Here is a 52,854-nt window from a genome sequence, read left to right as displayed (position 1 = left end):
TCTTCCTGATGTCCTATCGCCTGATGGCCAAGGGCAAGACGACCTTCACCCGCAAGCAGCGCGCCCAGGTCGAGCTGGCCCGCTATCGCTGCTTCCTGCTGGGCCTGCCCGAGGACCTCCTGTCCGACACGCCCGAGGGGATCGTGCGGATCATGAACGCCCGCAGCCAGACCCTGCGCCGGGGCTTCGACGACGAAACCTGCGGGACCCTGGTCCGCGCGACGCTCGCCGCCTATCTGCCGCCGGACCAGAGCCTGGGCAACCGCATCCATAACGGGCTGGAGCGCGGCTTCGCCAAGCTGTTCTTCGTGCGCCAGTTCCTGGCCGGCGACGCGCGCAAGGCCGCCGCCATGGGGGTGAAGATCACCGCCGGCGACCGCGCCGCCTTCGCCGCCGTGGCCCTGCTGGTGGTCACCCGGGTGATGGCCTATCGGCTCGCCCTGGCGATCCCGGGAGTGAAGAACCTGGCCGAGGCCGCCCTGGTCCGCCGCATCCGCCGCCTGCTCACCCGCTACGGCCACGCCGAGTTCACGAGCAACGCGGAGCAATACCGCCCGGCGGTGGGATCGATGAAGGCGGCGGCCTAAGCCGCGCAGCCTCTTCCCCCGCTCATTCCCGCGAAGGCGGGAACCCAAGCCGGGTCAAAGGTCCCCAGACCGCCGCTTAGGCGAACTCGATCAGCACCTCGTCGGCGGCCACCGAATCCCCGGCCTGGGCGCCGATGGCCTTCACCACCCCGTCGCGCTCGGCGCGGATGATGTTCTGCATCTTCATGGCCTCGATGATCGCCACCTGCTCGCCGGTGCGCACTGACTGGCCGGCGGTCACGTCCATGGTCACCACCAAGCCCGGCATGGGCGAGAGGATCTGCTTGGAGGTGTCGGCCGCCTTCTTCGGCGGCAGCTTCTCGTGCAGCTCGGCCGACCGCGGGGTCAGGACCAGGACATGCAGGGTCGTGGCCCGGTGGCGGACCGTGAAGCCCTCGGCCGCCGGCTTCACCGCCACGGTGAAGGGCTTGCCATCGAACTTGGCGCGGAAGATCCGCAGGCCGGGACGCCATTCGACATCGGTCAGGCCGAACTTGCGGCCGGTCTCGATCATCTCGACCTGGAAGGACGAGCCGCCGTTCGACAGCCGCACATTCCGCTTGTCCGAGCCCGCGATCACCACCCATTCGTCGCGCACCAGCTGGGGCGCCGAGCGGGCCGTGACGATGCGGTGCATGGCGCAGGCCACGGCCGACATCAGGTCGCGCTGATAGTCCGTGGGCGGGGTCCCGGCGAAGCCTTCCGGGAACTCGTCCTTGATGTAGTTGGTGGACAGGACGCCCGACCGGAACCGCGCCTGGTCCATCACCGCGGCCAGGAACGGGATGTTCTGGCCCAGGCCCTCGATGTGGAAGTCCTCCAGCGCCCGGCCCATCACGTCGATGGCCGCGATCCGGGTCTCGCCCCAGGTCGAGAGCTTGGAGATCATCGGGTCGTAGAACATCGAGATCTCGTCGCCCTCGCGGACGCCCGCGTCATTGCGCACGATCCCGCCGTCGACCTCGCCCTCCTTCGGCGGCGAATAGCGCACCAGCCGGCCGATCGAGGGCAGGAAGCCGCGATAGGGATCTTCCGCATAGATGCGGCTCTCCATCGCCCAGCCCTTGATCTTCAGGTCCTTCTGGCTGAACGCCAGCTTCTCGCCATAGGCCGAACGGATCATCTGCTCGACCAGGTCGACGCCGGTGATCAGCTCGGTGACCGGGTGCTCCACCTGCAGGCGGGTGTTCATTTCCAGGAAGAAGAAGCTCTTGTCCTGGCCGGCCACGAACTCGACCGTCCCGGCCGAGTCATAGTTCACGGCCTTGGCCAGAGCGACGGCCTGGGCGCCCATGGCCGCGCGGGTGGCCTCATCGAGCAGGGGCGACGGCGCCTCCTCGATGACCTTCTGGTTGCGCCGCTGGATCGAGCATTCGCGCTCGAACAGGTGGACGACATTGCCGTGCTTGTCGCCCAGCACCTGGATCTCGATGTGGCGCGGGCTCTCGATGAACTTCTCGATGAAGATCCGGTCGTCGCCGAAGCTGGCCTTGGCCTCGGCGCGCACCGCCGGGAAGCCCTCTTCCACGTCCTTCTGGGTCCAGGCGACCCGGATGCCCTTGCCGCCGCCGCCGGCCGAGGCCTTGATCATCACCGGATAGCCGATGTCTTCGCTGATCTTGATGGCGTGGGCGGTGTCGGCGATCTCGCCCACATGGCCCGGCACCACCGAGACATTGGCCTTGGCCGCGAACTTCTTGGATTCGATCTTGTCGCCCATCGCCTCGATGGCGTGGGGGTTGGGCCCGATGAAGACGATGCCCTCGGCGGCCAGCCGCTTGGCGAAGCCGGCGTTCTCCGACAGGAAGCCGAAGCCAGGGTGGACGGCTTCCGCGCCGGTCTGGCGACAGGCGTCGACGATCTTGTCGGCCACCAGATAGCTTTGGGCGGCGGGCGCCGGACCGATGAACACGGTCTCGTCGGCCATCTCGACCGCCATCGAATCGGCGTCGGCCTCGGAATAGACCACCACGGTGGCGATCCCCAGCCGGCGGCAGGTCTTGATGATGCGGACCGCGATCTCGCCACGGTTGGCGATCAGGATTTTGGAGAACATGGGCCTCGACTGGTCTCTACTGGGGGGCCGGCTTGAAGCCGCCATCGGCGATCATGAAATGTAACCTCATAGGAGGCGCTTTCGTACTTAAGCGCGGAACCTTAGAGTGGACCCCATGGACAAGCCAGCGACCTCCCCTTCCGGATTTGATCTCTCGCCGCCCGACGCTGCGGAACGCAAGCGTCTGGAATCAGGACTTTCGCGCGAGGAGGCCGAGGTGCTGCTGCATCACGGCACCGAGGCGCCGTTCTGCGGCGGCCTGCTCGATAACAAGGAGGACGGCGTCTATTGCTGCCGCCTCTGCGGCCTGCCCCTGTTCCGCGCCCACACCAAGTTCGAGAGCGGCACCGGCTGGCCGAGCTTCTACGCCCCCTTCGACGAATCCCACGTCGTGGCGGTGCGCGACACCAGCTACGGCATGATCCGCATCGAGACCCGCTGCGCCCGTTGCGGCAGCCACCAGGGCCACGTCTTCCCCGACGGCCCGCCGCCGACCCGCCTGCGCTACTGCATCAATTCGGTGTCGCTCGAGTTCGTTCAGGACGGCTCGCCGCTGCGCGATCCCTTGGAGCGCGGCGACGGCCTGGCTATGGCGCCCTTGGGCAGCACGTGATCTCCATCGCCTTCCCAGCCCAGGTGCGCGAGCACCTGGAACAGGAAGGCGGTTGACCACCCGATCAGCAGCATGCCGTTGATCCCCTCCAGCACGCCCACGATCCGCCAGGCCTTGGGCAGGATGGCGCCTGTCTCGCCCAGGGTCGAATAGGCGCTGGTCGAAAAATAGAGGCACTGCTCCAGGGTCGGCAGCATGCCCATCTTCCAGTAGATCAGGGCGTAGACCCAGATCTCGATCCCGTGGATCACGAACAGCCCCAAGACCATTCCGATCGGCACGATCATCCGGTCGAGGTGGATCCACTTGGCGAAGCGCTCCAGGTGCCAACGGGTGATCAGTTGCAGGGCGTCGAGCCCCAGCAGGTGGACCACCACCGTGGCCGTCACGATCCCCGTCGCCAGGGCCAGTTCCGCGATCAGATTGTCCATCCAGCCCTGCACATTTCGTCCTTCTCCCCTTGCGGGAGAAGGCTAGGTAAACCAGCTCACCGTCCCTGCCACGGCCCGCCTTGATTCAAAGCAAGGCCGCCGCGGCGTCGGCGATCGCCAGCGCCCGCCAAGGATCGTCGCCGTCGCTGAGCGTCCAGGCCGCCGACAGGCCGCAATAGGCCACCACCCACTGCAGAAGCCGCACGGGCGCCAGGCCCGAGGCCTGCGCGACACAGGCGAGCCGCCGCTCAAGCGCGCCAGGGGCCAGGGCCGTCTCGATGTCCGGATTGCAGAAGATGTTGGCGTAGTCGTAGCCGGGATCGCCCAGCAGGCCCTTGGGGTCGATGGCCAGCCAGCCTCGGGGCCCGAAGTCCAGCACATTGCCGTGGTGCAGGTCGCCATGCAGGACGCAAGGGCCGGCCTGTTCCGCCAGCAGGGCCCGGGCCAGGTCGGCCGACCGCCGATAGGCGCCGCCCCGGGCTTCGGCCACCGGCCAGAGCGCACGAAATCTCTGGTCGAGGGGGATCAGGCCGCTGGGCGCCGCCGCTGGGCGCGGGGCGTGCAGCCGGGCGCCGGCGGCGCAGAGAATCCGGCAGGCTGCATCGTCGTCGCCCCGGCGGGCCATCTGCGCCAAGGCGTCGGGGCTCAGGGCCCGCTCCAGCAGCAGGGCGTCATCCTCGCGGGCGAACACCTTCGCCGCCCCGTCGCCGCCCCACCAGCTCATCAGGGCGCCGCCGGCGATCTCCTCCGGGGCCGTGCTGACCTTGAGCATGGCCGCCTGCCCGCGCCAGAGGACCGGACGCAGCCGCCCGGCCAGGCTGGCGAACGCCTCGCCGTCGGGCTCCAGCGCCCAGCGGGCGATCCAGTGGTCGAGGCGGGCGTCGAGGGTCACGTCGCCAGCCTAGCCTCCGGGCGCCCCGCCACGCCAGCGCGGGTTTGACGCCGCCCGCCCACGCCCTCAACATCGCCGCCAAAGGAGCCGGACGGCTCCGCTCAGTGGGGTGTTCCAGTATGCAAAGCTTCAAGTCCCAGACGGCGCTCGCCGTGGTCCTCGCCGCCGCCTGCCTGGCCACGCCGGCCCTGGCCAAGGATGTCGTCATCCATGCCGGCCGTCTGATCGACGGGGTCGGCAAGGCGCCGCGCGCCCAGGTCTCGATCCTGATCCATGACGACCGCATCACCAGCGTCGAGCCGGGCTTCGTCACCCCGGCCGGGACCGAGGTCATCGACCTGTCCAACGCCACCGTCCTGCCCGGCCTGATCGACGCCCACGACCACATCACCGGCGAGTTCGACGGCGGCAACCCGATCGTCGAGGCGGTGACCGAGAACGGCTATGACAGCGCCTATGTCTCGGTCGGCGCCGCCTGGCGCACCCTGCAGGCCGGCTTCACCACCATCCGCGACGTCGGCGGCCAGAACGAGGTGGTCATCGCCATGAAGAAGGCGATCGCCAAGGGCCGCATTCCGGGCCCGCGCATGTTCGTGGCCGGCGAGCCGCTCGGCCCCACCGGCGGTCACGGCGATCCGGCCAACGGCCTGGACAGCGAGCTCAGCCATCCCGGCTGGACAGAGTCCCTGGTCGACAGCCCCGAGGGCGCGCGGCGCACCGTCCGCGCCTTCCGCCGCGAGGGCGTCGACCTGATCAAGATCATGCCGTCCGGCGGCGTCCTGTCGATCGGCGACAATCCCGACGAACAGCTGATGGCCGATGACGAGATCACGGCCGTGGTCCAGACCGCCCACTCCCTCGGCCTCAAGGTCGCGGCCCACGCCCACGGCAAGGAGGCCATCGACAAGGCCGTGACGCTGGGCGTCGATTCCATCGAGCACGGCTCCTTCGCCGACGCGGACAGCTACAAGCTGATGAAGGCCCACGGGACCTATCTGGTCCCCACCCTGCTGGTTGGCGACACGGCCATGAAGATCGCCCGCGCCCACCCGGAACAGCTCAACCCCTCCTCCGCCGCCAAGGCGCTGAAGGTCGGGCCGATCCTCTTGAAGAACCTCGGCGACGCCTATCATGCCGGCGTCAAGATCGCCTTCGGCACCGACGAGGGCCTCGCCCCGCACGGTGACAACGGCCGCGAGTTCGCCCTGATGGTGAAGGCCGGCATGACCCCGATGGACGCCATACTCGCCGCCACCGCCGGCGGCTCGGACCTGATCGGCGACGCCAAGGACATCGGATCGGTCCAGACCGGCCGCTACGCCGACATCATCGCCGTCTCCGGCGATCCGCTGGCCGACATCACCGAGCTGGAGCGCGTCCAGTTCGTGATGAAGGGCGGCGTCGTCTACAAGGCCGCCGGCAAGCCGGTCAGGCCCTAATAGCCCGGCGGCTTCCGGAACCCGCCGAATTCGCGCTCCAGCAGGCCGGCGAAGGCGATGGTGGTGCGGTCCTCCAGGAAGCCGCCGATGATCTGTATGCCGACCGGCAGGCCCTCCGGGGTCTGACCGATCGGCGCCGCGGTCGCCGGCAGATTGGCGAAGGTGGCGAGGGCCGGCCAGGCCAGCTGGCCGAAATAGGGCGTCGCCGCGCCATTGATCGTCAGCGTCCGGGCGTGCCGGTCCGGGTTCGGGTCATGCGGAAAGGCCACGGTCCCGAAGGCCGGCGCCAGCACCACATCGAAGCGTTCGAACAGGGCGGCCCATTGCCGGCGGACCATCACCTGGCCATCCAGCCTATCCATATAGGTATGGGCCGAGACCGTCTGCGGTCCTGGCGGCGCCCCGCGCGACATGACCACGTTGACCAGGCCCAGATAGAGGTCATGCGCCTGGGCGAGGTCGGGCAGCAGCTCGCTCTCGAACGCCACCTCCGCCCCCAGGTCGTCCAGCCGTTGGGCGAGGTCCCGTAAGGGGCCAGAGACCGCCTCGTCCAGCGCCGCGAGCGGATGGCTGTCGATGACCAGGACCCGATAGTCCGCCAGCCGCGCGTGCCGCGGCGCGGGCAGGTCCAGCCGATAGCCCTTGGCCTCGTCGCCCGCCGGGCCGGCCAGCACGCTGAGCGCCAGTTCCAGATCCACGGCCGTCCGCGCCATGGGTCCGATGACGCCAAGCGGCACGCCGTCTCCGTCCGTCCCCGGCGGCGTATGGCCGCGCTGGGGGATCAGGTCGAAGCTGGGCTTGTGGCCATAGACCCCGCAGAACACCGAGGGGATGCGGATCGACCCGCCGATGTCGGAGCCGAACTCCAGCGGGACCATGCCCGCCGCCAGGGCCGCCGCCGACCCGCCCGAGGACCCGCCCGGCGACCGGCCCAGGTCCCAGGGGTTCGAGGTGCGGCCATAGATCGGGTTGGCGGTCTGCCAGTCGGCCAGGAAGGGCGGCACATTGGTCTTGCCCAGCACCACCGCACCCGCCGCCTTCAGCCGCGCGACGCCGATGGAATCAGCCTCCGCCGTCCAGCCGCCGAACGCCTCCGAGCCCCAGGTGGTCGGCAGGCCGGAGACATTGTGCGCCTCCTTCACCGTCATCGGCACGCCTAGCAGCGGCCGGCGTTCGCCTCGCGCGATGGCAGCATCGGCGGCCCGGGCGTCGGCCAGGGCGCGGTCGAAGTCGCGCACCACCACCGCATTGATCGGCCCGTCCAGCCGCTCGATCCGGGCGATGGCCGCGTTGGTCAGCTCCACAGAGCTGATCTGGCGCGCCGCGAGATCGACCACCAGGTCGGCGGCGGTCGCATAGCTGAGGTCGTCTGAAAGGGTCGCGCTCATCTGCGCCTCGCAAGCTGTCGGAGGCAGTCAGATCAGCACTGGCGGCGCGCGACGTCTAGCGCGAGATCAGGCGGGCTTGTCGCCCTTGGACGGCGGCGTGTGGTCGGCTTCGGAGATATCGGCCTCGCGGCGCCGCTCGGCCTCGCGGTCGCCGAACCAGCTCGCCATCTCGTCGGAGGCGCGTTCCAGCGGACCGCGCGGCGTGGCCTTGGGCGGGTCGGTCGCGTCACCCGCGGCGATGCGGTGGCCCTGATATGGATTGACGAAGCGCAGGCCGTTCAGGCCCTGGGGCCCTGACGACGGACCACCGACTGATCTTTGAACCATACGACCCTCCCGGGGAATGCTCATGGCGACCCATGAACGCCCCCGCAAAGGCCCCGGTTCCCGCCCCCTAGAGCGGAATGTTGTCGTGCTTCTTCCAGGGGTTTGTCAGCTCCTTGCCGCGCAGGTTCTTCAGCGCCCGCGCGATCCGCCGGCGCGTGCCGTGCGGCATGATCACGTCGTCGATGAAGCCGCGGCTGGCCGCCACGAAGGGATTGGCGAAGCGTTCCTTGTACTCCGCCTCCCGCGCGCTGATCGCGTCCGGATCGCCGATCTCCGAGCGGAAGATGATCTCCACCGCCCCCTTGGCGCCCATCACCGCGATCTCGGCCGACGGCCAGGCGTAGTTGATGTCGCCGCGCAGGTGCTTGGAGCTCATCACGTCATAGGCGCCGCCATAGGCCTTGCGGGTGATCAGGGTCACCTTCGGCACCGTGGCCTCGGCATAGGCGAACAACAGCTTGGCACCGTGGCGGATCAGGCCGCCCTGCTCCTGCTTGGTGCCCGGCATGAAGCCCGGCACGTCGACGAAGGTCACCAGCGGGATCTCGAAGGCGTCGCAGAACCGCACGAAGCGGGCCGCCTTGCGCGAGGAATCGATGTCGAGCACGCCGGCCAGCACCTGGGGCTGGTTCGCGACGACGCCCACCGTGCGCCCGTCCACCCGGCCGAAACCGCAAATGATGTTCTTGGCGAAGTCCGGCGAGATCTCGAAGAAATCCATCTCGTCCACGACCTTCAGGATCAGCTCCTTCATGTCGTAGGGCTTGTTCGGATTGGCCGGGACCAGGCTGTCCAGGCTGGGATCCTCGCGGTTCGGATCGTCGAAGCTCTCGCGCTCCGGCGGCTCTTCCCGATTCGACAGCGGCAGAAAGTCGATCAGCCGGCGGACCTGGGTGAGCGCCTCCAGGTCGTTCTCGAAGGCGCCGTCGGCCACGCCCGACTTCATGGCGTGGACGCGATAGCCGCCCAGCTCCTCGTGGGTGACCTCTTCATGGGTGACCGTCTTCACGACGTCCGGCCCGGTCACGTACATGTAGCTCGTGTCCTTCACCATGAAGATGAAGTCGGTGATCGCCGGCGAATAGACGTCGCCGCCCGCGCAGGGGCCCATGATCACGCTGATCTGCGGGATGACGCCCGAGGCCAGGGTGTTCTGCAGGAAGATGTCGGCATAGCCGGCCAGGCCGTCCACGCCCTCCTGGATGCGCGCGCGCCGGCGTCGAACAGGCCGATGATCGGCGCGCCGACCTTCAGCGCCTGCTGCTGCACCTTGACGATCTTCTGGGCGTGGGCGTTGGAAAGAGACCCGCCGAACACCGTGAAATCCTTGGAGAACACGAAGACCACGCGGCCGTTGATCGTGCCCCAGCCGGTGACGACACCGTCGCCCGGCACCTTCTGCTCAGCCATGCCGAAATCCACCGCCCGGTGCTCGACGAACATGTCGAACTCCTCGAACGATCCCTCGTCCAGCAGCAGGTCGAGCCGTTCCCGCGCCGTCAGCTTGCCCTTGGCGTGCTGATTGGCGATCCGGCGTTCGCCGCCGCCGGCCCGGGCCTCGTCTCTGCGACGCTCCAGCTCTTCGAGAATGTGCTTCACGCCCCGGCCTCCTTAAACGCTGCACGAAGCCCTAGTCGGGCTTGGCGGGAGTGGCAAGTTCACGGGGCGTCAGGCGCCGCTGCGTCGCCGCCTCAGCTATTTTGACTAGCCAAGCGCCAATAGCCGCCCCACATCGTCAGCTTAACCGCGCCACGCCGCTCAAGAGACGCATCGAGGAGACACCCATGGCCGACGACGCCCCCTACACGCCCCCCAAGGTCTGGACCTGGAACAAGGACAATGGCGGCCGCTTCGCCAACATCAACCGGCCCATCGCCGGCCCGACCCAGGACAAGGTGCTGCCGGTCGGCAAGCATCCGTTCCAGCTCTATTCCTTGGCCACGCCCAACGGCGTGAAGGTCACGGTGATGTTCGAGGAGCTGCTGGCGCTTGGCCACAAGGGCGCCGAATACGACGCCTGGCTGATCAATATCGGCTCGGGCGACCAGTTCGGCTCCGGCTTCGTCGACATCAATCCCAATTCCAAGATCCCGGCCCTGATGGACCGCTCGGGCCCGACCCCGATCCGCATCTTCGAATCGGGCGCCATCCTCATCCACCTGGCCGAGAAGTTCGGGGCCTTCCTGCCCACCGACCCGGCCAAGCGCGCCGAAACCCTGTCCTGGCTGATGTGGCAGATGGGCAGCGCGCCCTATCTCGGCGGCGGCCTGGGCCACTTCTACGCCTATGCCCCCTTCAAGATCGAATACGCCATCGACCGCTTCGCCATGGAGGTGAAGCGCCAGATGGACGTGCTCAACCGCCGCCTGGCCGAGAGCGAGTACATCGCCGGCGACGAGTACACGATCGCCGACATGGCCATCTGGGCCTGGTACGGCGCCATGGCCAAGGGCCTGCTCTATGAGGCCGGCGAGTTCCTCTCGGTCCATGAATACACCCATGTGATCCGCTGGACCGACCAGATCGCCGAACGGCCCGCCGTTCAGCGCGGCCGGATGGTCAACCGGGTGTTCGGCGAGCCGTCGAGCCAGCTGCGCGAGCGTCACGACGCCAGCGACTTCGACACCAAGACCCAGGACAAGCTCGACGCCGCGGCCGCCGCCGCCAAGTCGTGATGGGTTCGGGGGGCCGGGGCCGGTGAGCTATCCCTTCTCCCCGGCCTTCCGGGCGGAGATGGCCGCCGCCTGCGCGGCCTTCCCGCGCATCGTCTATGAGGGGCCCAGCCTCAAGCCCGCCGCCGTCGTCCTCACCCTTGTTGAGGCCGATGACGGTTCGGGCGAGACCGCCTTCATCCTGACCCGGCGCGCGGCGGGCCTGCGGGCCCATGCCGGCCAATGGGCCCTGCCCGGCGGTCGCTGCGACGCCGGCGAGACTCTGCAGGAGACGGCGCTCCGCGAACTGCATGAGGAACTGGGTCTGGCCCTGCCCCAGTCCGAGATCCTCGGCGTGCTCGACGACTATCCCAGCCGCTCCGGCTATGCGATCGCCCCGGTCGTGGCCTGGGGCGGGGTCGTGTCCGACCTGACTCCCAATCCCGGCGAGGTGGCCTCAGTCCACTGCTTCCGTCTCGACCGCATCGCCCTGGACGAGGCGGTGGAGTTCGAGACCATTCCGGAAAGCGACCGCCCGCTGATCCGCCTGAACCTGGGCGAGCATCATATCCACGCCCCCACGGCCGCCCTGGTCTACCAGCTGCGCGAACTGGTCGCCGGCCGCATCACCCGGGTGTCGGAGCTGGAGCAGCCGGTCTTCGCCTGGCGCTGACCGCCGGCCCAAGAAATGTAGCGACTGCTACATAATTCGATTGACCGCCGCCTGACTCCGGAGAATTGTAGCGAACGCTACAACTCCGGAGACACCCCATGAGCCAATCGCCCCTCGACGTGGTCCACGCCTTTCTGAAGGCCATGGAGACCCTCGATTACGACACCGCCCTGCCCTACATCGCCGACACCTGCGAGTATGAGAACATGCCGATGGGCAAGGTCCACGGCCCGGCGGGGGTCCGCTCGGTCCTGGAGCCCTTCTTCGCGCCCACCCTCGAGAACGAGTTCAAGATCCTGCGGGAGCTGGCCCAGGGTCCGCTGGTCTTCGCCGAACGCCTCGACCGTCACCGGATCGCCAAGGGCTGGGTCGAACTGCCGGTCACAGGGGTCTTCGAGGTCCACGACGGCAAGATCACCCTGTGGCGCGACTATTTCGACGCCGCGACCATCACCAGCAAATGGCCGACCGCCTGAGGCTCAATGGCCCGCCTTGGCCGGCGTCCAGTCCACGTTGACGATCTTGTCGGCGTGGGCGGCGTTCAGGGTATCACGGCGGGCATAGGCCGGCTGGCAGTCGTCGGCGGGGTTGCCTTCATAGCCCTGCGGATGGCGCGCGGTTATGAAGGTCCGCCAAAGGGATACGAGCTGATCCTGATCCAGGTCGGTCTGGAAGTTGCGGGTCGCATAGACCGGCCCGAGCGCGCCGGCGACATAGTTGTTCTGGTCCACCCGCGGCACGGTCCGGATCGCCAGGCAGAACACCTGCCGCATCTCGCCGGCCTGAGCCGTCCCGGCCGCAAGCCCGGCCGCAAGCCCGGCCGCCAGCGCGGCCCCCATCAGGATCTTCGACAACATAGGCGCCTCCCAGGCCGCGGGATCTGCCGTCCCGTCGCCGCCGATCTTGGGCCGGGAAGCCGGCCAGGTCCATGGGCCTCCGAACACCAAGTTGCTCCCCTCCTGGGGAAACCGTCGCCCGCATGGGCGACTGAGGGGGACTGAAATGCTCTTCAAAAGCCGCTCCATCGGATGCTGAAGGAGTCAAAGTCCCCTCAGTCCGCTTCGCGGCCAGCTCCCCCAAGAGGGGAGCAACTTGGCTGAGCACCACCGGCCTCAATCTCCGCCTCGATCGTTCGCAGCGTGGCGTCCATGTCTTTCAAAACCAGCCTGGCGCTCAAGCGTAGGGTTCGAATGCCGAGCGATCGCAGCCAGACGTCCCGTCGCGCGTCGCGTTCCGGCCGGTCCTCGGTCCCGTGGACATAGCCATCGACCTCAACGCACAGCTTGGTGCTGTCGCAGTAGAAATCGAGGATGTACGGGCCAACCGGATGCTGCTTGCGAAAGTGCAGCCCTAAGAACTGTCGCCCCTTCAGGGCTCGCCAGAGCAAGGCTTCCGGCAGGGTCAACCGACGGCGCAAACCCTTGGCGAAAGCGCGAGTTCGAGGCGACGCCTCCATGACGAACCCCAAGCATATTGAGCTCAGATATGCTCGCTGAAGGTGTGACACGGCACAAGGCAAGTTGCTCCCCTTTTGGGGGAGCTGTCAGCGAAGCTGACTGAGGGGGACTTTGATGGACTTGCTTGGGCGGCTCCCGCGCCGGATGAGAGAGTCAAAGTCCCCCTCAGGCCCTTCGGGCCAGCTCCCCCAGTGGGGGAGCAACTAAGCGCTCAGCCCCGCAACGCCTCGAACCACCGGCCCAGCATCCGCGCTTCGACCAGCAGGCGCGCCGTGCGTTCGGCGGCTTCCTCGTCAATGCCCCATTGCTCTTCCTGGAAGGCCTCGTCGAGCCGCGACAGCTCGAAGGCCTGCTCGCCTGACAGCCAGCCCCTCTGGACCGCGAAGGCCAGCACGGTCGAGCCATAGAGCGGGGTCCCGAAGGCCAGGCCCGCCAGACCGAAATCGTCCAGCTCCAGGGCCAGCGCCTTGACCCGGGCGAGCGTCTCAGCCGGCTGTTCCTGGTGGCGGATGCCGCTGGCCCGCAGGAAGACCAGGCCGATCTCCTCGCGGGCCCGCTCCAGCAGGGGCGCCCAGTGGGTCTCGTGCCGCGCCACCAGGGCGGCGGGGTGTTCGGCGAAATAGCAGATCAGATCCGCGCCGGCGTATTCCGCCAGCTGATCGGCCACCGCCTCGCGGGTCCCCGGGATCGCCTCGATCGCCGTGAAGGCCAGGCGGGTCGCGTGCATCCCGGCCAGGTGGATATGCTCCCCCTGCCCGTCCCATTCCTCGGCGCACATCCGGGCCAGGGCCTCGGTCGGCAGGATCAGCTTGCCGCCCTTGGGCGCGCGAATATTGCGCCCGTCCAACATGACCTCGAATCCGCCTTCGACCGGCCGCACATCCACGGCCTTGTAGAAGCGGCGCGGCTTCTCGCCCGGCTCTCGAAAACCCTTCTGCACGTCTGTCTCCCGGCGGCCGCGACGGAATGGGCGGACCCCGCGCGTGGAAATGATCGCTGCAACGGAAATACGCAAGGACGTGCGTGATGACCGACCCGGACCTGGACGCCGCCATCGCCATCACCCGATTTGGCCTGGGCGCGCGCCCGGGTGAGATCGCCGCGGCCCGGGGCGATCCGCGCGGCTTCCTCAAGGCCCAGATCCGCCGCGAGGGCGCCGACCAACCCGAAGGCGACGGCGCCACCGCCCAGCAGCGGATCGTCGCCTTTCGCGACTATCAGATGGCCCGCCAGCAGGCCCGCAAGGCCGGCGAGGATCCCAAGACCGCCGACGCCAACGATCCCGTCAAGCTCGCCCAGAAGCTGATCCGCGAACAGACCGGCGGGGATTTCCTGGCCCGAGCCCGCCTGGGCGCCCAGACCGACGCCGGGTTCCGCGAACGCTGGACCCTGTTCTGGGCCAACCACTTCACGGTCAGCGCGACCAAGCTCCAGACGGCGACCCTGGTCGGCCCCTTCGAGCAGGAGGCGATCCGCCCCCACGTCTTCGGCCGGTTCGCCGACCTGCTGGGCGCGGCCGAGACCCATCCGGCCATGCTGCTCTATCTCGACCAGGCGACCTCGATCGGGCCGGACAGCCCGGCCGCGACCTATTTCAAGCGGGGGCCGCAACGTGGCGTGGGCTTCGGTCCTCCGCGGCCGCCCGCCGGCATGCCCAAGGGGCTCAATGAGAACCTGGCCCGCGAAATTCTCGAGCTGCACACCGTCGGGGTGAACGGCGGCTACGCCCAGGCCGACGTGACCGAGTTCGCCCGCGCCATGACCGGCCTGTCGATCGGCGGTCCTCGGGAAGACGCCGCCTATACCGGACTGCCGGTCTTCCGCGACCAGGCCCACGAGCCCGGGGCCCGCACGGTGCTGGGGGTCCGCTATCCGGCCGGCGGCAAGGAGCAGGCCGGCGCCATCCTGGCCGACCTGGCCGCCCGGCCCCAGACCGCCCGCTTCGTCTGCACGAAGATCGCCCGCCATTTCGTGGCCGACGATCCACCGCCCGCCCTGGTCGACCGGCTGCAGGCCCGTTGGATGGCGACGGGCGGCGACCTCGCCCAAGTGGCCGAAGCCCTTGTGACCTCGCCCGAGGCCTGGCAGGCCACCCAGGCCAAGTTCAAGACCCCCTACGAGTTCCTGGTCTCCGGCTATCGCGCCGCCGGCGCCGCCCCCACCGACATCGGCGTCCTCGCACCCATCCTGAACGCCCTGGGCCAGAAGCCCTTCAGCGCCCCCTCCCCCAAGGGCTGGCCGGAAGAGGCCGAGGCCTGGGCCGCGCCGGACGCCATCGTCAAGCGCATGACCTGGGCCCAGAGGTTCACCGCCAAGGCCACGGCGGGCCGCGATCCCAAGGCCCTGGCCGCCGATGCGCTCGGCGCCCGCCTGCGCCCCGCCACCGCCCTGGCGGTCGCCCGCGCCGAGAGCCGCCCCGAGGGCTTCGCCCTCCTCCTGATGTCTCCGGAGTTTCAACGCCGATGACCCTTACCCGTCGCACCGCGCTCGCCGCCGCCGCCGGCTTCGGCCTCACCCTCGACTTCATGGCCCGCCAGGCCTTCGCCGGCGTGGACGCCGGCCTGGCCCGCAAGAAGCTGGTCTTCGTCATCTGTCGCGGCGGCCTGGACGGCCTGTCCCTCTCGCCGCCGATCGGTGATCCCGACTATACGGGCCTGCGCCGGTCCCTGGCCCTGGAGGAGACCGCCCTTCGCCTGGACGGGACCTTCGCCCTGCACCCGTCCATGACCGCAACCCACGCCCTGGCCCAGGCGGGCCAGGCGCGCATCGCGCCGGCGATCGCCACCCCTGATCGCGCCCGCTCGCACTTCGAGGCCCAGGACGTGTTGGAGAGCGGGGCGGCGGCCGTCTATGGCGCGTCGTCCGGCTGGTTGAACCGCACCGTCGGCGTGCTCCAGGCCCGGCGCAAGGTCGACGCCCTGTCGATCGGCGCGACCACGCCGCTCGTCCTGCGCGGTCCGGCGGCGGCCTCTTCCTGGTCGCCTGGCGCGGTGGTCGACGCCGAGGCGCGGCTACCGACCCTGCTGCAGGATCTCTACAAGGACGATCCCCTGCTGGGTCCGGCCTTCGCGCGCGGGCTCGCCACCGAGACCATGGCCCAGACCGCCATGGCCGACGGTGACATGCCGGCCATGCAGGCCACCACGCCCCCGGCGCCCGCCCCGGGCGCGTCCGGGGTCTCTGGACTGGTGCGTCAGGGCCAGGACGCGGCGTTCAAGCTGGGGGAGACCACCGCCGGCTTCATGCGTGAGCCCAATGGCCCGCAGATCATCGCCGTCAGCCTGGACGGCTTTGACACCCATGCCGGCCAGGCGGGTCAGCTCGCCCCGCGCCTGGCCTATCTCGACGCCCTGCTGGACGGGCTGCACACCGGGCTGGGGCCGGACTGGAAGGACACCCTGGTCCTGGTCGCGACCGAATTCGGCCGCACGGCGCGGATCAATGGCACCGGCGGCACCGACCATGGCACCGCCTCGACGGCCCTGATCCTGGGCGGCGGCCTCAAGCCCGGCGGCATCGTCGGCGACTGGCCGACCCTGAAGACCTCGGCCCTGTTCGAGAACCGCGACCTGGCCCCCACCCTCGACATGCGCAGCCTGTTCAAGGGGGCGCTGGCCGAGCAGCTCGGGCTGGAGCGGGCGGCCCTCGACACGACCATCTTCCCCGACAGCACCCGGGCCGCCCCCGTCGCCGGCCTCGTCTAGGCGGCCTGGCTGCGGCGTGCCTGAAGGGGCGCGACCTGCAGTCCGCGGGCCTCCGGCAGGTAGTCATAGCCGAAGTCATGCCGCAGATGCCGGCCGAGGATGTCGCGCAGGATCGCGTGCTCCGCTTCGCCAAGCGCGGCGTCTCCCGCGCCGGTCGGCCGAAGGGCCTGCTGGTCGACATCCGGATCGCGGTGGCGCGCCATCCGCGCCTTCGAACCCGCGGCCGCCCCGAAGGCCAGGTCGGCCGAGGTCAGGGGCAAGCCGAAATGCCGGGCGATCTGGCGCAGGGCGCCGATGCGGTCGGCCTGGAAATCCTCATAGCGCAGCACCAGGGTCTGGTCGGGAAACCGGCTGGCGACATCGCCCCAGCGGTTTTTGAACCTCAGGTACCACCAGACATCGCAGACATAGGCCCGCCCCCTTGGATCGCCCGCCACATAGTCGGTGAAGCTGACCCCATAGGCGTGCCGCCACTTCTCATAGTTCGAGACCAGCACGTCACGGATGTCGCGCACCACGACGACATAGGGCGGCGGCGCGGCCAGCCCTCGCAGCCAGGCCCAGCTGAGGGCGTGGGGGGCGATCGAATGCGAGCTCGCCAGCCGGGGCGCATGCGGATGCAGGCGCGGATGCTTCGGGTGGCCGATCAGGTCATTGGACGAGGCGTTGTCGAAATAGCGCGGCGGCGGCGTCTCATAGCGCCGCGCCAGGGCGTGGCTCAGCATCCACTTGATCCAGTGGGTGCCGGAATGCTGGCCGGTGATCAGGAAACCCTGGAAGTCGCGATATTTGAGCAGGGCCAGGTTGAAGCTGTCGCGATTGAAGCTGTGCAACCGGAAGGCCAAATCGCGATTTCGATGAACATTGATCGGCGAATGGGGCGCCGCCCGCGCCTCACGCCAATGCCCTTGTGGTCCAACCATTTCTCAGCCCCCGCCGCGATCCCGCTCGGGCCGAAGCAGACATGCTGGAGATGTCTGACAGATTTCGGACTCATTTCACCGAACGCGCTCACCTAATGCGTTTGGCTGAAATAGGTTCCATGGCGAGCTCAAAGGCCCGCTCCAAATCGCGACAGACCGCCTGGGTGTCGAACACTCGGGCTGTCGCCAGGGCCGCAGCCAGTCGGGCCCTGATCCCGGCCAGGCGGTCCGGGTCACCCGCAAGCTGCAGGGCCAGGCGCTCATAGGCGTCGATGTCCTCGGCCACGAGTTCGCCGAGCCCCAGCTCGCGAAGCAGCCCCGCGGCGACCCGCGACGCAAACCCTTGGCCGGTGCAGGTGACGATCGGCAGGCCCATGCCCAGGGCGTCGCTGGCCGTCGTGTGGGCCGTATAAGGAAAGGTGTCGAGGAACAGGTCGGCCAGCTTCTGACGGGCCAGATGCTGATCCATGGGCGCCTGGCGGGCGAACACCAGCCGGTCGGCCGAGACCCCGCGCCGGACGGCCTCGGCGGTCAGGTTGCGAACCGTCAGGTCGGAATTGCCGAACAGCCAGAGCACACTGTCCGGAACCGCCTTCAGAAGCCGCATCCAGACGTCGAACATCTCCGGCAGGATCTTCTTGTTGTCATTGAACGAGGCGAACACGAAGGCCCGCTCCGGCAGGCCCGCCTCGGCGCGGGTCGGGGTCGGGGCGACCTCAGCCTGGCGGATCGAGTTGACCTGATAGGACCCCGGCAGGCGGATGACCTTTTCGGTGAAGTGAACCTCCGATCCCGGCGGGATCACATGGCGGTCGGCGATCACATAGTCATAGGCGTCCATGCCCATGGTTCCCGGATAGCCCAGATAGTTGATCTGGATCGGCGCCGGCCGGTACGTGAAGATCCCCGTGCGGCAGTGGGTCGTGAAGCCGTTCAGGTCGATGACGATATCGGTCTCCGCCGACCGGATCGCCTGCGCGACGGCCAGGTCATCCATGTCGGCGACATCCACAAATCGCTCAAGGTCTCCCTGAATTCTGCGGCGAACCTCGTCGTCGGCCCGTGGGCCCAGGGCGTAGCCCGTGACCTCGAACCGGGACCGGTCGTGATGACAGAACAGCTCGGAGACCAAATGGCCGACCGCGTGAATGCGAAAGTCTGACGACACATAGGCGACCCGTATCCGGTCATGCTCATAGACCTCACCCCGCCAGAGCGGCGCCGGGCGACCCGGATAGTGGCTGGCGGCGTAGCGGCGCGCGCAGCTGAGCTGGGCGGCGGGATCGTCGGTGTGGATGATGAAGGTGACGGGCTGGTCGGCGGCCTTGCCCTCGGCGACCAGCTGGCGGATTCGGGGCGCGTCGGCCGCATAGTCCGACCAGTCACAGAGCTTGAGCTGGAGGGCCAGCTTCGCGCCCAGGGCGGTGACGTTGCTGGGATCCAGGGCCAGGCCGCGACGATAGTCGGCGATCGCCGCCTCGAGCCGGCCGAGGGTCTCCAGAATGATGGCGCGATTGGCGATCGCCAGGCCGAAGGCGGGATCGCAGGCGATCGCCTGGTCGAAGAAGGCCAGGGCCTCCTCGTAGCGACGCATGTACTGATAGGTGACGCCCTTGTTGTTCAGGGCGTCCTTGCTGGCGGGATCTATGGCCAGCGCCCGATCCAGGGCGAGCAGGGCTTCGTCATGACGCCCCAGCAGGTTGAGGACGCGGGCGATATTGACCTGAACATTTGCGTCCGCAGGAACCAGGGCGCCGGCCATTTGGAACAGCCGCAGGGCCGAGACGGGGTCGCCGCGAAACCTCAGGATCTGCGCGAGGTTCTGGAGCGCGAACTCATGATCGGGCTTTGCGGCCAGCACGGCGCGATAGCCCTGCTCGGCCTCCGCGGTGCGGCCGGCCCTGTGATGGGCGACGGCCGCGTCAAAGCTCGCCTTCAGGTCCAAGGCCCGCGCGTCCCGGTCAGCGCCGCGCGCGGCCGAAGGGTTCCGGATCGGCCTCATACTCGGTGAAGCCGAAGCGGGCGAAGCCGGCCTTCATCTCCGGGCTGAGCGGCGCCTCGATCACCAGGGTCCCCCGCGTCGGGTGCGGCAGGGTCAGGCGGCGGGCGTGAAGCTGGAGCTTGAGATTGCCTGACAGCTCGCGCGAGGCGTCGGTGGCGTATTTCGGGTCGCCCAGGATCGGATGGCCCATGGCCAGCATGTGGGCGCGCAGCTGGTGGGTCCGCCCGGTGCGGGGCCGCAACGCCATCCAGGCCGCCTTGTGCGCCGCCCGCGAGATCATCACGAACTCGGTCTCGGCCGGTTCGGCGCCCGGCTCCTTGGGCTCGGCCGGCACGACCATCTCGCGGTCCCCGATCCCCTTCTTGATCAGGGGCAGCTCCAGCACCCCCTCCTGAGGCCGCGGATGGCCCTGGACCAGCGCCCAATAGGTCTTCTGGGCCTTGCGACGGGCGAAGGCGCCGGCGAGCTTCGCGGCGGCGGCCGGGGTCTTGCCCAGCACCAGCACGCCGGAGGTGTCGCGGTCGAGCCGGTGGACCAGGCGCGGGCGATTGACGCCTTCCCCCCAGGCCGAGAGCAGGCGGTCGATATGCTTGACCGTCTTGGTTCCGCCCTGGACGGCGAGGCCGGCGGGCTTGTTCAGCGCCAGCACCTCCTCGTCCTCATACAGCACCAGGGACTTGGCGTAGGCGGTCTCGCGCGCGTCGATGCCCTTGGCGCGGGCTTCCTCGCCCTTGGGCGGGGCGTCGGGCAGCGGCGGCACGCGGACCTGGGCGCCGGCCGACAGCCGGGTCTCCGGCTTCACCCGGCCGCCATCGACGCGGATCTGGCCCGATCGGGTCAGCTTCTGGATCTGGATGTTGGACAGGTGCGGCCAGCGGCGGCGGAACCAGCGGTCCAGGCGGACGCCCTCGTCGCCCGCCTCGCTGGCGTCGACGACCAGATTGCGGACTTCCTTCATGCGAACACCCGGCGCGCGACCATGAGACCGAGGAACAGGGCGGAGATCGCCAGCACGACGGAGCCCGCGGCATAGCCCGCGGCTGCGCCATAGGCCCTGCGCTCGATCATCAGCGCCGTCTCCAGCGAGTAGGAGGAAAAGGTGGTGAAACCGCCCAGCACGCCCACGGCCAGCAGGACCCGCAGGCGTTCCTGGTCCGGCCCGCCCCGATGGGCGAGGAACCCGACCAGCAGGCCCATCATCAGGCCGCCGAGAATATTGGCCATGAATGTGCCATAGGGCCAGCCCGGACCGAACCAGCGCATCGCCTGGATCCCCAGGCTGTAGCGGGCCACCGAGCCGGCGGCGCCGCCCGCGGCCACAAGCAGATATTTTTCCATGCGCCCTTATGCGACGGCGCCCGCCGCAGAGAAGCCCTAGACGCGCGGCGCGATGCTCTGGCGCACATCGCGGGCGTCATAGACGTCGCCGCCCTCGGGCCTCGGCCCCTTGCCCATGACGATCTCGAGCGTCTGGGCGAGCGACGGCCCGCCGCCGAGGTCGAAGCTGGTGCCGAGCCCCAGCCCCACCCCGCCGTGGCGGCCGAAGGAACCGCCGCCCGTGCCGATCGACAGGCGCGTGCCGGAGTCCGGCGCGGACCTGGACATGTAGCGCTCGGTGACGCGGAACCAGTCATAGCCCTGGGCCAGGGTCAGGTCGGAGGCGCGCAGCAGGGCGTAGTCGGCGACCTGGGCCAAGGGCGCGCCCGGCCCGCCCCGGAAGGTCACCCGGAAGCGATTGGTCTCCAGCCGGTACTCCGAGAACCCCACGCCCTCGGGCCTTGCGGCGGGGGCGTAGAAGGTCGGCGTGCTGGCGCAGGCGACGAGCCCGAGGCTCAGAGCCAGGGCGACCAGGGGGGCGAGTTTGGGCATCACGTCATCCGGCGGCGGGAAAGAGGAACAGGATCCGCATCTTGCCGACAAAAACGGCTGTGCTGAGGCGATGTTCCGCTCAGACCTTCAGGCCCAGGGCCGCGATCAGCTCGGCCATGTCCGCCGGCGGTGGCGCGGTGATCCGCTTGAAGCCCCCGCTGGGGTGCGGGAACTCCAGCGCCCCGGCGTGGAGCATCAGCCGCGGCACGGCATGGCCGCTGACGGCGAGCGCCCCGCCATAGCGCGCATCCCCGGCGATCGGCCGGCCGATGGAGGCCAGGTGGACCCGCAGCTGGTGCATGCGGCCGGTCTCCGGCGACAGCTCCATCAGCGCCGCGCCGGGCGCGGTCGCCAGGGTGCGGTAGCGGCTGACCGCGGTCTCGGCGTCGGGGTGATCGGGCGGACAGGTGCGCATATAGGCCTCGCGCCCCACCTCGTCGCGGCGCAGGGCCTGGTCGATGACACCCTCCGCTGGGTCCGGCGCGCCGGGGGTGACGATGGCCTGGTAGGTCTTGGAAAACTTCCGCGCCATCATGGCCTTGCCGAGGAATCCTGCGGCGGGCTTGGTGCGGGCGGTGAGGATCACGCCGGACGTGTCACGGTCCAGGCGATGGATCAGGCGGGGCCTGGCCTTGCCCGGCTTGGCGAAGGCCCAGAGCAATTCGTCGAGCGTATGGACCTGTCCCCGGCCGCCCTGGCTGGACAGGCCCGACGGCTTGTTGAGCGCCACAATGTGCGGGTCCTGGTAGATCACCAGGCTGCGGACGAAGGCGATCTCTTCGGCGCTCAGGGCGACGGGTTTGAGACCGGGATCGGGCTTGACGGCGGGACGGCGGTGCAGCGGCGACTTCACCCCTGGCCCCCCCGGCGGGCGCGGATCTCGGCCCAGCGGTCGAGGCGGTCCTTGATGCGCGCCTCCACCCCCTCGCCCTTGGGATCGTAGAACTTGCGGCGCGCCATGCCGTCCGGGAAATAGTTCTGGCCGGAGAAGCCGCCCTCAGCGTCGTGGTCGTAGGCGTAGCCCTTGCCGTAGCCCAGGTCCTTCATCAGCTTGGTGGGGGCATTCAGGATGTGGGACGGCGGCGCCAGCGATCCGGTCTCCTTGGCCGCGCGCATGGCGGCCTTGTAGGCCATGTAGACCGCGTTGGATTTCGGCGCGGCGGCCAGATGCACCACCAGCTGGGCCAGCGCAATCTCCCCCTCGGGCGAGCCCAGGAAGTCGTAGGTGTCCTTGGCGGCGTTGGCGATGACCAGGGCCATGGGGTCGGCCTCGCCGATGTCCTCGGCCGCGGCCCGGATCAGGCGCCGTGCGATGAACAGCGGGTCCTCGCCGCCGTCCAACATGCGGCATAGCCAATAGAGCGCCGCGTCGGGATCGGAGCCACGGATCGACTTATGCAGGGCGGAGATGAGGTTGTAGTGCTCCTCCCGGTCCTTGTCATAGGCCGGGCTGCGCTTCTGCAGGATCTGGCCGAGCTCCTTGGTGGTGAGCGGCTTGGCCGTGCCGATGTTGAACAGGGTCTCCGATAGGGTCAGCAGATAGCGGCCGTCGCCGTCGGCGAGCGCGACCAGGGCCTGGCGGGCCTCGGGCTCCAGCGGCAAGGCCTTGCCCTCATGGATCTCGGCCTTGTCGAGCAGGGTCCCCAGGGCCTCGTCATCCAGGCGCTTGAGCACGAAGACCTGGCAGCGGGACAGGAGCGCCCCGTTCAGCTCGAAGGACGGGTTCTCGGTGGTCGCGCCGACCAGGGTGACGATCCCCTCCTCCACGAAGGGCAGGAAGCCGTCCTGCTGGGCGCGGTTGAAGCGGTGGATCTCATCGACGAACAGCAGGGTCGCCTGGCCGGCGGAGCGCCGCATGCGGGCCTGTTCGAAGGCCTTCTTCAGGTCGGCGACGCCGGAGAACACCGCCGACAGCTGCTGGAACTCATAGCCCGCCGCCTTGGCCAGCAGGCGGGCGATGGTGGTCTTGCCGGTGCCGGGCGGCCCCCACAGGATCATGGAGGCGAGCCTCTTGGCCTCGGCCATGCGGCCGATCGGGCCCTCGGGGCCCAGGAGGTGGTCCTGCCCCACGACCTCGTCCAGCTTCTGCGGGCGCAGGCGATCGGCGAGCGGGGACGGCGCGTGGGGGGTCATCCCCGCGGCTTCGAAGAGGTCGGCCATCGGCGACGTGTAGCAAATCACGCCCGCCGGCGTTAGGGCCGCCGCAAATAGTCGACGCCGGAGATCACGATCCGCTGCGGGCGCCCCCCGGCCGGGGCCTCGAACCACAGGCGCTCGGGCGACCAATCCTCGTCGCCGATGCGATAGGCCCCGCCGGGGAGCGGCGTCAGGCGCGCCGTTCCGTCCAGGTAGAGCGCCTCGCCCTGGGCCAGGACATGGAACGCCCCGCGCCAGGGATCGTCATTGCCGTAGTGGCCGGTCAGGGCCCGGACCGCGGCGGAGGTCGGCGGGGTGAAGGTCTGGCCCTCCCGGACATATTCGACCTCGCCCCACCAGGCGCGGGTCACCGTCTTGGCGCTGCGACGAAACACCAGGGCGAAAGGCGTGGCGGCAGGATCAACGGCGATGAAGGCGTCCTCGTCGACGATCTCCATCTCTACGGCCTTGCCGGCGAGGGTGGCGGTCAGGCCACGCGGCGACGCCGTGACGACGAGGACCTCCCCCTTGGCCCCCACATAGCGGTTGAGGACATCGCCGGCCTCCGACGCCTTGGGCGGCACGGCGACGGGTTTGGGGGCCGGCCGCCCGTCCACGACCGCGCGCAGCCGCGCGCAGGCATAGGCGGTGAGCTCGCGCGGACGATAGGAGATCAGGCCGACATTGGTGCTGGCGAAGGCGCCGACACCGGCGATCGGGTCGACATGGATCGCGGAATTGAACGACAGCATGCCGCCGGTGTGGTGCAGCAGCGCACGATCCTCGACCGGCACGACCGCCAGGCCATTGGCGTATTTCGCCCCTTTCACCGCCCAGCCCGGCGCATCAATGGTCGGCTGGCAGAAATGCAGCGCCGCGGCGTCGGACAGCAGCGGCGCGCCGCGGCCGGAGCCCGCGGAGATCAGGTAGCGGGCGTAGCGGGCCATGTCGGCGGCCGTCGAGGCCACGCAGCCCGAACCCTCGGTCATGTCGGTCCACGGCCCCGGCCCCAGGGGCCCGGCGCGCGGGAAGGCGCGGTCGCCGTAGAAGGGCGCGTAGCTCGCCGCATAGAGGGCGCGCTCGCCGGTCAGGATGGCGGGCCTCGTCGCCGCCATGCTCAGCGGCGTCAGGATCTCGGCCTGGAGATAGTCGGCGAAAGGCCGGCCGCTCACGCGTTCGACCAGTTCGGACAAGAGCGCGAAGCCGAGATTGGAATAGGACCAGTGGGTCCCGGGCGCGAAGCCACGCCACAGCCGCCCGTCGCCGCCGCGCGGGAAGATCGGCGCATCGTCCGGCAAACCCGAGCCATGGTTGAGCAGGCTCTGGACCGTCAGGGGCCCGTCGCTGGGCAGGGGCAGGTCCGGCAGCAGCTTGCGAACGTCGGCGTCGAGGCTGAGCTGGCCGGCGTCGACCAGCTTGAAGACGCAGAGCGCGGTGAAGGACTTCGAGATCGAGCCGATCTGGAAGAGCTGGTCCGGGCGGATCGGCCCGCGGCCGTCCAGGTCGCCATGGCCGAAGCGCAGGAACGCCGTCAGCCCGTCCGGGCCGACGATCGAAACGGTCAGGCCCGGCAGGCCATAGGCCGCCATATGCTGGGCGCCATAGGCGCGGATGTCCTCGAACGCGGCGGCGTAGCGCCCGGCCGGATCGCCCGCAACCTCGAGGACCCCAGGCGTCTGGGCCTCTGCGGGCGCCGCCATGGCCGCACCGGCCACCAGGCCCAGCCCCACGACCGCGCGTCGATTGATCCGCATGCCCCACTCCCCGTCCCGCACCGAGCGGGCAGTTGGAACGGGGTCGGGGCGCGAGGCAAGGCCGAGTTTGCGGCCCTAGGTGCGGAAGTTGGCGGAGATCTCCTGGCCCTCGCGCACGATTGTCACCTGCCACTGGCCGCCGCCGGCGCTCAGCACGCCGGTGAGCTCGCCCACAGTGCCGATGTCGCGGCCATTGACCCGCTTGATCACGTCGCCCGGCCGCAGGCCCGCGTTCATGGCGAAGCCGCGGCTGATATTGATCACCATGACGCCCCGGGAGGCGAAGGGATCAATGCCGAGTTCGTCGGCCACGGCCGGCGAGACATTGACCACGGTCGCGCCGTCGAAGGGATTGCGGCCGGAGAGCACCTTCTCGTCGCGGGGCGGCGTGGCGGGCGCGGCCTCGGCCTTCAGGACCAAGGCCTGCTCGGTGGCGCCGCGGTGAACCCCTATCTTCAGGGTCTGGCCCGGACGGCTGGAGCCGACCGCGTAGCTGACGGCTGCGGCGTCGGCGACCGACTTGCCGTCCACCGAGACGATGACGTCGCCCTGGCGCAGGCCGGCGCGGGCGGCCGGACCGTTGGGCCACAGATCGGCGACCAGGGCGCCCTGGGGCGTGGCGAGGCCCATGCTGCGGGCGATGTCGGGGGTGACGGTCTGGGTGCGGGCGCCCAGCCAGGGGCGGACCAGGGCGTGGCCGCCGCCGGCCGCAGTCTCCACGATGCGCCGAACCATGGCGGCGGGGATCGCGAAGCCCACCCCGGCCGAGGAGCCCGAGCGCGACAGGATGAAGCTGTTCACCCCGATCAGGTCGCCGTCCATGTCGACCAGGGCCCCGCCGGAATTGCCGGGATTGATGGCCGCGTCGGTCTGGATATAGGCGTTGGCGGCGTCGCCATTGGGGTCGGTCGCGCGGTTGAGCGCCGAGATGATGCCGTTGGTCACCGTCTGGCCGACGCCGAAGGGGTCGCCGATGGCCAGCACCAGGTCGCCGACCTGGGCCTGGCCGGTGTCATCGATGGCGAGCGTCGGCAGGCGCTCGGACCCGACGTCGATCTTCAGCACCGCCAGGTCGACGCGGGGATCGGCGAGCAGCACCTTGGCCGGGAACTCCCGGCGGTCGGCGAGCCCCACCGTGATGTCCTCGCTGCCCTCGATGACGTGGTTGTTGGTGATGATGATGCCGTCGGCGCGGACCAGCACGCCCGAGCCCAGCGAGCCCTCGACCCGCTCGCGCGGGGCGCCCATGCCGAAGAACTGCCAGAAGGGATCGGCCTGCTGACGGACCACCCGCTTGGCGGAGATGTTGACGACCGCGGGCGCCGCCTTCTTCACGACCGGGGCGAAGGAGATCTTCATCGTGGCCACGTCGCCGGGCGCGGCCCGGGTCGGCTGGGCCAGAGGCGGGATCTGGGCGTTGGACCGGGCCGTGGGATCCGAGCAGGCGGCGAGCAGGACGAGAGCCGGGATCAGGAGGCGGTAAGCGCGCATGAAGTCTCCGAGAAGTTGGCCTTAAGCACAGCCGAGGTTTCGGGCGCAATGATGGCGGGCGTTAAGCGGGATCCGGGCCGGGTCCCGCCTCGCGGGTGTAGATGGCCACCAGCAGCCAGGCGATCAAGCTCAGGGCCGCGCCGAATAGGATGGTGACCCCCGACCAGGCAGGCCCCCTGCCCCCGGCGATGGCGAGCGCGAAGATCTGGGTGAAGGCGATGGGGCCGAACAGGCCGGTCAGGCTGGATACGCCCCCCATCGCCCCCTGCAGCCGCCCCTGCTCGTCCGCATCCACACGGGCGGTCATCAGGGACTGGAGGGCGGGCCCGGCGATGTTGGCCAGCGTCATGGGGATGTTGGCGATCCAGAACAGCACGCCATTGGGCGCGAGCCCACAGGCGACGAAACCGATCACTTGGGCAACCAGGCCGAACAGCAGGGTGCGCCGCTCGCCGAACCAGGCGGCGGCCCGCCCAGACAGCTGGCTGGTCACGACGATATTGACGGCGGCGAGCGCGCTGCAGAACACGCCCAGCGCCATGGGGTCCCAGGCGTAGCGATAGGCGGTGTAGAGCACGAAGACGCTGTTCATGGCGAACATGGCGAACCACATGAGCAGGAGGGCCGCCGAGAGCACCGGCAGGCCAGGCCGCGACACCAGCAGGCCCAGGGCGCCGATCGGATTGGCCTTGGCCCAGCGCATGGGCGCGCGGCGATCCCGCGGCAGGGATTCCGGCAGGACCAGCAAGCCGTAGAGCCCATTGGCGAGCGCGACGGCGGCGGCGGTCCAGAACGGCGCGCGGGGGTCGACAGCCCCCATCAGCCCCCCGACCGCCGGGCCCAGGATCACCCCCGTCCAGGCCGCGGCGTTGAGCCAGCCATAGCTCTTGGCGCGGTCCTCCTGGGGGGTGATGTCGGCCACATAGGCCATGGCCGCGCCTTGGGCCCCGGCGGTCAGACCGCAGAGGATCCGTCCGATCAGCAGCCAGGCGAGCGTCGGGGCCAGCGCCATGATCGCCAGGTCCAGGCTGAGGCCGAAGATCGAGATCAGGATCACCGGCCGCCGGCCGAAACGGTCCGACAGCATGCCGATCACCGGCGCGGCGAAGAACTGGGCCACCGACCAGGCGGCGACCAGCACCCCCACCCAGCGGGCGGCGGAGGCGACCTGGCCGCCCACCAGCCCCTCCACGAGCCTGGGCAGCACGGGAAACACCATCGAGTGGGACACCACGTCGAGGCAGATTGTGATGGCGATAAAGGGCAGTCCGGCCTGACGGGCGGCGGGAGGCGCGAACTCCCCCGGTGGGGACGACGACGAAGGGGGCATGGAAAACACTCGACGCGCCCGCGCCAGGCGCAGGCGGAACGGATCGGAGAGGGGCGAAGGGGTCTGGCCGGGCGTCACGCGCCGGCGGGCCCCGTGCTTAGGCCGCCATGGTCCCGTCAGTCGTCGTCATTTCCATTCGCCGATCCTATCCGCCCCTCGGGTTGTGGCAAGCGCGAAAGCTTCCCCTAGGCGAGCGTGCTCGCCGCGGCCATGGGCCGCCCGACCTTCACCGCCAGGAAGAAGGCGATCAGCATCAGGCTGGCGGAAATGAAGATCGGCAGGCCCGGCGCGTGCAGCACCGCGTCATGCCGGATCGCCCAGGCGAAGGATTCCCCGAACACCAGCGGCCCGGTGATCGAGGCGATGCCCTGCAGGCTCTGGTTCGCGCCCTGCAGTCGGCCCTGTTCCTGGGGCCCGACCCGGCGGGTCATCAGGCCCTGGAGTCCCGGTTGGGTGAAGTTGATCAGGGCGAAGACCGGCGCGGAGGCGACATAGGCCCAGCCGTTCGGCGCGAAGCCGTAGAGGGCGAACCCCAGCGCCCCGCCGAGCGTGCCCAGCAAGAGCGCGCCGCGCTCGCCGATCCGGGCCACGACGGGGCCGACCAGCAGGGTCTGGACGAGGATGCCCAACAGGCCGGTGAGCAGCAGGGTCAGGCCCACAATGTCCGGCCCCCAGTGATAGCGGTAGCCGGCATAGAGCACGAAGATCGACGGCAGGACGGTGTGCGACAGCTGGAACAGGAAGCCGGTGGTCGCCAGGCCCAGCAGCGCCCCATGCGCCTTCAGGAAGCCCAGCGAGCCCACCGGATTGGCCCGCGTCCAGTCGAACTTGGTCATGCGGCGCTCGATCGGCAGGGATTCCGGCAGGATGAAATAGCCATAGAGCCAGTTGATCGCCGTCAGGATCCCGGCGACCAGGAAGGGCAGCCGCAGGGCGAAGTTCCCCAGCAGGTGCTGCATGGCCGAGCCGGCGAGGAATCCGCCCATCACCGGGCCGATCAGGAAGCCGAAGCTGAAGGCCGCCCCCATCATGCCGAAGGTCTTGGCCCGCGCCTCGGGCGGGGTGACGTCGGCCACATAGGCGTTGGCGGTGGAGAAGCTGGCCGCGGTCATGCCGTTGATGATCCGGCCGATGAACAGCCAGGCGAGCGTCGGGGCGAAGGTCATGAACAGGAAGTCGACCGCCAAGCCGAAGAACGAGATCAGCAGCACCGGGCGGCGGCCGATCCGGTCCGACAACATGCCCAGGATCGGCCCGCAGAAGAACTGCATCAGCCCCCAGGTCACCGAGAACACCACGTTGATCTCGGAGGCGTGCGCGGTGTCGCCGCCGGCGAACTGCTTGATGAGGTTGGGCAGCACCGGGATCATGATGCCGAACGACACCGCATTCATCAGGGCGCAGGCGAAGATGAAGCGGAAGGCGGCGCTGCGGCCGGCCGCCGGCGCGGGATCGGATTGGCTCATTTATGGGGTCCCCTCGCGAGCAGCATGAAACAAAGCAAGAACTGGCGCAAGCCGCTCAACGGATCGATCGGTCGAGGCCGCCCAGCAGATCGCGCCACCATTCGGCCAGACGCATGCCAAGCGCCTGGTCCGGGAATCCGTGCCGGGCGACGTTGTCCTGCGGGATCCGGTCGAAGCCGCGATGCTCGACGCTGACCCGGGTCTCCTCGCCCACGGCTTCGAAGCGCACCTCGACCTCGGTGACGAGGTCGGGCGGAAAGGTCGCCTGGCGCCAGGAGAACACCAGGCGCTCCGGCGGCGCCCAGGCCAGGATGCGACCGATCTCGAACACCTTGCCATTGGCGAGTGTCTCGGTGAGCCGACCGCCCTCCCCCGGCTCGAAGGCCAGGCTGCCCGGCGCGCGCGGCGTGGTCGCAAACAGCATGTTCGGCCGCCACCAGACGCCGATCTCGCCCACGAAGGCGTCGAAGGCGCGGGCCGGCGACGCCTTCACCCGAAGGGCGACATAGACCTTGGAGCTCACGCCTCGCGCTCGAGGTGGGCCTTGAAGGCCAGCAGCTGTTCGCTCCAGAGCCGCTCGGACTCCTCCAGCCAGCGCAGAAGTTGGACCATGGGTTCGGGCCTCAGGGCATAGACACGGACACGGGCGTCGAAGGCCGGGTGGCTGTCCTCCACCAGGCCGGAGTCCTTCAGGGCCTTCAGGTGACGGCTCATGGCCGGCGCCGGCACCCCGACCTCGCGGGCGAGGTCGCCGGCGGAGTGCGGGCCCCGGGCCAGCAGGTCGACCACCTGCCGGCGGCAGGGATCGGCCAGGGCCGCCAGGGTGCGATCGAGGGCGACGGCGGTCATTCCCACCCGGTGATCTTAAGGCCCGTGACGGCCTCGGCCTCCTCGCGGCTGACCGCGCGGACCGGCTGGGCGATGGTCCAGATATGCCCCTCGGGGTCAAGGCAACGATAGGTGCGTGATCCATAGAACTGGGTTTCCGGCTCCTCCAGGATCACCGCCCCGGCCGCGCGCGCCCGCGCGCAATGGGCGTCGACATCCTCATCGATCTCGATGTGGACGGTCTGGGTGTTGCGGCCGCCCAGAGAGGCCGGGCTCTGATGGTCGGCGGACCACTCCGACCCCACCATCACCCGGCTGTCGCCGAAGGCCATCTGCGAGTGCGCGACATTGCCCTCAGCGTCCTCCAGCAGCATCGCCAGCTCAAAGTCGAAGGCCTTCGCCAGCCAATCCAGGGCGGCCCGGGGATCGCGGTAGAACACAGCGGCTGTCAGGGTGCGGGTCATGACAGGCCCTCCAGTTTGGTGGTGATGGTGTGACCGGTGGCCTCGGCCATCTGGTCCGCGGTCAGGGCGACCAGGGTCTGGCCGAAGGACCAGGGATGATCCTCTGGATCAAAGCAAGTGTAGACCCGGTCCCCATAGGGCTGGGTCTCCGGCTCCCGTTCGATCCGGGCGCCGGCCGCATGGGCGCGCGCGTAGTGAGCGTCCAGGCCCTCGGCCAGTTGAACATGGACGGACTGAGTGGAGCGCCCGCCGAATTGGGCGGGACTGATGGCGTGGCCACGGGGCGGGCCGACCACCATCACCACACCGCCCTCCAGGCCGAGTTCCGAATGCGCCACCCCACCCTGGCCATCATCAACGATCATCAGGCTCTCAAAGCCGAAGGCGCGTTCCAGCCAAGCGATCGCCGCGCGCGGATCGCGGTACCAGATCACCGGTGTCATGCTGGGCCGACGCGACATCCCCGTCTCTCCTGATCGGCGGCGATTAATTCCTCAATGTGATAATATTTGCCATTTTTCGCAACTATGTCAAGCCGGCCGACGGGGGCGTTGCTTGGCCGACACGGACTGGATGATCACCCGCCCGGCACGGTCGGGATCGATGGGGGGATCGGCCAGGGCGAGCGCCTGATCCATCAGGGCGCGGACGCCTGGCGCGTCGAGGGTCGCAGTCTCCTCCAGCACGATATGGCGCACGCGGCTGCCCTCCCCTTTCAGCAGGCCCTCGGGATCGGAGAGCTGGACGCCGCGGGCGAAGAACAGGCTGACCCAGCGGGGATAGACGGCGATGGAGAACACCAGCCCGGACTGCTTCTCCGTCGCGCCGAAGCCCACCGCCAGGGCGTTGTAATTGTCGTAGACCAGGATCACCGCCCCGGGCAGGCGGGCGCGCATGGCGGCGATCGCCGCGCGCGCCTGGGCCGCGACAGGGTCTGAGAACCTGGCGATGAAGCCTTCAAGGCGGGTCTCGGCGTCGTCCATGGCCTGAGCATGCCCTCCGCCAAGGTTGTGCTCAATGGGCGAGTGCGGCCTTGAGCGGCGCCAGGCGCCCGTCGCCCTTGAGCGGCGTCACTCCGATGAGCCGGGCCAGCAGCGGATAGACATCCACATTGTCGAACACCGGCAGGACGACGCCCGGCCGGATGTCCGGCCCCGCGGCCACGAACAGGGCGCGCATGGCGCGGTCATCGGGATCAAAGCCATGGGCGCCCTTGTTGATCATCGGCGTCTTGGCGTTGCCCGCATGGGTCTCGATCATCCAGCCCGTCTCAGCCAGGCAGACAATGGGCGGAATGCGCGGATTGGTTCCGAAGCCAAGCCGCCTGGGGACCCGCGCCTTGGACCAGCAGGTCATGTGCGCGTGCCGCCCGATGAGCGCGCGTCGCACCTCCGCCTCGTGGCCCGCCACGGGAAACAGATCCATGGACGAGCCCATGGTGATGACGTTCAGGGTCTCCGCGGGCGCCAGGTCATCCATGTAGATAATGCGGTCCTTCGACACTGACGCCATGCCATGGTCGGCGACCACGACGAGGTTCGCCGGCACGGCCCGCGCGTTGAGGCCGGCCACGAGGCGGCCAATCTGGGCGTCAACGCGGGTCACAGCCTGATTGAGCTCGGGACTGTCCGGCCCGAAATAGTGTCCGGCGGTATCGACGTCGTCGAAATAGAGGGTGATGAAACCCGGCCGCTCGGCGGGCGGAAGATCCACCCAGGCCAGGATCTGATCCACCCGGGCCGGCGCCAGGACGTTCTTGTCGAACATCCGCCAGTCGTGCGGTCGCACGCCCTGCACATCCAGGTCGGACCCCGGCCAGAACATGGTCGCCGTGCGAATCCCGGCGCGCTCCGCGGTGACCCAGATCGGCGTAGCCTGGTCCCACCAGAAGCGATCCCAGGCGATCCCCTTAGCCCCCATCCGGAAGGTCTGGCCGGGGCGGGCGGCGTCGACCATCACATTGTCGACGATGCCGTGGTGATCGGGCCGCAGGCCGGTGACCAGGGTGTAGTGGTTCGGATAGGTCAGGGAGGGAAAGGACGGTTTCATGCCCTCCCCCGCCCGCGCCCCGCGCGCCGCCAGGGCCGACAGCTCCGGCGTCACCCCGCGATCCAGATAGTCGGCCCTAAAGCCGTCGATCGAGATGAGGATGGTCAGGGGACGCTCGGCCGCGACGGCGGGGCCAGCGATCAGGCACAGGAGGGTGAGCAGGCGGAGAAGCAGGAGGCGCATCGGGTCTCCTTAGACGATCTCGATGACAGGCCCGAGACCTGACGGCTCAGGTTCCGCCAAGATCCCGCACACAGGCCGCCCGCTGCGCCGGGCTAAGGCTCTGCGGAACCGAGACCGTCTGAAGCTGGAAGGTCGCCCGGCCGGCGGGCAGGTACTGGATCAAACGCTCGCCGCCATCCGCCGCCGCCACGCGGTAGGCGATCGCCACGCGACTGTCGCCCTCCGTGCCGCCGACCCGACCCAGGCGCTTCATCCCGTCCCGCAGCCCAGCCGCGTAGGCCGGGCCGGCGGGATCGACGCCGCTGATCACACCCGTCTTGGCGCTGGTCTCGCCGTCGAACCCTCGGTCGAAGACGGGGATCGTCACGTCGCTCACAGTGAGGCAGGCCCCAAACACATCGGACGGCAGGCGCACGGTGTCGCCCCGGGTGACGTGGCGGGCGAGATCGGCCTCGACCGCGAGCCCCGGCGCCGTGGCGCTCATCATCGCCGGGAACAGACTTGCCCCGGTCCCCTTGGCCCCGCCGGTCCGCACCGCGGCGAGCTGTCGGCGCATCACGTCGTCGAGGGACAGACGGCCGCCGCTGGCCGTCCGGATGGCCCGGTCCCAGATCACGGCCAGAAGCCGCCCACGGTCATAGGGCGACTGTTGCGCGTTCTGGTTCGTCCAGAACGCGGCCATCACCTGATCGGCGGTGAAATTCCGCGCCGGCGAGCCGTCATAACGCGCAAGGACCTCATTGTAGCGGCCCGCAAAGTCCTCCAGCGACCAGATGCCGGCGCGCAGGAGGATGCGCGACGCATAGAAATCGGTGAATCCCTCGCTGAACCAGTAGTCCCGCGCCTCGTCCTGCTCCGACAGGCCGCCGACCTGATTGGCGATCCAGGTGTGCATATATTCGTGGGCGAGGAAGTGGGGGTCCTGGGCCGGGTCCCGATTGGTCGTCGACTCTATCGCGAAGGCGTCGCCCTTGCCCGTGCCGGTGGTCGAATAGGATCCGCCCTGTCCGCCCGACAGCGGCGTCAGGGTGATCAGGAACGGCGATGGCGCGTCGCGCCAAAACGCGGTCTCCGCGGTCATGATGCGGGCGGCCATGTCGGCCAGGGCTTCCGGCGCCGATGGCCACTGCCCCAGAACCGCCACCCGCAGAGGCGCACGGCCCAGGTGGCGCTCCACGACGGACAGGTGCTCGCCGCCCACGACGACGCTGTCGACGATGTCCGAGACCCGACCCGGGCGCCGCGCCAAGTGATCGAGATCCGAGGCCAGGGTCCAGCCGGCCGGTCGCGCGCCCCAGGCGAACCGGGCGGGAGCCGCCTGCCGCCCGCTTGGCGTGGCGAAGACACCCTCGCCATGGGCCATGAACCAGGTCGGCCGCACGACGGGCTCGCCCTTGGGATGGTCACGACCGGGGTCGGCGTCGCCGATCACCGCGATCTGATAGGACACTTCGAGTTGGGCGCCCGGGCGGTGGCGCAGGCGCCGAGCGGGCCCCTGGCCTGGCTCAAGGGTCCCGCCCTTGACCTCGATCCGCGACATCAGCCGCGACAGGTTCTCGGCCTCGGCCCAGTGATCGGGCAGGTCGAGCCCGGTCTCTCCGTCGGGATCGCCCTTGAAATCCAGCTTGACGGCCAGCGCGGTGAGCGCGCCGTTCACGACGACGGGCGTCAGCTGGTAGCGCACAGGCGCCTCGGCCGCCCGCGCCACCCCGCCGAACAGCAGCACCCCCAAAACGATCGCCCAAGCTCGCATGATCCCTCCCGCGCCGCCCGTCCAGGCGTCACGACAACCCTGCCGTCAGCCACCAGGGCGCATCAAGGTCCGGGAGGGCTGAAAACGCAAAAGCCCCGGACGTCGCCGTCCGGGGCTCTGAAACTCTGCGAGGCTGGAAGCCTTATTCGTCGTCGAAGCCGCCGGCGACCTGGACCGGACCGGAGTCCTTGCCCTTTTCAGCCGGGTCACGATCGACGAACTCGATCACGGCGACCGCGGCGTTGTCGCCATAGCGGTAGCCGGCCTTCAGGACGCGGCAGTAACCGCCCTGACGATCCTTGTAGCGCGGGCCGAGCACGGCGAAGAGCTTGCCGACTTGTTCCACGTCACGGACGGTGCTGATCGCCTGACGACGCGCATGCAGATCGCCGCGCTTGGCCAGGGTGATGAGCTTCTCGACCACGGGGCGGAGCTCCTTGGCCTTCGGCAGGGTTGTCACGATCTGCTCGTGCTTGATCAGGCTCGCCGCCATATTGGCGAACATGGCGGTGCGGTGGGCGCTGGTGCGGCCGAGTTTGCGGTGGGCTTTTCCGTGACGCATATGAAGTCTCCTGAGCCAACCGGCCCGCTTTGAGGCCCCGGCGCTCGCCGGCAGGCCTCCTACCTGATCAGTCCCAAACAGCTCCCGCTTGGGTCAACGCGATGCGCCGGGGCCCTTCACCGCTGTTGCGGCTTCGTCGGGCCCAGACCGCAGAAGCGGCCCGGAGTCGGCGCGTAGTCCGTCTTACATCTGGTCTTCGAACTTCTTCGCCAGCTCTTCGATGTTTTCCGGCGGCCAGTTCGGCACGTCCATGCCGAGATGCAAGTTCATGCCCGCGAGCACTTCCTTGATCTCGTTCAGCGACTTGCGGCCGAAGTTCGGGGTGCGGAGCATCTCCGCCTCGGTCTTCTGGATCAGGTCGCCGATATAGACGATGTTGTCGTTCTTCAGGCAGTTGGCCGAACGGACCGAGAGCTCAAGCTCGTCGACCTTCTTCAGCAGCGCCGGGTTGAACGGCAGTTCCGGCTTGGCTTCGCCTTCGACCTTCTTCTTCGGCTCTTCGAAGGTGATGAAGATCTGCAGCTGGTCTTGCAGGATGCGGGCGGCATAGGCCACGGCGTCCACCGGCGACACGGCGCCGTTGGTTTCCACTTCCATGATCAGCTTGTCGTAGTCGAGGCTCTGGCCCTGACGGGTCGGCTCGACGCGATAGGCGACGCGCTTGACCGGCGAATAGAGGCTGTCCACGGCGATCAGGCCGATGGGCGCGTCTTCCGGACGGTTCATCTCGGCCGGGACATAGCCCTTGCCGTTCTGCACGGTGAACTCCATGCGCACGGTGGCGCCGTCGTCCAGGGTGCAGAGCACATGGTCGGGGTTCAGGATTTCGATGTCCGAACCGGCGTCGATCTGACCGGCGGTCACCGAGCCAGGGCCCGTGGCGCGCAGGGTCATGCGCTTGGGGCCTTCGGCGTGCATGCGCAGCGCCATCTGCTTGATGTTCAGGACGATGTCGACGACGTCTTCACGAACGCCTTCCAGCGACGAGAATTCGTGGACCACACCGTCGATCTGCACGGCCGTCACAGCGGCGCCTTGCAGCGAGGATAGAAGAACACGGCGCAGGCTGTTGCCCAGCGTCACGCCGAAGCCGCGCTCGAGAGGTTCGGCAACCAGACGCGCCTTGCGGTTCGCATCTTGGCCGGTCTCGATCAGCGGCTTCTCGGGACGGATGAGCTCGTTCCAGTTTCTTTCGATCACGGATGGATGTCCCTCGAACGCAGGATCGCCGGACGCGGCTTACGCGGTCCGGCGCATGGGGATAGCAGTACTTCGGTACTCAGACGCGCCGACGCTTGGGCGGCCGGCAGCCGTTGTGCGGAATGGGGGTCACGTCACGGATGGTCGTGATGGTCATGCCCACCGACTGCAGCGCGCGAAGAGCGGACTCACGTCCCGAACCCGGGCCGGAGACGTTCACTTCCAGCGTCTTCACGCCGTGTTCGGCGGCCTTCTTGCCGGCGTCTTCCGCAGCCATCTGGGCGGCGTAGGGCGTCGACTTCCGGGAACCCTTGAAGCCCATCATGCCGGCCGAGGACCACGAGATCGTGTTCCCTTGCGCGTCGGTGATGGTGATCATGGTGTTGTTGAACGAGGCGTTCACGTGCGCCACGCCCGAGGTGATGTTCTTGCGTTCGCGCTTTTTGACGCGAGCCGGTTCCTTGGCCATCGCTGAGCTCTCTTACTTCTTCTTGCCGGCGATCGGCTTGGCCGGACCCTTGCGGGTGCGGGCGTTGGTGTGCGTGCGCTGACCGCGGACCGGGAGGCCCTTACGGTGACGCAGGCCGCGATAGCAGGCCAGGTCCATCAGACGCTTGATGTTGACCGCCGTCTCGCGACGCAGGTCCCCTTCGACGGTGTAGTCACGGTCGATGGTTTCGCGGATCTGCAGCACCTCAGCGTCGGTCAGCTGATTGACGCGGCGAGCGTCATCGATGCCAACCTTGTCCACGATCTGGCGGGCCTTAGCCTGGCCGATGCCATGGATGTACTGAAGCGCGATGACGACGCGCTTGTTAGTCGGAATGTTTACGCCGGCGATACGGGCCACGTCGTGTATTCTCCTGGTCACGCAGAGATGCGCGAACGACGCCCCGGCCCCTGCATCCCTGACGGGAAGGCCAGCGCGGCGATCGCGCGTTTCGCGGAAGCGGCCCGTTATAGGGATCGTTACGCTTCCGTCAATGCCCGGTTTAACGAATTTTGCTCCCCGCAACGGCCCTTGCGGGGCCTGGCCGGGGAAATTCGGCGAACCGGTCTTGTCATCCTGGCCGCGACAGGCCCCGAGGGGTCCGCAACGTCCGTAAATCCCGTCCGCGTCGCAAAACGCGGGACGATTCGTCAGCTCGAGGTCCCTATGCCTTGAGCTTGGCCAGCGCCTGGTCGATCCCGGCGGCGACCGACTCGATCGAGCCCATGCCATCCAGTTCGACCAGTTTGCCCTGGCCTTGATAGTAGGGCAGCAGCGGCGCGGTCTGGTCGTTATAGGCGCCCAGCCGAACCTTGAAGCTGTCCGGATTGTCGTCCGGCCGGCCCGACTCGGCGAACCGCCCGGCGATCCGGGTCATCAGCGCCTCGTCGTCCACCTTCAGCCGCAGCACCACGTCGATCTTGGCGCCGCGCTTGGCAAGCATCGCGTCCAGCGCCTCGGCCTGGGCCAGGGTGCGGGGGAAACCATCGAAGATCGCCCCGCCCGCGGCTTCCGCCTCCGGCAGACGCTCCTCGATCAGAGCGATGACGATCTCGTCCGTCACCAGCTCGCCGCGCTGCATCACGCCTTCCACCTTCTTGCCGAGCTCAGAGCCCGAGGCGATGGCGGCGCGCAGCATGTCGCCGGTCGAGAGCTGGACCATCTTGCGGCCCTCCACCAGGCGCTTGGCCTGGGTGCCCTTGCCCGCCGCTGGCGGTCCGAACAGGATCAAATTCATGGTGTTCTTATTCCCTCCCCGCCGGTCATCCCCATGACCGGTTGAACGCGGCCAGGCGCCCGAAATTAACGCCCGCGCACCCCGCGCAGCTTCGACTTCTTGATCAGGCCCTCATACTGGTGGGCCAGAAGGTGCGACTGGATCTGAGTGACGGTGTCCATGGTCACGCTCACCACGATCAGGATCGAGGTGCCGCCCAGATAGAAGGGCGCGTGGAAGGCGCTGATGAAGATCTCGGGCACCAGGCAGACCACGGTGATGTAGACCGCCCCGATAACCGTCAGACGGGTCAGGACGAAATCGAGATATTCCGCCGTGCGCTTGCCCGGACGGATCCCCGGCAGGAAGCCGCCGTACTTGCGCAGGTTCTCGGCGGTGTCCTCCGGATTGAAGACGACCGAGGTGTAGAAGAAGCAGAAGAAAATGATCAGGGCCGCGTACAGCACCATGAACAGCGGCTGGCCGTGCTGCAGCTGGCCGACCACGGTCGGCAGCCACTGAAGCTGGCTCGGCAGGTTGGCGGTCGCCAGGAAGCTCATGGCCGTCGCCGGCAGCAGCAGCAGGGACGAGGCGAAGATCGGCGGGATCACGCCCGAGGTGTTGACCTTCAGCGGCAGGAACGAAGTGTCGCCGCCGAACATGCGGTTGCCTTGCTGGCGCTTCGGATACTGCACCAGCAGGCGGCGCTGCGAGCGTTCCATGAACACGATCGAGAGGATCGCGGCCACGGCGACCACCAGGATGGCGACGCCGCCGAAGCTGGACATCTGGCCGGTGCGCATGACCGTCAGCAGCTGCCACACGCCGGTCGGCAGGTTGGCCACGATGCCGGCGAAGATGATCAGGGACACGCCGTTGCCGACGCCGCGGCTGGTGATCTGCTCGCCCAGCCACATCAGGAACAGGGTGCCGCCGGTCAGGGTGATGACGGTCGAGACGACGAAGAACAGGCCCGGATTGACCACCAGGCCGGCGCTCGCCTGCAGGCCCGTCGCGATGGCGAAGGACTGCAGCAGGGCCAGGACCACGGTCAGATAGCGGGTGTACTGGTTGAGCGTCTTGCGCCCCGCCTCCCCGCCTTCCTTCCGCATCTTCTCCCACGGCGGATAGACCGTGCCGAGCAGCTGCACGATGATCGAGGCCGAGATGTAGGGGCCGACGTTCAGCGAGAAGATCGCCATGCGCTGCACGGCGCCGCCCGAGAACATGTTGAACATGCCAAGGATGCCCTTGGACTGCCCCTCGAACACCCGGGTGAAGGCTTCGATATCGATGCCCGGGATCGGGATATAGGTGCCGAGCCGGTAGACGATCATCGCGATGAGCGTGAACCAGATGCGCTTATGAAGCTCCGTCGCCTTCTGGAAGGCGCCGAAGTTCATGTTGGCTGCGAGCTGTTCGGCGGCCGAAGCCATGCAAATCCCCGAGCGTTTAAGACTGGTCGTACATAGGGCGTCAGATGGGCCCTGTCATCCGCCCCGGCCCGAACCCTCCCCTCCCCGTCAAACTGACGCGGACGGCAGGGCTCCGAAGACCGGGTCGGCGGCCGAGATCCCCGCATCAGCGGGGATGAGCGGTGAGGCTCAGGCCTTGACCTTCTTCTGCAGCTTGCCCTTCGGGGCGTCGCTTTCGACCGGCTGGGTCGTGGTGACCGAACCGCCGGCGGCTTCCACGGCGGCCTTGGCCGCGGCCGAGGCCGAATAGACGGTGATGTTGATCTTGGACTTGATCTCGCCCTTGCCCAGCAGGCGGACGCCGTCGCGTTCACGACGGATGACGCCGGCGGCCAGCAGGGCGGCGGCGTCGATCGCCTTCTTCGCGTCGAGCTTGCCGGCGGCGATCGCCTGTTCCAGACGCCACAGGTTCACTTCCGCGAACTCCAGGGCGAAGGGGTTGTTGAAGCCACGCTTGGGCATGCGCATGTGCAGCGGCATCTGGCCGCCTTCGAAGCCGGCGATGGCGACGCCGGAGCGCGCCTTCTGGCCCTTCACACCGCGACCGGCGGTCTTGCCCTTGCCCGAACCCGGGCCGCGGCCGACGCGCATGCGATTCTTGGTGGAGCCCGGGGCCGGGGCGAGTTCGTTGAGCTTGGTCATGGGTGCCTCTCCTTGGAGATCTGTCGCCGGGGGCCCTCCCCCGACTCGGCTGATGTAAAAATTCAAACGGCCCGGCGAGCCGGGCCGAGACGGCAACAGGGGCGACGTTTCCGCCGCCCCTTATAGACCTTAGCCTTCGACCACTTCCACCAGATGGTGGACCTTGGCGATCATGCCGCGAACGGAGGGGGTGTCCTCCAGGATCGCGGTGCGGCCGATCTTGTTGAGGCCCAGGCCCGCGAGAGTCGCGCGCTGGTCCTTGGTCCGGCGAATGGGGCTCGCCGTCTGACGAACGGTGACCTTAGCCATGACTTATTCTCCGTCGGTGGCGACCGGAGCGCCGTCAGCCTTGCGGCCCAGCACGTCGGCGACCTTCTTGCCACGCTTGTTGGCGACCTGGCGGGGCGAAGACTGAGCCTTCAGCGCCTGGAAGGTCGCGCGCACCATGTTGTAGGGGTTGGACGAGCCGACCGACTTGCCGACCACGTCCTGGACGCCCAGGGTTTCGAGCACGGCGCGCATCGGACCGCCGGCGATGACGCCGGTGCCGGCGGGCGCCGCACGGACCATGACCTTGCCAGCGCCCCAACGGCCATTGCCGTCGTGGTGCAGGGTGCGGCTCTCGCGGAGCGGCACACGGATCATCGACTTCTTGGCTTCTTCGGTCGCCTTGCGGATGGCTTCCGGCACTTCACGCGCCTTGCCATGACCGAAGCCGACGCGGCCCTTCTGATCACCGACCACCATCAGGGCGGCGAACGAGAAACGACGGCCACCCTTCACAGTCGCGGCGACGCGGTTGATGTGCACCAGCTTCTCGACGATGTCGCTGTCGGCGCGCTCTTCCTGCGGGGCGTTCCGGTCCCGGCCACGGCGTTGACCGCCTTCGCCGCGTTGTTCGTTTCCACGAGCCATTGGATTACCCCTAGAAATTCAAGCCGGCTTCGCGCGCGGCGTCAGCCAGCGCCTTCACCCGGCCGTGATAGATGTAGCCGCCACGATCGAACACGACGTCCTTGACGCCCTTTTCGATCGCGCGCTGGGCGACCAAGGCGCCGACGCGAGCGGCGGCTTCCTTGTCGGAACCCTTGGTCTTGCCTTCGCCCTCGAGGGACGAAGCCGAAGCCAGAGTCACGCCCTTCGCATCATCGATGACCTGGGCGTAGATGTTCTTGTCCGAACGGAACACCGACAGACGCGGACGGCCATTCGACAGCTTGCGAAGGCGGATCCGGTTGCGCTCGGCGCGGCGCTTGGACGTTTCACGAGGAGTAAGAGCCATGGCCTACTTCTTCTTGCCTTCCTTGCGACGCACCTTCTCGCCCGCGTAGCGCACGCCCTTGCCCTTGTAGGGCTCCGGCGGACGGATACGACGGATGCGCGCGGCGATCTCGCCGACCGCCTGCTTGTCGATGCCGCTGATCTTGATTTCAGTCTGCTTCGGCACGGCGAACGCGATGCCCGCCGGCGGCGGAACGTCCACCTCGTGGCTGAAGCCCAGCTGCATGGAGAGCGAATTGCCCTTCATCGCCGCGCGATAACCAACGCCGACCAGCTCGAGGGTCTCCTCATAGCCCTGGGTGACCCCATGGACCATGTTGGCGACCAGCGTGCGGGACAAACCCCACATGGCCTGAGCGCGCGTGTTCTCGACACGCTTGGACAGCACCAGCTCGGCGCCCTCCTGCTTGACCTCGATTTCTTCGGCCACGGTCCAGGCGAGTTGCCCCTTGGGGCCCTTCACCGACACCGTTTGGCCGGAGATGGTGACCGTAACCCCGGTGGGGACGGCGACCGCCTTCTTTCCGATCCGCGACATCTTTAATAGACCCGGCAGAGGACTTCGCCGCCCACGTTCGCATCGCGCGCCGCGGAGTCGGACATGACGCCCTTGGGCGTCGACAGGATCGAGATACCCAGGCCGTTCTTAACCGGCTTCAGGTCCGCGATCGACGAATAGACGCGACGGCCCGGCTTCGAGACGCGGCTGATTTCGACGATGACGGGCTGGCCGTCAAAGTACTTCAGCTCGATCTCGAATTCCGGGAAGGCGCCGGGCTTTTCCACCAGGTGGTAGCCGCGGATGTAGCCTTCCTCGGCCAGCACATCGAGGACGCGCGCGCGCATCTTCGAGGCGGGGGTCGACACTTTCGAACGGCCGCGGGTCGCGGCGTTCTTGATGCGGGCGATCATATCGCCAACGGGGTCGTTCACCATGGGACCCTCCTCACCAGCTCGATTTCACGAGGCCGGGGATCAACCCGTGCGAACCCAGTTCGCGCAGGGAGATCCGGCTCATCTTCAGCTTACGATAGTAGGCGCGCGGACGGCCCGTGACTTCGCACCGGTTACGGATGCGGGTCTTGGACGAATTCCGCGGCAGCTCCGCGAGCTTCAGCCGGGCTTCGAAGCGTTCTTCGAGCGGCAGGCTTTCGTCGTTGGCGACGGCCTTCAGCTCTTCACGCTTCGAGGCGTATTGCTTGACGAGACGCTTGACCATCTCGTTGCGGTTGACGGCGCTCTTCTTGGCCATTTTGCTTTCCTTCCCGCCCTTAAGCTTGAACGAACGGGAACTGGAATTCCTTGAGAAGCGCGCGCGCTTCGTCGTCGGTCTTCGCAGTCGTGGCGACGATGATGTCCATGCCCCACATTTGATCGATCTGGTCGTAGTTGATCTCGGGGAACACGATGTGCTCCTTCAGACCCATGGCGTAGTTGCCACGACCGTCGAACGAGGTGGGCTTCAGGCCCCGGAAGTCCTTCACCCGCGGCAGAGCGATGGTGATCAGACGGTCCAGGAATTCGTACATGCGGTCCTTGCGAAGGGTCACCTTCGCGCCGATCACCATGCCTTCGCGCAGCTTGAAGCCGGCGATGGAATTGCGGGCGCGGGTGGCGACCGGCTTCTGGCCGGCGATGGCCGTCAGATCCGCGATGGCCGAGTTGACCTTCTTGGAGTCGTTGACCGCCTCACCGATCCCCATGTTCAGGACGATCTTGTCCAACTTGGGGATCTGCATCTCGTTGGTGTAGCCGAACTGTTCCTTCATCACCGCGCGGATGCGCTGGCGATATTCGGACTTCAGTCGGGGCTCGTAAGCTTGCTCAGCCATTGATCACCTCGCCGGTCGTCTTAGCGACACGAACCTTCTTGTCGCCTTCGACGCGGAAACCGACGCGGGTCGGCTTACCCTTGGAGTCAACGATCGCCACGTTGGACACGTGAAGCGCCGCTTCCTTGTTCTTGATGCCGCCCTGCGGGTCGGACTGGGTCGGGCGGGTGTGGCGCTGAACCATGTTCAGGCCTTCCACGACGACGCGGTCTTCCTTGGGCAGGACCTTCAGGACATTGCCCTGACGGCCCTTGTCCTTGCCGGCGAGGATCACGACGCGATCCCCTTTTTTGATCTTCGCGGCCATTACAGCACCTCGGGCGCGAGGGAGATGATCTTCATGTGGTTCTTGGCGCGCAGTTCACGGGGAACCGGGCCGAAGATCCGCGTGCCGATCGGCTCGCTCTGCTTGTTCACGATGACGGCGGCGTTCTTATCGAAACGGATCACCGAACCGTCCTTGCGCTTGATCGCGGAGGACGTGCGCACGACGATGGCTTGAAGGACGTCGCCCTTCTTCACCCGGCCGCGCGGAATGGCTTCCTTGACGGAGACGACGATCTTGTCGCCCACGCCGGCGTAACGACGGCCAGCGCCGCCGAGCACCTTGATGCACATCACACGACGCGCGCCGGAATTGTCGGCGACTTCGAGGTTAGTCTGCATCTGGATCATGGATCAGACCTTCCTTACGAGCCCTGGACAGCGGCGGCCTTAGGCAGCGCTTCCCAGGTCTTGGTTTTCGATTTCGGCGCGCATTCGATGATGCGGGCGATCTCGCCGGCCTTGTAGGCGTTGGTTTCGTCGTGCGCGTGGTACTTCTTCGACCGACGGACGGTCTTCTTCAGCACCGGATGCAGGAAGGTCCGTTCGACCTTCACGACGATGGTCTTGTCACCCTTATCGGAGACGACCACGCCTTCGAGAATTCGTTTCGGCATTTGGGTCTCCTTAGGCCGCGGACTGCTTGGCGCGCAGGACGGTCTTGATCCGGGCGATGTCCTTGCGGACCTCGCTCGAACGGTGGGTCTTCTCGACCTGGCCCGTCGCCGCCTGGAAGCGCAGGTTGAACTGCTCTTTCTTCAGGTTCAGCAGGGTTTCGCCGAGTTGGTCGGGCGTCATGCCCCGGATGTCATCGATCTTCATCACGCGTGCTCCGCAACGGCGGCGTCGATACGGGTGACGATGCGGGTCTTCACCGGAAGCTTGGCCGCGCCGAGGCGCAGGGCTTCACGGGCCACATCGTCCGGCACGCCGTCGATTTCGAACATGATCCGGCCGGGGTGAACCCGGGCGGCCCAGTACTCAACCGCGCCCTTACCCTTACCCATCCGGACTTCGGCGGGCTTGTCGGTGACGGGAACGTCCGGGAAGATCCGGATCCACACGCGACCTTGGCGCTTCATCTGGCGAGTGATCGCCCGACGAGCCGCTTCGATCTGGCGGGCGGTGATGCGTTCCGGCTCAACCGACTTCAGGCCGTGCGAGCCGAAGTTCAGGGAGAAGCCGCCCTTGGCGACCCCGTGGATCTTGCCCTTGAACTGCTTGCGGTACTTGGTTTTCTTAGGTGAAAGCATGGCTCAACCTCACGCGCCGGCCTGGTCGCGGCGATCGCGACGCGGACCGCGATCAGGGCGATCGCCCCGTTCACGACCGCCGCCTTCGCCAGCGGGACCGGATTCAGTGGCCAGGCGCTTATCCAGCGCCATGGGATCGTGCTCGAGGACTTCGCCCTTAAACACCCACACCTTCACACCGATGATGCCGTAGGTGGTCTTGGCTTCCGTCAGCCCGTAGTCGATGTCCGCGCGCAGCGTGTGACGCGGCACCCGGCCCTCGTGATAGGACTCGGTCCGGGCGATTTCCGCGCCGCCCAGACGACCGGCGACTTCGATGCGCATGCCCTTGGCGCCCAGACGCATCGCGCTTTGCAGCGAACGCTTCATGGCGCGACGGAAGGCGATCCGGCGCTCGAGCTGCTGGGCGATGTTTTCGGCCACCAGCTGGGCGTCGGTTTCCGGCTTGCGGATTTCGACGATGTTCAGGTGCACTTCGCCGCCGGTGATGGCCGCGACGTCCTTACGGAGCTTGTCGATGTCCGCACCCTTCTTGCCGATGATCACGCCGGGGCGCGCGGCATAGATGGTGATGCGGCACTTCTTGTGGGGGCGCTCGATGATGATGCGCGAGACGCCGGCTTGATACAGGCGCTTCTTCAGCATCTTACGGACCTTGATGTCCTCGTGCAGAAGCTTGCCGTACTCGGCGCCGTCGGCGAACCAACGGGAGTCCCAGGTGCGGTTGATGCCGAGGCGAAGCCCGACCGGATTGACTTTTTGACCCATCAGGCGGCCTCACCCAGCTCGCGGACCACGATGGTGATCTCGCTAAACGGCTTTTCGATGCGCGAGGCCCGGCCGCGAGCGCGGGCGGAAAAGCGCTTCATAACCAGGTTCTTGCCCACGAAGGCCTCGGCCACGACCAGGGAGTCGATGTCGAGGTTGTGGTTGTTCTCGGCGTTGGAGATCGCCGAGTAGAGCGCCTTGCGCACATCGCGAGCGATGCGCTTGTGGCTGAACTCCAGCTCGTTCAGAGCCCGCTGGACCTTGAGGCCGCGGATCGACTGAGCGACGAGGTTCAGCTTGCGGGGGCTGATACGCAGAGAGGTGACCTTGGCCACCGCCTCGGCAGCGCTGAAGCGCCGGGCTTTTGCTTGCTTGGCCATGACTACTTCCTCTTGGCCTTCTTATCGGCCGCGTGGCCCGGGAAGTACCGGGTAGGCGCGAACTCACCGAGCTTCATGCCGACCATGTCTTCGCTAATCAGCACCGGGACGTGCTTTTGGCCGTTGTGGACACCAAAGGTGAGGCCCACGAACTGCGGCATGATGGTGGAGCGACGCGACCAGGTCTTGATCACATCCTTGCGGCCGGAACCTTGGGCGGTTTCGGCCTTCTTCAGCAGGTATCCGTCGACAAACGGACCTTTCCAGACGGAACGGGTCATGGCTTAGCGAGCCTTCCGAGCATGGCGCGAACGGATGATGTACTTATCCGTCGTCTTGTTGGTGCGGGTCTTGGCGCCCTTGGTCGGCTTGCCCCACGGAGTGACCGGGTGACGACCGCCGGAGGTGCGGCCTTCACCACCGCCGTGCGGGTGGTCGACGGGGTTCATGACGACGCCGCGGACGTGCGGGCGGAAGCCCATGTGCCGGGTGCGGCCGGCCTTGCCGAGCACCTGGTTCATGTGATCCTGGTTCGAGACAGCGCCGACCGTGGCCATGCAGCTGTCCTGGACCATCCGCAGTTCGCCGGAGTTCAGGCGGATCTGGGCGTAGCCGGCGTCACGACCGACCAGCTGGGCGTAGGCGCCAGCCGAACGGGCGATCTGACCGCCCTTGAGGGGCTTCAGCTCGACATTGTGAATGATCGTGCCGATCGGCATGCCACGCAGCGGCATGGCGTTGCCCGGCTTCACGTCGGCTTTCTCGGAGGCGATCACCTGATCGCCGGCCTTGATGCGCTGCGGAGCCAGGATATAGGCCAGCTCGCCATCGGCGTACTTGATCAGCGCGATGAAGGCGGTGCGGTTCGGGTCGTATTCGAGACGCTCGACCGTGGCCGGGATGTCCCACTTGCGACGCTTGAAGTCCACCACGCGGTACAGGCGCTTGGCGCCGCCGCCGCGGAAGCGGACGGCGATCCGGCCACCGCCGCCACGACCGCCGGTCTTGGTCAGACCGTGGACGAGCGACTTTTCCGGCTTGCCCTTGTGGAGCTCGGACTTGTCGACCAGCACCAGCCCGCGGCGGGACGGCGAAGTCGGATTGTAATGCTTCAGAGCCATCTGCTTAGAGCCCCGTGGTGATGTCGATCGACTGGCCTTCGGCCAGGGTCACGACAGCTTTCTTGACGTCCGAGCGGCGGCCCGGACGGCCCCGGAAGCGCTTGGTCTTGCCCTTGACGACCAGGGTGTTGACCTTGGTGACAGTGACTTTGAACAGGGCTTCGACGGCGGCGGCGATTTCGTCCTTGGTCGCGTCGTTGGCGACCCGGAAGACCACCTTGTTCTGCTCGGAAAGCAGGGTGGCCTTTTCGGTGATCACCGGCGACAGGATCGCGTCGTAGTGGCGGGCGGTCGGGCTAGCCATTACGCGGCCTCCTTCTCGGCGAAGCGCGCGTTGATCGCGTCGACCGCGTCCTTGGTCAGGACCAGGGTCTGGCGGCGCAGCACGTCATAGACGTTCAGGCCGGCGTTCGGCAGCACGTCCAGGTTCGGGATGTTGCGCGACGCCAGGGCGAAGTTGGTGTCGACTTCGGCGCCGGCGATCACCAGGGCGTTGGTCAGACCAAGCTTGCCCAGTTGAGCCCGCAGAGCCGAGGTCTTCGGGTCGGTGACGGCCACCGAGTCCACGATCACCAGAGCGCCGCTCTTGGCCTTGGAGGACAGCGCATGGCGGAGGGCCAGGGCGCGGAACTTCTTGGGCAGGTCGAAGGCGTGGCTGCGGACCACAGGACCGTGGGCCTTGGCGCCGCCGACGAACTGAGCCGCACGGCGCGAACCGTGACGAGCGCCGCCGGAGCCCTTCTGCTTGTACATCTTCTTGCCGGTGCGAGAGACCTCGTTCCGGACCTGGATCTTGTGATTGCCCGAGCGACGCTTGGCGAGCTGCCAAGTGATCATGCGCTGCAGGATGTCGCCGCGGATGTCTTCGATACCGAAGATGGCGTCGGACAGTTCAATCGAACCGCCCTTGGCGCCGTCGAGCTTGATGACGTCGAGTTTCATTATTCTTCGCCCTCAGCTTGGGGCGCCTCGGCAGGAGCCTCTTCCGCCGCGGGAGCCGCAACCGACTGGCCAGGCTTACGGAACGCGCCGGGCTTGGGAGCCTCGGCAGGAGCCGCAATCTTCACCGCGTCGCGGATCTTCACGTAGGAACCCTCGGTCCCGGGCACGGCGCCCTTGACCAGGATCAGGCCGCGCTCGGCGTCGATGCGCCAGACGGTCAGGTTCAGGGTGGTGACGGTCTCGACCCCGAGGTGGCCGGCCATCTTCTTGCCCTTGAAGGTCTTGCCAGGATCCTGGCGCTGACCGGTCGAACCATGGGCCCGGTGGGAGACGGACACACCGTGGGTGGCCCGCATACCGCCGAAGTTCCAGCGCTTCATCGCGCCCTGGAAACCCTTACCAACCGTGACGCCCGTCACATCGACCTTTTGGCCGGGGACGTAGTGGTCGGCGGTCAGTTCCGCGCCCACTTCGATCAGGTTGTCCGGACTCACCCGGAATTCGGCCAGCTCGTGCTTCGGCTCGACTTCAGCCTTGGCGAAGTGGCCGCGCATGGCCTTGCTGGTGTTCTTCGGCTTCTTGGCGCCGGCTCCGAGCTGGAGCGCGACATAGCCGTCCTTTTCCTGGGTCCGCTGGCCGGTGACCTGGCAGCCTTCGAGGCTGAGCACGGTCACGGGCACATGGACGCCGGCTTCATCGAAGAAGCGGGCCATACCCAGTTTCTTGGCGATCACGCCGGTACGCATCGACCGATCCCCCCTTACAGCTTGATCTCGACGTCCACGCCGGCGGACAGGTCGAGCTTCATCAGCGCGTCCACGGTCTGCGGGGTGGGGTCGACGATATCGAGCACGCGCTTGTGCGTGCGGATTTCGAACTGCTCGCGCGACTTCTTGTCGATGTGCGGCGAACGGTTGACGGTGAATTTTTCGATCTGCGTCGGCAGGGGGATGGGCCCCCGCACGGTCGCGCCGGTGCGCTTAGCCGTATTGACGATCTCGCGTGTGGAATGGTCCAGCACGCGGTGGTCAAAGGCCTTGAGCCGGATGCGGATGTTCTGACGATCCATATCGCTCTTCAATTTCCCCTACAGACGACGGTCCGTCCGCGTGACTTTGACCATTTCAAAGACCAACCCGCGCCCCTCATAAGAGGAGCCCGTACGCGTAAGTCCGCTCAAACGACATAGGCCCGCGCGAAAACCTTCCGCGTGGGCCGACTCCCGAGATGCTGATTAGCTTGCCTCAGGTCGTTCCGCGAACCGCGTCTGCGCTTCAAATCACTTCGAAGCGCACAGCCGATCCAACAGGAGGCGCGTCTATACGTGTGCGACTCGGCGGCGTCAAGGGCCGGGAGATCCGGCCCTCTTCGCCACGCGATCAGCCGATATTGACGCTGCCGGATCCGACGATCGCCTTGCTGACGCCGCCGGTGACCTGCTTGACATTGACGTCGCCGGAGCCGGCGATCTTGGCCTTCAGCTCGCCCGCCACGCCGTCGAAGCGGACGTCGCCGGAGCCGGCGATGGTGATGGAGGCCTCGTCGGCATGGCCGCCGGCGACGCGGACGTCGCCCGAGCCCGCCACCCGCACATTCAGCGGCCCGCCGATCGAGGCGGTCCAGACATCGCCCGAGCCCGCGACCTCGACATCCAGCCGTCCGGCCACGGCCTGGGTGTGGACATCGCCCGAGCCCGCGATGCGGATCATCGCCTCGCCCGATGACCCGGCGTTCACGTCGCCGGACCCGGCTTCGTTCAGGCGGAACTTGCCGGCCACATTGGCGATGGTCCAGTGGCCGCAGCCGGCGTTGGAGAAGTTCAGGCTGGCGGTCTTGCCGATCGAGCCGAACACCGCCCCGCCCGTGGCGACGTCGGCGTCGCGCGGCGTGCGGATCACCACCTGGGGCATGTCGGCATAGGCGACATCGCCCATGCCCGAGACCCGCACCGAGACATGGTCCTGCGCGCCATGGCACTCGCGGATCCGGTGATCGAGATTGCCGTCGATGATCCACTTGCCGCCCAGGGAGCGGACCTGCAGCGGCAGGGCGCCATTGGCGGCGACGATCTCGACCTTCACGTCGGACCGGTCCTCCGGAATGACGACGACGCGGGCGACCGCGTCCTTCACCTCGACCGAGGCGGCGTTGGCGACGCCGCCGGCCATGGCCAGACCTGTCGCAGCGATGACGGCTAGAAGACGCATGCGTCCCCTCCTCTATGAACAACCCTGGGAGGACGGTAGTCGGCGGGCGCCGGCCGATCAGCTTAATTCGCGGTCATGACAGAGGTTTCATCTGGCCGGCTGGCCGGCCTCGAACTGGGCCAGAAGGCGCTCATGCCGCCACTGCTCGCGAGCCTTGTCGGATCCGGCCACCAGGGCCGCGCAGGGGCCGGGCTTGGGCGTCTCCGCCCCGATCTGCCCGGCGCAGGCCTTGGCGGGCCTGGCATAGGCTCCGGGGTCGCCCCAGAGCCCCTCCCCGCTCAGAAACGAGAAGGCGATGGCGTTGCGGGCCGAACGCTTCAGATCCTGGTAGCTGGCCCCCTCCTCCGCCGCCCGGGCGTATTCGCCGGACAGGTCGATGCGCAGCAGGCCGGCGTCGTCGGTCGACAGGCTGGTGGGTACGCCGCGCTGGCGCAGCCAGCCATAGGGATGAGCCCTGCCCCGCACCTCCAGGATCGCGTCATTGGAGGAGAGGTTGATCTCGACCAGCACGCCCTTGGCCGCCGCCTCCGCCGCCAAGGCCTCCGCGCCGTCCTCCTGGGCGAAGTCGACGCCGTGGCCGATGCGCCGGGCGCCCGCCACACGGATCGCCTGGGCGACGTGCGACCGCAGGTCCGCCGGCGTGGCGTATTTCAGGGTCAGCTCCCCCGCATGCAGGGCCACGGGAACCTTGCGGCCATGGTCGGTGAGGAAGTCGACCATCTTCATGTGCAGGCTGTAATTGGCCAGGGACGCCGGATTGTCCTCCGGCGCCACCATCTGCACCCCGACCCAGCGCTTGTCGGCGGCGACCAGGGCCGCGCCGAGCTGCAGCTGGGCGAAGGTCATCTCCGGCGGCAGCACCCGGATGGTCTGGTAGAGGTAGCGCACCGTGACCTGGCAGCCCGGCGACGCCTCGGGCGTGCCGCACTTCAGGATCTGGCGGGTGCGCGCCTCCCGCGCGTCAGTCTGGGCGAGGGTGGCGGGCACGAGCGCCTCGAGCCCTTGGCCGAATTCGCCGCCGCCTGGCCCTGGAAGTCGCCGCCCTTCCACCCGGCCTGGGCGCCGATCGCCGCTGCGGCCCCGCCGTTCGGGGTGATCATGGCCTCCAGATAGAAGGTGTTCTGACGGCCCAGCCCGTCCAGCACCACGGCCATCTGGTCGGCCGCACGGCTGTCCGGCAGGGCGCCGATGCGGCTGAACACCCCGAAGAACTGGTCGTGGCCCGAGCGGTCCAGGAAGCCGGGATGGCGGGTGGAGAAGGAATCGACCAGGGCGCTGCGCATCACCTCGTCCCGCACCGCAGCGGCCACGGGCTTGAGGGTGTCGCTCGGCTGGCAGGGCGGGACCAGGGCCAGGCGGGTCACGTCCACGCACAGGCCGTCCTCCGCCGCCCATTGCAGGACGGTCTCACCGAAGATGGCGCCGGAGATGTGGTTGTGCAGTTCGCCGCCCTTGGGAAACGCCCGACCGAAGGCGGTCACCGCCCCGCCGGACATATGGGCGAGGTCCGGCTCGCGCGCCGCCGCCGGCGCCGCGGCCGCCAGCACCGCCAGGGCCAGAATTCCGCCGCCGAGCCCCCGCCTCCAGTTACCGCCCATCTGATCGCCCCCCCATGCGGGCGCCACGGCGCAACAGCCGCGGAGTCGTGTCAAGTCCGTGCGGACTCCACATTCGTGGACTACGGCTTAGGCTGTACGCGGCGGCCGCCCGGTTCAGGCGCCGTTCACGCTCCAGCTTCGATGCTGCTTCCGGCGCATGGTCCTTGGGGTGAAGGAAGACGCGTCTGGGATGAAACGCCACGCATGAGGTTGGGCATGAAGACCGAGATTTTGACCCTCGCCGCCGTCATCGGCGCCGGCGCCCTGGCCGCCGCGGCCCCGCAGGCTGCGCAGGCCCAGGGCTATGACGCCCCGCCGCCGGGCAGCTACTGGCAGAGCTGCCAGAATGTCCGGGTCTATGGCGGCGGGTCGAACCGCACCCTGTCGGCGGACTGCCGCGACGCGCGCGGCGGCTGGCGCAGCTCCAGCCTGCGCTACACCGATTGCCGCGGCGAGATCGAGAACCGCGACGGCCAGCTGGCCTGCTTCACCGGCGGCCCCGGTCCGGGCGGCGGCTATGGCGGAGGCTACGGCAACGGCGGCTACGGAAATGGCGGCTACGGAAACGGCGGTTATGGAAACGGTGGCTACGGCAACGGCGGCTATGGCAACGGCGGCTATGGCAACGGCGGCTACGGCAATGGCGGATATCCCGACCGGCCGCCCGTGCGCGGCGGGTCCATCACCTTATTCTACGGACCGAACTTCTCCGGCCCCAGCTTCGGGACCAGCCGGGAGATCACCAACCTGCCCAAGCGCGACAATGACAAGGCGATGAGCCTGCGGGTCAGCCGCGGCAGCGCCTGGCAGGTCTGCACCGACAGCGACTTCCGCGGCCGCTGCCAGATCTTCGACCGCGACGTCGACAATCTGAACCAGTTCGGCATGGGCGAGGCCGTCACCTCGATGCGCCAGGTCCGCTGACTGCGCATAAGAAAAGGCCGCCGAGGTTTCCCTCGGCGGCCTGATCTTGGTCCGTCACCCTCCGGAGAGGGCTTGGATTACTCGACGATCTTCGACACCACGCCGGCGCCGACGGTCCGGCCGCCTTCGCGAATGGCGAAGCGCAGGCCCTGGTCCATGGCGATCGGGGTGAT

At 68.1% G+C, this 52,854-nt stretch carries 66 protein-coding genes and 1 pseudogene (1 of these 67 only partly in view); 9 read left to right on the top strand and 58 right to left on the bottom strand.

Annotated features, from left to right (window positions below; all coding sequences use genetic code 11):
* Nucleotides 1-587, top strand: the 3' portion of a protein-coding gene (locus MQH10_RS03415) for an oxygenase MpaB family protein (protein ID WP_242562664.1). 745 nt of this gene lie to the left of the window's left edge; only the last 587 of its 1,332 coding nucleotides appear in the window; its start codon lies off the left edge, out of view; its stop codon occupies nucleotides 585-587.
* Between the two features lie 76 nt (nucleotides 588-663).
* Here the strand turns inward: MQH10_RS03415 and MQH10_RS03410 are convergent, their stop codons facing one another.
* A complete protein-coding gene (locus tag MQH10_RS03410) occupies nucleotides 664-2,643 on the bottom strand; it encodes an acetyl-CoA carboxylase biotin carboxylase subunit (RefSeq protein ID WP_242562663.1) in 1,980 nt (659 codons plus the stop codon).
* Between the two features lie 115 nt (nucleotides 2,644-2,758).
* On the opposite strand from MQH10_RS03410, the gene msrB reads away from it, so the two are divergent.
* Nucleotides 2,759-3,256, top strand: coding sequence for a peptide-methionine (R)-S-oxide reductase MsrB (gene msrB / locus MQH10_RS03405; RefSeq protein WP_242562662.1), 498 nt, complete (start codon nucleotides 2,759-2,761; stop codon nucleotides 3,254-3,256).
* Here msrB and MQH10_RS03400 read toward each other — a convergent pair.
* Together MQH10_RS03400 and MQH10_RS03395 are read right to left on the bottom strand one after the other, a co-directional pair.
* On the bottom strand, nucleotides 3,181-3,687 hold the full coding sequence (locus MQH10_RS03400) for a hypothetical protein (protein WP_242562661.1): 507 nt from the start codon (nucleotides 3,685-3,687) through the stop codon (nucleotides 3,181-3,183). The two genes, msrB and MQH10_RS03400, sit on opposite strands and share 76 nt — an antisense overlap.
* Before the next feature lie 85 nt (nucleotides 3,688-3,772).
* Nucleotides 3,773-4,579, bottom strand: coding sequence for an aminoglycoside phosphotransferase family protein (locus MQH10_RS03395; protein ID WP_242562660.1), 807 nt, complete (start codon nucleotides 4,577-4,579; stop codon nucleotides 3,773-3,775).
* Between the two features lie 119 nt (nucleotides 4,580-4,698).
* Between MQH10_RS03395 and MQH10_RS03390 the strand changes: the two genes are divergently transcribed.
* Entirely contained in the window at nucleotides 4,699-6,018 is a 1,320-nt protein-coding gene (locus MQH10_RS03390; protein ID WP_242562659.1) for a metal-dependent hydrolase family protein, read from the top strand.
* Here the strand turns inward: MQH10_RS03390 and MQH10_RS03385 are convergent.
* From MQH10_RS03385 to MQH10_RS03375, 3 genes and pseudogenes are all read right to left on the bottom strand, one after another.
* Nucleotides 6,015-7,406, bottom strand: a complete 1,392-nt coding sequence (locus MQH10_RS03385; protein WP_242562658.1) for an amidase family protein — start codon at nucleotides 7,404-7,406, stop codon at nucleotides 6,015-6,017. The genes MQH10_RS03390 and MQH10_RS03385 overlap by 4 nt on opposite strands.
* Before the next feature lie 66 nt (nucleotides 7,407-7,472).
* Nucleotides 7,473-7,733, bottom strand: a complete 261-nt coding sequence (locus MQH10_RS03380; RefSeq protein ID WP_242562657.1) for an SWFGD domain-containing protein — start codon at nucleotides 7,731-7,733, stop codon at nucleotides 7,473-7,475.
* A gap of 67 nt (nucleotides 7,734-7,800) precedes the next feature.
* Nucleotides 7,801-9,332: pseudogene (locus MQH10_RS03375) on the bottom strand (acyl-CoA carboxylase subunit beta).
* 185 nt (nucleotides 9,333-9,517) lie between these two features.
* Here MQH10_RS03375 and yghU point away from each other — a divergent pair.
* The 3 genes from yghU to MQH10_RS03360 all read left to right on the top strand — a co-directional run bounded on the left by yghU (nucleotide 9,518) and on the right by MQH10_RS03360 (nucleotide 11,533).
* Nucleotides 9,518-10,408, top strand: coding sequence for a glutathione-dependent disulfide-bond oxidoreductase (gene yghU / locus MQH10_RS03370; protein WP_242562656.1), 891 nt, complete (start codon nucleotides 9,518-9,520; stop codon nucleotides 10,406-10,408).
* A gap of 22 nt (nucleotides 10,409-10,430) precedes the next feature.
* Nucleotides 10,431-11,057, top strand: a complete 627-nt coding sequence (locus MQH10_RS03365) for an NUDIX hydrolase (RefSeq protein ID WP_242562655.1) — start codon at nucleotides 10,431-10,433, stop codon at nucleotides 11,055-11,057.
* Nucleotides 11,058-11,155: 98 nt separating this feature from the next.
* The gene (locus MQH10_RS03360) at nucleotides 11,156-11,533 is read left to right on the top strand and encodes a limonene-1,2-epoxide hydrolase family protein (protein ID WP_242562654.1); all 378 of its coding nucleotides are present in this window, start codon (nucleotides 11,156-11,158) and stop codon (nucleotides 11,531-11,533) included.
* 3 nt (nucleotides 11,534-11,536) lie between these two features.
* Here the strand turns inward: MQH10_RS03360 and MQH10_RS03355 are convergent, their stop codons facing one another.
* The 3 genes from MQH10_RS03355 to MQH10_RS03345 all read right to left on the bottom strand — a co-directional run bounded on the left by MQH10_RS03355 (nucleotide 11,537) and on the right by MQH10_RS03345 (nucleotide 13,454).
* Nucleotides 11,537-11,914: a hypothetical protein gene (locus MQH10_RS03355; RefSeq protein ID WP_242562653.1), complete on the bottom strand. Its 378-nt coding sequence runs from the start codon at nucleotides 11,912-11,914 to the stop codon at nucleotides 11,537-11,539.
* A gap of 194 nt (nucleotides 11,915-12,108) precedes the next feature.
* Nucleotides 12,109-12,513 (bottom strand): endonuclease domain-containing protein, encoded by a 405-nt coding sequence (locus MQH10_RS03350; RefSeq protein ID WP_272886693.1) that lies wholly within the window; start codon nucleotides 12,511-12,513, stop codon nucleotides 12,109-12,111.
* Between the two features lie 212 nt (nucleotides 12,514-12,725).
* Entirely contained in the window at nucleotides 12,726-13,454 is a 729-nt protein-coding gene (locus MQH10_RS03345; protein ID WP_242562651.1) for an ATP12 family chaperone protein, read from the bottom strand.
* A gap of 86 nt (nucleotides 13,455-13,540) precedes the next feature.
* On the opposite strand from MQH10_RS03345, the gene MQH10_RS03340 reads away from it, so the two are divergent.
* Complete coding sequence (locus MQH10_RS03340) at nucleotides 13,541-14,980, top strand: DUF1800 domain-containing protein (RefSeq protein WP_242562650.1); 1,440 nt, start codon at nucleotides 13,541-13,543, stop codon at nucleotides 14,978-14,980.
* Nucleotides 14,977-16,218, top strand: coding sequence for a DUF1501 domain-containing protein (locus MQH10_RS03335; RefSeq protein WP_242562649.1), 1,242 nt, complete (start codon nucleotides 14,977-14,979; stop codon nucleotides 16,216-16,218). Before MQH10_RS03340 ends, MQH10_RS03335 begins: the two co-directional genes overlap by 4 nt.
* Here the strand turns inward: MQH10_RS03335 and MQH10_RS03330 are convergent.
* The 48 genes from MQH10_RS03330 to MQH10_RS03095 form a co-directional block, all read right to left on the bottom strand.
* On the bottom strand, nucleotides 16,215-17,063 hold the full coding sequence (locus MQH10_RS03330; protein ID WP_242562648.1) for a sulfotransferase domain-containing protein: 849 nt from the start codon (nucleotides 17,061-17,063) through the stop codon (nucleotides 16,215-16,217). The genes MQH10_RS03335 and MQH10_RS03330 overlap by 4 nt on opposite strands.
* A 166-nt stretch (nucleotides 17,064-17,229) precedes the next feature.
* Nucleotides 17,230-19,086, bottom strand: a complete 1,857-nt coding sequence (locus MQH10_RS03325; protein ID WP_242562647.1) for an O-linked N-acetylglucosamine transferase, SPINDLY family protein — start codon at nucleotides 19,084-19,086, stop codon at nucleotides 17,230-17,232.
* Between the two features lie 16 nt (nucleotides 19,087-19,102).
* On the bottom strand, nucleotides 19,103-20,101 hold the full coding sequence (locus MQH10_RS03320; protein ID WP_242562646.1) for an RluA family pseudouridine synthase: 999 nt from the start codon (nucleotides 20,099-20,101) through the stop codon (nucleotides 19,103-19,105).
* The gene (crcB, locus tag MQH10_RS03315) at nucleotides 20,098-20,481 is read right to left on the bottom strand and encodes a fluoride efflux transporter CrcB (protein WP_242562645.1); all 384 of its coding nucleotides are present in this window, start codon (nucleotides 20,479-20,481) and stop codon (nucleotides 20,098-20,100) included. The genes MQH10_RS03320 and crcB overlap by 4 nt, the downstream gene beginning before the upstream one ends.
* A gap of 36 nt (nucleotides 20,482-20,517) precedes the next feature.
* A complete protein-coding gene (locus MQH10_RS03310) occupies nucleotides 20,518-21,012 on the bottom strand; it encodes a CC0125/CC1285 family lipoprotein (RefSeq protein WP_242562644.1) in 495 nt (164 codons plus the stop codon).
* A gap of 79 nt (nucleotides 21,013-21,091) precedes the next feature.
* Complete coding sequence (locus MQH10_RS03305; protein WP_242562643.1) at nucleotides 21,092-21,865, bottom strand: RluA family pseudouridine synthase; 774 nt, start codon at nucleotides 21,863-21,865, stop codon at nucleotides 21,092-21,094.
* Nucleotides 21,862-23,172 (bottom strand): replication-associated recombination protein A, encoded by a 1,311-nt coding sequence (locus MQH10_RS03300; RefSeq protein ID WP_242562642.1) that lies wholly within the window; start codon nucleotides 23,170-23,172, stop codon nucleotides 21,862-21,864. Before MQH10_RS03300 ends, MQH10_RS03305 begins: the two co-directional genes overlap by 4 nt.
* 32 nt (nucleotides 23,173-23,204) lie before the next feature.
* Nucleotides 23,205-24,902: a serine hydrolase domain-containing protein gene (locus MQH10_RS03295; RefSeq protein WP_242562641.1), complete on the bottom strand. Its 1,698-nt coding sequence runs from the start codon at nucleotides 24,900-24,902 to the stop codon at nucleotides 23,205-23,207.
* Between the two features lie 75 nt (nucleotides 24,903-24,977).
* Entirely contained in the window at nucleotides 24,978-26,393 is a 1,416-nt protein-coding gene (locus tag MQH10_RS03290; RefSeq protein WP_242562640.1) for a Do family serine endopeptidase, read from the bottom strand.
* 61 nt (nucleotides 26,394-26,454) lie between these two features.
* Complete coding sequence (locus tag MQH10_RS03285; RefSeq protein WP_242562639.1) at nucleotides 26,455-27,723, bottom strand: MFS transporter; 1,269 nt, start codon at nucleotides 27,721-27,723, stop codon at nucleotides 26,455-26,457.
* Nucleotides 27,724-27,908: 185 nt separating this feature from the next.
* Nucleotides 27,909-29,189 carry a TCR/Tet family MFS transporter gene (locus MQH10_RS03280; protein WP_242562638.1) on the bottom strand — a complete coding sequence of 427 codons (1,281 nt, stop codon included), beginning with the start codon at nucleotides 29,187-29,189 and terminating at the stop codon, nucleotides 27,909-27,911.
* Between the two features lie 55 nt (nucleotides 29,190-29,244).
* The gene (locus tag MQH10_RS03275; protein WP_242562637.1) at nucleotides 29,245-29,712 is read right to left on the bottom strand and encodes an SRPBCC family protein; all 468 of its coding nucleotides are present in this window, start codon (nucleotides 29,710-29,712) and stop codon (nucleotides 29,245-29,247) included.
* On the bottom strand, nucleotides 29,709-30,038 hold the full coding sequence (locus tag MQH10_RS03270) for an ArsR/SmtB family transcription factor (RefSeq protein ID WP_242562636.1): 330 nt from the start codon (nucleotides 30,036-30,038) through the stop codon (nucleotides 29,709-29,711). The genes MQH10_RS03275 and MQH10_RS03270 overlap by 4 nt, the downstream gene beginning before the upstream one ends.
* Nucleotides 30,035-30,481 carry a VOC family protein gene (locus MQH10_RS03265; protein ID WP_242562635.1) on the bottom strand — a complete coding sequence of 149 codons (447 nt, stop codon included), beginning with the start codon at nucleotides 30,479-30,481 and terminating at the stop codon, nucleotides 30,035-30,037. Before MQH10_RS03265 ends, MQH10_RS03270 begins: the two co-directional genes overlap by 4 nt.
* Entirely contained in the window at nucleotides 30,478-30,942 is a 465-nt protein-coding gene (locus MQH10_RS03260) for a VOC family protein (RefSeq protein ID WP_242562634.1), read from the bottom strand. Before MQH10_RS03260 ends, MQH10_RS03265 begins: the two co-directional genes overlap by 4 nt.
* 69 nt (nucleotides 30,943-31,011) lie before the next feature.
* On the bottom strand, nucleotides 31,012-31,464 hold the full coding sequence (locus tag MQH10_RS03255) for a DUF1801 domain-containing protein (RefSeq protein ID WP_242562633.1): 453 nt from the start codon (nucleotides 31,462-31,464) through the stop codon (nucleotides 31,012-31,014).
* Between the two features lie 31 nt (nucleotides 31,465-31,495).
* Entirely contained in the window at nucleotides 31,496-32,713 is a 1,218-nt protein-coding gene (locus MQH10_RS03250; RefSeq protein WP_242562632.1) for an alkaline phosphatase family protein, read from the bottom strand.
* Between the two features lie 46 nt (nucleotides 32,714-32,759).
* Nucleotides 32,760-34,466 carry a M61 family metallopeptidase gene (locus tag MQH10_RS03245; protein ID WP_242562631.1) on the bottom strand — a complete coding sequence of 569 codons (1,707 nt, stop codon included), beginning with the start codon at nucleotides 34,464-34,466 and terminating at the stop codon, nucleotides 32,760-32,762.
* A gap of 142 nt (nucleotides 34,467-34,608) precedes the next feature.
* A complete protein-coding gene (gene rplQ / locus MQH10_RS03240) occupies nucleotides 34,609-35,028 on the bottom strand; it encodes a 50S ribosomal protein L17 (protein ID WP_242562630.1) in 420 nt (139 codons plus the stop codon).
* Between the two features lie 183 nt (nucleotides 35,029-35,211).
* Nucleotides 35,212-36,228 (bottom strand): DNA-directed RNA polymerase subunit alpha, encoded by a 1,017-nt coding sequence (locus tag MQH10_RS03235; protein ID WP_242562629.1) that lies wholly within the window; start codon nucleotides 36,226-36,228, stop codon nucleotides 35,212-35,214.
* Between the two features lie 79 nt (nucleotides 36,229-36,307).
* A complete protein-coding gene (gene rpsK / locus MQH10_RS03230; RefSeq protein ID WP_242562628.1) occupies nucleotides 36,308-36,697 on the bottom strand; it encodes a 30S ribosomal protein S11 in 390 nt (129 codons plus the stop codon).
* Nucleotides 36,698-36,709: 12 nt separating this feature from the next.
* Nucleotides 36,710-37,078, bottom strand: coding sequence for a 30S ribosomal protein S13 (gene rpsM, locus MQH10_RS03225; protein ID WP_242562627.1), 369 nt, complete (start codon nucleotides 37,076-37,078; stop codon nucleotides 36,710-36,712).
* A 304-nt stretch (nucleotides 37,079-37,382) separates the two neighbouring features.
* Nucleotides 37,383-37,955, bottom strand: coding sequence for an adenylate kinase (locus tag MQH10_RS03220; RefSeq protein ID WP_242562626.1), 573 nt, complete (start codon nucleotides 37,953-37,955; stop codon nucleotides 37,383-37,385).
* Nucleotides 37,956-38,020: 65 nt separating this feature from the next.
* Nucleotides 38,021-39,370 (bottom strand): preprotein translocase subunit SecY, encoded by a 1,350-nt coding sequence (secY, locus tag MQH10_RS03215; RefSeq protein WP_242562625.1) that lies wholly within the window; start codon nucleotides 39,368-39,370, stop codon nucleotides 38,021-38,023.
* Between the two features lie 168 nt (nucleotides 39,371-39,538).
* Nucleotides 39,539-40,051 (bottom strand): 50S ribosomal protein L15, encoded by a 513-nt coding sequence (gene rplO, locus MQH10_RS03210; protein ID WP_242562624.1) that lies wholly within the window; start codon nucleotides 40,049-40,051, stop codon nucleotides 39,539-39,541.
* 129 nt (nucleotides 40,052-40,180) lie between these two features.
* On the bottom strand, nucleotides 40,181-40,360 hold the full coding sequence (rpmD, locus tag MQH10_RS03205; RefSeq protein WP_242562623.1) for a 50S ribosomal protein L30: 180 nt from the start codon (nucleotides 40,358-40,360) through the stop codon (nucleotides 40,181-40,183).
* 3 nt (nucleotides 40,361-40,363) lie between these two features.
* Complete coding sequence (gene rpsE, locus MQH10_RS03200) at nucleotides 40,364-40,966, bottom strand: 30S ribosomal protein S5 (RefSeq protein WP_242562622.1); 603 nt, start codon at nucleotides 40,964-40,966, stop codon at nucleotides 40,364-40,366.
* 10 nt (nucleotides 40,967-40,976) lie between these two features.
* Complete coding sequence (gene rplR / locus MQH10_RS03195; protein WP_242562621.1) at nucleotides 40,977-41,333, bottom strand: 50S ribosomal protein L18; 357 nt, start codon at nucleotides 41,331-41,333, stop codon at nucleotides 40,977-40,979.
* A gap of 3 nt (nucleotides 41,334-41,336) precedes the next feature.
* Nucleotides 41,337-41,870, bottom strand: a complete 534-nt coding sequence (rplF, locus tag MQH10_RS03190) for a 50S ribosomal protein L6 (RefSeq protein ID WP_242562620.1) — start codon at nucleotides 41,868-41,870, stop codon at nucleotides 41,337-41,339.
* A 2-nt stretch (nucleotides 41,871-41,872) separates the two neighbouring features.
* Nucleotides 41,873-42,268, bottom strand: a complete 396-nt coding sequence (gene rpsH / locus MQH10_RS03185; RefSeq protein ID WP_242562619.1) for a 30S ribosomal protein S8 — start codon at nucleotides 42,266-42,268, stop codon at nucleotides 41,873-41,875.
* A 10-nt stretch (nucleotides 42,269-42,278) separates the two neighbouring features.
* Nucleotides 42,279-42,584 carry a 30S ribosomal protein S14 gene (gene rpsN / locus MQH10_RS03180; protein ID WP_242562618.1) on the bottom strand — a complete coding sequence of 102 codons (306 nt, stop codon included), beginning with the start codon at nucleotides 42,582-42,584 and terminating at the stop codon, nucleotides 42,279-42,281.
* A gap of 19 nt (nucleotides 42,585-42,603) precedes the next feature.
* A complete protein-coding gene (gene rplE, locus MQH10_RS03175) occupies nucleotides 42,604-43,164 on the bottom strand; it encodes a 50S ribosomal protein L5 (protein WP_242562617.1) in 561 nt (186 codons plus the stop codon).
* The gene (rplX, locus tag MQH10_RS03170) at nucleotides 43,157-43,471 is read right to left on the bottom strand and encodes a 50S ribosomal protein L24 (protein ID WP_242562616.1); all 315 of its coding nucleotides are present in this window, start codon (nucleotides 43,469-43,471) and stop codon (nucleotides 43,157-43,159) included. Before rplX ends, rplE begins: the two co-directional genes overlap by 8 nt.
* Entirely contained in the window at nucleotides 43,471-43,839 is a 369-nt protein-coding gene (rplN, locus tag MQH10_RS03165) for a 50S ribosomal protein L14 (RefSeq protein ID WP_056018090.1), read from the bottom strand. Before rplN ends, rplX begins: the two co-directional genes overlap by 1 nt.
* 14 nt (nucleotides 43,840-43,853) lie before the next feature.
* Entirely contained in the window at nucleotides 43,854-44,105 is a 252-nt protein-coding gene (rpsQ, locus tag MQH10_RS03160) for a 30S ribosomal protein S17 (RefSeq protein WP_242562615.1), read from the bottom strand.
* Between the two features lie 10 nt (nucleotides 44,106-44,115).
* A complete protein-coding gene (rpmC, locus tag MQH10_RS03155) occupies nucleotides 44,116-44,310 on the bottom strand; it encodes a 50S ribosomal protein L29 (RefSeq protein ID WP_242562803.1) in 195 nt (64 codons plus the stop codon).
* Entirely contained in the window at nucleotides 44,310-44,741 is a 432-nt protein-coding gene (rplP, locus tag MQH10_RS03150) for a 50S ribosomal protein L16 (protein WP_242562614.1), read from the bottom strand. The genes rpmC and rplP overlap by 1 nt, the downstream gene beginning before the upstream one ends.
* A gap of 9 nt (nucleotides 44,742-44,750) precedes the next feature.
* Nucleotides 44,751-45,509, bottom strand: a complete 759-nt coding sequence (rpsC, locus tag MQH10_RS03145; RefSeq protein ID WP_242562613.1) for a 30S ribosomal protein S3 — start codon at nucleotides 45,507-45,509, stop codon at nucleotides 44,751-44,753.
* A complete protein-coding gene (gene rplV / locus MQH10_RS03140; RefSeq protein ID WP_242562612.1) occupies nucleotides 45,509-45,889 on the bottom strand; it encodes a 50S ribosomal protein L22 in 381 nt (126 codons plus the stop codon). The genes rpsC and rplV overlap by 1 nt, the downstream gene beginning before the upstream one ends.
* A gap of 2 nt (nucleotides 45,890-45,891) precedes the next feature.
* Nucleotides 45,892-46,170, bottom strand: coding sequence for a 30S ribosomal protein S19 (gene rpsS, locus MQH10_RS03135; RefSeq protein WP_242562611.1), 279 nt, complete (start codon nucleotides 46,168-46,170; stop codon nucleotides 45,892-45,894).
* Between the two features lie 3 nt (nucleotides 46,171-46,173).
* Nucleotides 46,174-47,010 (bottom strand): 50S ribosomal protein L2, encoded by an 837-nt coding sequence (gene rplB, locus MQH10_RS03130; protein WP_242562610.1) that lies wholly within the window; start codon nucleotides 47,008-47,010, stop codon nucleotides 46,174-46,176.
* Between the two features lie 4 nt (nucleotides 47,011-47,014).
* Nucleotides 47,015-47,314, bottom strand: a complete 300-nt coding sequence (locus tag MQH10_RS03125) for a 50S ribosomal protein L23 (protein ID WP_242562609.1) — start codon at nucleotides 47,312-47,314, stop codon at nucleotides 47,015-47,017.
* The gene (gene rplD, locus MQH10_RS03120; RefSeq protein ID WP_242562608.1) at nucleotides 47,314-47,952 is read right to left on the bottom strand and encodes a 50S ribosomal protein L4; all 639 of its coding nucleotides are present in this window, start codon (nucleotides 47,950-47,952) and stop codon (nucleotides 47,314-47,316) included. Before rplD ends, MQH10_RS03125 begins: the two co-directional genes overlap by 1 nt.
* Nucleotides 47,952-48,698 (bottom strand): 50S ribosomal protein L3, encoded by a 747-nt coding sequence (gene rplC, locus MQH10_RS03115; protein WP_242562607.1) that lies wholly within the window; start codon nucleotides 48,696-48,698, stop codon nucleotides 47,952-47,954. The genes rplD and rplC overlap by 1 nt, the downstream gene beginning before the upstream one ends.
* Before the next feature lie 14 nt (nucleotides 48,699-48,712).
* Complete coding sequence (gene rpsJ, locus MQH10_RS03110; RefSeq protein ID WP_110449816.1) at nucleotides 48,713-49,021, bottom strand: 30S ribosomal protein S10; 309 nt, start codon at nucleotides 49,019-49,021, stop codon at nucleotides 48,713-48,715.
* 310 nt (nucleotides 49,022-49,331) lie between these two features.
* Entirely contained in the window at nucleotides 49,332-50,159 is an 828-nt protein-coding gene (locus MQH10_RS03105) for a GIN domain-containing protein (RefSeq protein ID WP_242562606.1), read from the bottom strand.
* 87 nt (nucleotides 50,160-50,246) lie between these two features.
* Complete coding sequence (locus MQH10_RS03100) at nucleotides 50,247-51,146, bottom strand: hypothetical protein (RefSeq protein ID WP_242562605.1); 900 nt, start codon at nucleotides 51,144-51,146, stop codon at nucleotides 50,247-50,249.
* Nucleotides 51,089-51,757 carry a hypothetical protein gene (locus MQH10_RS03095; protein ID WP_242562604.1) on the bottom strand — a complete coding sequence of 223 codons (669 nt, stop codon included), beginning with the start codon at nucleotides 51,755-51,757 and terminating at the stop codon, nucleotides 51,089-51,091. The genes MQH10_RS03100 and MQH10_RS03095 overlap by 58 nt, the downstream gene beginning before the upstream one ends.
* A 216-nt stretch (nucleotides 51,758-51,973) precedes the next feature.
* On the opposite strand from MQH10_RS03095, the gene MQH10_RS03090 reads away from it, so the two are divergent.
* On the top strand, nucleotides 51,974-52,681 hold the full coding sequence (locus tag MQH10_RS03090; RefSeq protein WP_242562603.1) for a beta/gamma crystallin-related protein: 708 nt from the start codon (nucleotides 51,974-51,976) through the stop codon (nucleotides 52,679-52,681).
* A gap of 77 nt (nucleotides 52,682-52,758) precedes the next feature.
* Here the strand turns inward: MQH10_RS03090 and MQH10_RS03085 are convergent.
* A partial coding sequence (locus MQH10_RS03085; RefSeq protein ID WP_242562802.1) for an EF-Tu C-terminal domain-related protein occupies nucleotides 52,759-52,854 on the bottom strand: 96 nt, incomplete at its 5' end.

Origin of the sequence: Phenylobacterium aquaticum, assembly GCF_022695515.1 — a bacterium.
GTDB classification, from domain to species: Bacteria; Pseudomonadota; Alphaproteobacteria; order Caulobacterales; family Caulobacteraceae; genus Phenylobacterium; species Phenylobacterium aquaticum.
Note: the sequence above shows the minus strand (reverse complement) of the source record. Positions and strands in the feature narration are given on the sequence as shown.

Bases quoted from the DNA above. Each gene is read 5' to 3' on its own strand.
- MQH10_RS03410 (WP_242562663.1), bottom strand. From the start codon at position 2,643: ATGTTCTCCAAAATCCTGATCGCCAACCGTGGCGAGATCGCGGTCCGC.
- msrB (WP_242562662.1), top strand. From the start codon at position 2,759: ATGGACAAGCCAGCGACCTCCCCTTCCGGATTTGATCTCTCGCCGCCC.
- MQH10_RS03400 (WP_242562661.1), bottom strand. From the start codon at position 3,687: ATGGACAATCTGATCGCGGAACTGGCCCTGGCGACGGGGATCGTGACG.
- MQH10_RS03390 (WP_242562659.1), top strand. From the start codon at position 4,699: ATGCAAAGCTTCAAGTCCCAGACGGCGCTCGCCGTGGTCCTCGCCGCC.
- MQH10_RS03385 (WP_242562658.1), bottom strand. From the start codon at position 7,406: ATGAGCGCGACCCTTTCAGACGACCTCAGCTATGCGACCGCCGCCGAC.
- MQH10_RS03380 (WP_242562657.1), bottom strand. From the start codon at position 7,733: ATGGTTCAAAGATCAGTCGGTGGTCCGTCGTCAGGGCCCCAGGGCCTG.
- yghU (WP_242562656.1), top strand. From the start codon at position 9,518: ATGGCCGACGACGCCCCCTACACGCCCCCCAAGGTCTGGACCTGGAAC.
- MQH10_RS03360 (WP_242562654.1), top strand. From the start codon at position 11,156: ATGAGCCAATCGCCCCTCGACGTGGTCCACGCCTTTCTGAAGGCCATG.
- MQH10_RS03355 (WP_242562653.1), bottom strand. From the start codon at position 11,914: ATGTTGTCGAAGATCCTGATGGGGGCCGCGCTGGCGGCCGGGCTTGCG.
- MQH10_RS03350 (WP_272886693.1), bottom strand. From the start codon at position 12,513: ATGGAGGCGTCGCCTCGAACTCGCGCTTTCGCCAAGGGTTTGCGCCGT.
- MQH10_RS03340 (WP_242562650.1), top strand. From the start codon at position 13,541: ATGACCGACCCGGACCTGGACGCCGCCATCGCCATCACCCGATTTGGC.
- MQH10_RS03335 (WP_242562649.1), top strand. From the start codon at position 14,977: ATGACCCTTACCCGTCGCACCGCGCTCGCCGCCGCCGCCGGCTTCGGC.
- MQH10_RS03320 (WP_242562646.1), bottom strand. From the start codon at position 20,101: ATGAAGGAAGTCCGCAATCTGGTCGTCGACGCCAGCGAGGCGGGCGAC.
- crcB (WP_242562645.1), bottom strand. From the start codon at position 20,481: ATGGAAAAATATCTGCTTGTGGCCGCGGGCGGCGCCGCCGGCTCGGTG.
- MQH10_RS03310 (WP_242562644.1), bottom strand. From the start codon at position 21,012: ATGCCCAAACTCGCCCCCCTGGTCGCCCTGGCTCTGAGCCTCGGGCTC.
- MQH10_RS03300 (WP_242562642.1), bottom strand. From the start codon at position 23,172: ATGGCCGACCTCTTCGAAGCCGCGGGGATGACCCCCCACGCGCCGTCC.
- MQH10_RS03295 (WP_242562641.1), bottom strand. From the start codon at position 24,902: ATGCGGATCAATCGACGCGCGGTCGTGGGGCTGGGCCTGGTGGCCGGT.
- MQH10_RS03290 (WP_242562640.1), bottom strand. From the start codon at position 26,393: ATGCGCGCTTACCGCCTCCTGATCCCGGCTCTCGTCCTGCTCGCCGCC.
- MQH10_RS03285 (WP_242562639.1), bottom strand. From the start codon at position 27,723: ATGCCCCCTTCGTCGTCGTCCCCACCGGGGGAGTTCGCGCCTCCCGCC.
- MQH10_RS03280 (WP_242562638.1), bottom strand. From the start codon at position 29,189: ATGAGCCAATCCGATCCCGCGCCGGCGGCCGGCCGCAGCGCCGCCTTC.
- MQH10_RS03270 (WP_242562636.1), bottom strand. From the start codon at position 30,038: ATGACCGCCGTCGCCCTCGATCGCACCCTGGCGGCCCTGGCCGATCCC.
- MQH10_RS03265 (WP_242562635.1), bottom strand. From the start codon at position 30,481: ATGACCCGCACCCTGACAGCCGCTGTGTTCTACCGCGATCCCCGGGCC.
- MQH10_RS03260 (WP_242562634.1), bottom strand. From the start codon at position 30,942: ATGTCGCGTCGGCCCAGCATGACACCGGTGATCTGGTACCGCGATCCG.
- MQH10_RS03255 (WP_242562633.1), bottom strand. From the start codon at position 31,464: ATGGACGACGCCGAGACCCGCCTTGAAGGCTTCATCGCCAGGTTCTCA.
- MQH10_RS03250 (WP_242562632.1), bottom strand. From the start codon at position 32,713: ATGCGCCTCCTGCTTCTCCGCCTGCTCACCCTCCTGTGCCTGATCGCT.
- MQH10_RS03245 (WP_242562631.1), bottom strand. From the start codon at position 34,466: ATGCGAGCTTGGGCGATCGTTTTGGGGGTGCTGCTGTTCGGCGGGGTG.
- rplQ (WP_242562630.1), bottom strand. From the start codon at position 35,028: ATGCGTCACGGAAAAGCCCACCGCAAACTCGGCCGCACCAGCGCCCAC.
- rpsK (WP_242562628.1), bottom strand. From the start codon at position 36,697: ATGGCCAAGGAACCGGCTCGCGTCAAAAAGCGCGAACGCAAGAACATC.
- MQH10_RS03220 (WP_242562626.1), bottom strand. From the start codon at position 37,955: ATGAATTTGATCCTGTTCGGACCGCCAGCGGCGGGCAAGGGCACCCAG.
- secY (WP_242562625.1), bottom strand. From the start codon at position 39,370: ATGGCTTCGGCCGCCGAACAGCTCGCAGCCAACATGAACTTCGGCGCC.
- rplO (WP_242562624.1), bottom strand. From the start codon at position 40,051: ATGACCAAGCTCAACGAACTCGCCCCGGCCCCGGGCTCCACCAAGAAT.
- rpmD (WP_242562623.1), bottom strand. From the start codon at position 40,360: ATGGCTAAGGTCACCGTTCGTCAGACGGCGAGCCCCATTCGCCGGACC.
- rpsE (WP_242562622.1), bottom strand. From the start codon at position 40,966: ATGGCTCGTGGAAACGAACAACGCGGCGAAGGCGGTCAACGCCGTGGC.
- rplR (WP_242562621.1), bottom strand. From the start codon at position 41,333: ATGGCTCTTACTCCTCGTGAAACGTCCAAGCGCCGCGCCGAGCGCAAC.
- rplF (WP_242562620.1), bottom strand. From the start codon at position 41,870: ATGTCGCGGATCGGAAAGAAGGCGGTCGCCGTCCCCACCGGGGTTACG.
- rpsH (WP_242562619.1), bottom strand. From the start codon at position 42,268: ATGGTGAACGACCCCGTTGGCGATATGATCGCCCGCATCAAGAACGCC.
- rpsN (WP_242562618.1), bottom strand. From the start codon at position 42,584: ATGGCCAAGAAGAGCGCCGTCAACCGCAACGAGATGGTCAAGCGTCTC.
- rplE (WP_242562617.1), bottom strand. From the start codon at position 43,164: ATGGCTGAGCAAGCTTACGAGCCCCGACTGAAGTCCGAATATCGCCAG.
- rplX (WP_242562616.1), bottom strand. From the start codon at position 43,471: ATGGCCGCGAAGATCAAAAAAGGGGATCGCGTCGTGATCCTCGCCGGC.
- rplN (WP_056018090.1), bottom strand. From the start codon at position 43,839: ATGATCCAGATGCAGACTAACCTCGAAGTCGCCGACAATTCCGGCGCG.
- rpsQ (WP_242562615.1), bottom strand. From the start codon at position 44,105: ATGCCGAAACGAATTCTCGAAGGCGTGGTCGTCTCCGATAAGGGTGAC.
- rpmC (WP_242562803.1), bottom strand. From the start codon at position 44,310: ATGAAGATCGATGACATCCGGGGCATGACGCCCGACCAACTCGGCGAA.
- rplP (WP_242562614.1), bottom strand. From the start codon at position 44,741: ATGCTTTCACCTAAGAAAACCAAGTACCGCAAGCAGTTCAAGGGCAAG.
- rpsC (WP_242562613.1), bottom strand. From the start codon at position 45,509: ATGGGTCAAAAAGTCAATCCGGTCGGGCTTCGCCTCGGCATCAACCGC.
- rplV (WP_242562612.1), bottom strand. From the start codon at position 45,889: ATGGCCAAGCAAGCAAAAGCCCGGCGCTTCAGCGCTGCCGAGGCGGTG.
- rpsS (WP_242562611.1), bottom strand. From the start codon at position 46,170: ATGACCCGTTCCGTCTGGAAAGGTCCGTTTGTCGACGGATACCTGCTG.
- rplB (WP_242562610.1), bottom strand. From the start codon at position 47,010: ATGGCTCTGAAGCATTACAATCCGACTTCGCCGTCCCGCCGCGGGCTG.
- MQH10_RS03125 (WP_242562609.1), bottom strand. From the start codon at position 47,314: ATGGCTAGCCCGACCGCCCGCCACTACGACGCGATCCTGTCGCCGGTG.
- rplD (WP_242562608.1), bottom strand. From the start codon at position 47,952: ATGAAACTCGACGTCATCAAGCTCGACGGCGCCAAGGGCGGTTCGATT.
- rplC (WP_242562607.1), bottom strand. From the start codon at position 48,698: ATGCGTACCGGCGTGATCGCCAAGAAACTGGGTATGGCCCGCTTCTTC.
- rpsJ (WP_110449816.1), bottom strand. From the start codon at position 49,021: ATGGATCGTCAGAACATCCGCATCCGGCTCAAGGCCTTTGACCACCGC.
- MQH10_RS03105 (WP_242562606.1), bottom strand. From the start codon at position 50,159: ATGCGTCTTCTAGCCGTCATCGCTGCGACAGGTCTGGCCATGGCCGGC.
- MQH10_RS03095 (WP_242562604.1), bottom strand. From the start codon at position 51,757: ATGGGCGGTAACTGGAGGCGGGGGCTCGGCGGCGGAATTCTGGCCCTG.
- MQH10_RS03090 (WP_242562603.1), top strand. From the start codon at position 51,974: ATGAAGACCGAGATTTTGACCCTCGCCGCCGTCATCGGCGCCGGCGCC.